Source organism: Streptomyces sp. NPDC111507, assembly GCF_055638955.1.
This window is the reverse complement of record NZ_JBVKBU010000001.1, coordinates 1513928-1568965: the sequence shown is the minus strand read 5'-3', so window position 1 is coordinate 1568965 and position 55038 is coordinate 1513928. Positions and strand designations below refer to the sequence as shown.

Here is a 55038-nt window from a genome sequence, read left to right as displayed (position 1 = left end):
ATCGACGACTTCAGCCACAGCGAGGACCGGTGGATGGTCGCCGTCCGCATGGTGTCCGAGGGCGTCGACGTGCCGCGGCTCGCGGTCGGCGTGTACGCCACCACCATCTCCACGCCCCTGTTCTTCGCGCAGGCCGTCGGCCGTTTCGTACGGTCCCGGCGGCGCGGCGAGACCGCCTCCGTGTTCCTGCCGACCGTTCCGGACCTCCTCGGCTTCGCCAACGAGATGGAGGTCGAGCGCGACCACGTCCTCGACAAGCCCAAGAAGGAGGGCGAGGAGGACCCCTACGCCGAGTCCGAGCAGGAGATGGACGAGGCGAACCGGGAGCAGGACGAGGACACCGGCGAGCAGGAGCAGTTCTCCTTCGAGGCGCTGGAGTCCGAGGCCGTCTTCGACCGAGTGCTTTACGACGGCGCCGAGTTCGGGATGCAGGCCCACCCGGGGAGCGAGGAGGAGCAGGACTACCTCGGGATTCCGGGGCTGCTCGAACCCGACCAGGTGCAGCTGTTGCTCCAGAAGCGGCAGGCGCGGCAGATCGCGCACAGCCGCAAGAAGCCCGACGAGGAGGCCGACCTCCTCGAACTGCCCGCCGAGCGGCGGCCCGTGGTCTCGCACAAGGAGATGCTGGAGCTGCGCAAGCAGCTCAACACCATGGTCGGCGCCTACGTCCACCAGAGCGGCAAACCGCACGGCGTGATCCACACCGAACTGCGCCGCGTGTGCGGGGGGCCGCCGAGCGCGGAGGCGACGGCGGGGCAACTGCGGCAGCGGATCGCCAAGGTGCAGGAGTGGGCCACCCGTATGCGGTGACGCCGGTCGCTGTTCCTGGGCCGCTCTCGGTTCCGGGGCGCTGGGGTGTGCTTCTGCCGCCGGCCGGTGGGGGCTGATCGCGCAGTTCTCCGCGCCCCTTTCGGGGGCGTGTGCGCCGTGTGTGAGGGGCGTGTGCAACACGTGGTGTGCGCTGTACGTACGAGGACAAAGGCTCCGTAAAGGGGAAGAGTCCGTACCAGGCCATGACCGGATTCTGGACGGAGACTTCCGCTGAGCGAACCGGCTCGCTACTGTCCCGCTACGCACACGCCCCGTGGCAGCGCCGCCGCGGAGCGCAGCCGTGTAGCGACTCCGCCCGGGAAGAGCCCGGGTCGTCAGCCGACGGCGGCCTCTGAAGCGCGTCGCCGACGGGACTCGGAGACGCAACCGCCGCGAGGGGCCGCCGACCTCACCACTAAGGAGTGGGCGTCGTGACCGCGGAGACCTCTCAGACGCTCGACCGGGGACTGCGTGTCCTCAAGCTGCTCGCCGACACGGACCACGGGCTGACCGTCACCGAGCTCTCGAACAAACTGGGCGTCAACCGGACCGTCGTGTACCGCCTGCTCGCCACGCTGGAACAACACGCGCTCGTACGCCGGGATCTGGGCGGCCGCGCCCGGGTCGGGCTGGGGGTGCTGAGGCTGGGGCGCCAGGTGCATCCGCTGGTACGGGAGGCCGCGCTGCCGGCGCTGCGCGCGCTGGCCGAGGACATAGGGGCCACCGCCCATCTCACGCTCGTGGACGGCACCGAGGCGCTCGCCGTCGCCGTCGTGGAGCCGACGTGGACGGACTATCACGTCGCCTACCGCGCCGGGTTCCGCCATCCCCTGGACCGGGGCGCCGCGGGCCGCGCGATCCTCGCCGCCCGGCAGCCCGGGCAGCCGGACGCCCCGGGATACACGCTCACGCACGGGGAGTTGGAGGCGGGCGCGAGCGGGGCCGCCGCTCCCCTGATAGGGGTGACCGGGGTCGAGGGCAGCGTCGGTGTCGTCATGCTCGCGGACTCCGTGCCGGAACGGGTGGGGCCGAGGGTCATGGACGCGGCGCGAGAGGTCGCGGACGCACTGCGCTGAGACCCCGGGCCCGCACTGCGCTGAGACCCCGGGCCCGCACTGCGCTGAGACTCCGGGCCCGCGCGGTGCTGAGTTGACGCCCCGTACTGCGTTGCGCTGACAACCCTTGTTTCCCGTCACCCCTTGGCTTTGGCCGATCCCCCTGGCTTTGGCCGACCCGCCAAACCGTTCCCGCCATCTCTGGCCGATGCTCCCACCGTCCGTCGCCCCGCCCTCCGCATGATCAGGGCACTGAAGGCGGAACGGTGAACGGCGCAGGGAGACAAGGCGTGGAGACGGAGACGGTACGTACTCGGCCGGACGTCGGCCGGAGAGGCGGACGGGCGGCTCGGCTGACCCGGCGTCAGGGCGTCGGATCGCTGGTCGCCGAGGCCGCCGGGAGCCCGCTCAGGCGGACGATGGGCGTCGGACAACTCACCCTGCTCAGCGTGGGCGCCACGCTCGGCACCGGCATCTTCGTGGTCCTCGGCCAGGCGGTGCCCGAGGCCGGTCCCGCCATCGTCGTGTCGTTCGTCCTGGCCGGTGTGACCGCGCTGTTCTCCGCGCTGTCGTACGCCGAACTGGCCGGCATGATCCCGGGTTCCGGCTCCTCGTACAGCTACGCGTACGCCACCCTCGGCGAGCTCGTCGCCTGGGTGTGCGGCTGGTGTCTGATCCTGGAGTACGGGGTGTCCGTGGCCGCCGTCGCGGTCGGCTGGGGGCAGTACGTCAACGAACTGCTCGACCTGACCGTCGGGGTCACCCTCCCCGACACGCTCAGCGCGCCACCCGGCGCCGGCGGTGTCCTCAACATCCCCGCCGCCGCCATCGTCGTCCTCGCCATGGTCGTGCTGCTGCGCGGAGCGAAGGAGAGCGCCGTCGCCAACACCGTCATGGTCGGCGTGAAGATCGCCGCCCTGGTGATGTTCTGCGCGGTCGCCTTCACCGCCTTCCGCGCAGGGAACTTCCACCCCCTTTTCCCGCTCGGCACCGCCGGTATGAGCGCGGGCGCCGCCTCGCTCTTCTTCTCCTACATCGGCTTCGACGCCGCCTCGACGGCGGGGGAGGAGGCGAAGAACCCGCAGCGCGACCTGCCCCGCGCGATCATCCTCTCTCTCGTCCTCGTCACCGCCCTGTACGTTCTCGTCGCGGTCGCCGCGCTGGGCGCGATGCCGTGGAAGAGGTTCGAGGGCACGGAGGCCACGCTGAGCGAGGTGCTCGTGCAGTCCGTCGGCGGCGGCAGCCTGTGGCCGATCCTGCTCTCCATCGGGGCGGTCGTCGCCACCACGAGCGTCGTGCTCACCGTCCAGTACGGGCAGATCCGCATCCTCTTCGCGATGTCGAGGGACGGGCTCGTGCCGCCGCTGTTCTCCAAGGTGCACCCCACCACCGGGGTGCCGCGCGCGGGCACGGTCATTGTCTCCGCCTTCATCGCCGTGCTCGCCGCGCTCGTCCCGCTGGGCGCGCTCGCCGACGCCACCAGCATCGGTACGCTCTTCGCCTTCATGCTGGTCAACCTGGCGGTCGTCCTGCTGCGCCGCCGCGACCCGGAGGCACCCCGCTCCTTCCGGGTGCCCTTCTCGCCGGTGACGCCGATCCTGGGGGTGGGCTTCTGCGTCTACATGCTGTTCAGCCTGGGGCCGGACACCTGGGCCGCGTTCGGCGCGTGGATGGCCGTCGGCCTGGTGATCTACTGGCTGTACGGGATCAAGCACTCCAAGCTCGGCGACGCACCCGGCTCCGGCGACAACCCCGGCTCCGGCGACAGACTCGGCGACAAGGAAGCGGCGTGAGCACCCTCGACCACACCCTCGATCTCACCGCCGACGTCGTCGCCCTCACCCGCGCCCTCGTCGACCTCCCCTCCGAGAGCGGCGCAGAGGCCGGGCTCGCGGACGCCGTCGAGGCGGCCCTCGCCGCCCTCCCGCACCTCACCGTGGAGCGGATCGGCAACTCGGTGGTCGCCCGCACCGACCTCGGTCACCCCGAACGGATCCTGATCGCGGGCCACCTGGACACCGTTCCCGCCGCCGGGAACCTGCCGTCCGTCCTGCGGGGCGACCTCCTGTACGGGCTGGGCGCCTGCGACATGAAGGGCGGAGTCGCCGTCGCACTCCGGCTGGCGGCGACGGTCCCCGAGCCCACCCGCGACCTCACCTACATCTTCTACGAGTGTGAGGAGGTCGAGGGCGACCGCAACGGGCTCGGCCGGATCGCCGCCGTACGGCCGGAGTTGCTGAACGCCGACCTCGCGATCCTCATGGAGCCGTCCGACGCCGGGGTCGAGGCGGGCTGCCAGGGGGTGCTGATGGCCGACATCACGGTCCGCGGCGAGCGCGCGCACACCGCGCGGGCCTGGCGGGGGGTGAACGCCGCGCACCGTGCCGGGGCCGTCCTCCAGCGCCTCGCCGACCACACCCCGGATCGGGTCGTGATCGACGGCCTGGAGTACCGCGAGGGGCTGAACGCCGTCGCCGTACGCGCCGGGGTCGCGGGCAACGTCGTCCCCGACGCGTGCGTGATCACCGTCAACTCCCGTTTCGCGCCGAGCCGTTCGGCAGAGGAGGCGGAGAAGTACGTACGGGATCTGTTTCCCGAGGACGAGTACGAGGTCGACGTCACGGAGGTCGTACCGGGCGCGCTGCCCGGGCTCGACCGGCACGCGGTCGCCTCGCTCGTCCGCGTGCTGGGGGCCACGCCCCGTCCGAAGCTGGGCTGGACGGACGTGGCCCGTTTCGCCGCCCTCGGCACGCCCGCCCTCAACTACGGTCCCGGCGACCCGGTTCTCGCCCACACGGCAGGGGAGTACGTCCCCGTGGCGCAGTTGCGGGCGTGCGAGGAGCGGCTGGCGGGGTGGCTCAGGCGGGCAGGCCGCTGAGCCACTCCAGCAGGAACTTGGTGAAGACGTACGGCTGTTCCATGTTGGCGTAGTGGGCGGTGCCCTCGACGGTGGCGGTGCGGCCGTCGGCGACGGTGTCGACGAGGCGGTCGGCCATCGCGATCAGACCGTCCGCGTCCAGGGCGCCGTTGATGGCCAGGACGGGGACCGTGATGGTCCTGGCGCGCGCCAGGACGTCGGTCACCGGGACGGAGTGGTCGGGTTCGTCGGGCGTGTGCTTGGAAATGGTCCCCCGCGCCATTTCCCGTACCCGCCGTACGACCTCCGGGTCGACCTCGTCGAGCGTGCGATGCGGGCCGGCCACGGCTGAGGCGAAGATGTCGACCCAGCCGTCGATGTCGCCGGCGGCCAGAGCGCCGCCCCAGCGGTTCTGGATGTCCAGGGTCCAGGCGTCGGTGTCCTCCGGGTCGGCGATCCCGGCGCCGCTGACGACGAGCGCGCGGACGAGGTCCGGGTGTTCCAGCGTGGTGTCGACCGCGGTGGCGCCGCCCATCGACATCCCGACGAGGACCGCGGGGCCCGTCCCGAGGTGGCGCAGGAGGGCGGCGAGGTCGTCGGTGGGGCGGAAGGGCTTTGTCGCGTTGGCGGACCGGCCGTGGCCGCGGGCGTCGGGCGCGATCACCCGGTGGCCGACCGCCAGGAGCGGCACCAGGGCGTCCCACATGCGGTGGTCGGTGAAGCCGCCGTGCAGCAGCACCAGCGGGGAACCGGTGCCGACGTCGCGGTAGGCGAGCGGACCGTCGGCGGACTGGAACATGAACACCTGAGCGGCATCAGTCATGACAACTAAGGTGTCATGTTGGGGCTGACTTGGCAACCAAGGTGTCATCCTGTCTCCGTGACCCGCACCAGCAAGCCCGACACCAGCAAGCCCGACGACTCCAAGCCGCTCCCGCCCGACGACCTCGCCCCCCGCCTCTACGAGGTGTTCGCCGTGCTGGGGCCCCTGTACCGGCGCGTGAGCCGCAAGGTGGAGCTGAACGAGCCGATCGAAGGCCTGTCCATCGGCGTGCGCGCCGTCCTGGATCTCCTGCGCGCGCAGGGGCCCCTGACGGTCCCCCAGATGGGGCGCGCGCAGGCGCTCAGCCGTCAGTTCGTGCAGCGGATGGTCAACGAGGCGGCGGCCCACGGTCTGGTCGAGGCCATCGCCAACCCCGCGCACCAGCGGTCCTCGCTGATCCGGCTGACCGACGACGGCCGTACGGTCATCGACGCGGTGATCACCCGTGAGAGCGCGCTGCTGAAGCGGGTGGGCGGGGACCTCACCGACGCGGACGTGGAGAGGTGCGTACGGGTGCTGACGCGCATGCTGGAGGTCTTCGAGGACGTGGACGTCAACTGACGGCCGGGCCCGAAGGGCGGCTCAGCGGCGGCTGCCGAGCCCGCCCAGCGTCCTCAACTGGAGCCACAGCACCAGCCGTTCGTCGGGATCGTCGAGGTCGATGCCGAGCTGCTGCCGGGCCTGCCGGAGGCGATAGCGGCAGGTGTTGGCGTGCACGGCGAGCAGCCGCGCCGCGCCCGCCATGTCGCAGCCCGCGTCCAGCCAGGCGACGAGAGTGCGCGCGTACTCGGTGCCGTGCTCGACGTCGTGCGCGAGGACCCGCCGCCACCCGCCCGCGCTCAACTCCCGCCGCTCGCCCAGAACTTCGGCAAGCCGCAGCAGGGTGACGCGCGGCCTCACCTCCTCCACGGTCGCCACCGGCAGGTCAGGGCCCAGCACCCGCAGGACGAGGTCGGCGTCGTCCCGGGAGGCCCGCACCTCCGCGAGTCCGCCGACCACATCCCCCAGCCCAGCCCGCACAGGCACCCGCAGCGCCTGTCCCGCCCGCCCCACGATGTCCTCCGCCAGCCCTCTGTGGCGCGCTCCGCCACGCTCCCCGAACGCCGGCAGCAGCGCGTACACGACCCCGTCGACGAGAACGCCCGCGTGCCGCCCGTAGCGCGCCTCGCACTGCAGGCGTACGAGATCCAGGAGCCGTAGCGCGGTCTGTTCGACGTCCGCCGCCGAGACGCTGGAGTCCAGGACGAAGGCGGCCACGCGCACGGGGGCCGGGTTTCCGTCCGGGCCGAGGCCCATGCCCAGGCGGTGGGCGGCGCCCGCCGGGTCGGCGGTGCCGTCGAGCAGGCGGCGCAGCAGGTCGCCGTTCTGGTGGCGGGCCAGCTCCTGCGCGGCGCGGGCCCGCAGCAGGAGCAGCGCCGCCGTGGACGCGCCCTGGGCGAGGGCCTCCTCGGCGTCCGGCGCGAGGCCACCGTCGTCGACGACCCAGAGCGAGCCGAGGGTCTCGCCGCCCGCCCGGACGGGGACGGCGAGCCGCGGCAGGTTGTCGCTGCCCTCCAGCGCGGGCAGCCGGACCACGCCGTCGGCCGCGAACAGCACCCGGTACTGCTCCGAGTTGGCGGGGCTCCCGGGCACCTGGAGGCCGAGGATGCCCGTGCGGCGGTCCTCGTCGACCGGCTGCCCCGGAACCGTCGAGTAGGCGAGGATCCGCTGCCGCGGGTCCTCGATCGCGGTGGCGCCACCGACGGCCGCGGCCACCGCGTCGGCCAGCGCGAACAGGTCCCCCAGACCGCTCCCGGCGGCCGACGGCCGGGCGCCGATCGCAGAGGCCAGCAGCAGATGTACGTGGTGCCACGCGGCGTCCTCGTCCACGGACAGCAGGGCCACACCCGCCGACTCCGCCGCCTCCGCGAGCGGGCCGTCCGTGCCGCGTACGACCAGCCCGCTCATCCCCGCCTCCGCCGCCGCCCGCGCCAGCGGCCCCGCCGCGGACGCCCGCACCCCGACCGCGAGCAGCAGCGCCCCGGGCGCACGGGTCAGCGGTGCGTGGGCGTCGTACAGCAGCGCCTCCGTGACGGGCACGGCGAGTCCGGCGGGCGCGGTCCGCAGCCGTACGGAGGGGCCACCGACGACGTCCAGCAGGTCACCGAGGGTGCAGGCGTCCACGCGGCTCCTTCCGATGCTCGGCCGGGACACGGTTGGCCGATCTCATCAGGAACGTACGCGCGTGTTGTCCTGATGTACAACGTGGGCGTCGCCGCGAGCTTCGACACTCGGTTCCATGACCGAAGAAGTGAGCATCCGTACCGTTCACGACGTCGCCGGGATCGGCGCGGTGGCCGACCTCTTCAGCGACGTCTGGCAGACGCCCCGCAACAGCCCGCCCTATCCGGCGGAGGTGCTGCACAGCCTGGTGCACGCCGGGGGCGCGGTGCATGCCGCGTACGACGGGACACGGCTGGCCGGAGCCGCCGTCGCCGTGTTCGGGCAGCCGGGGCGGCAGGACACGTACTCCCTGGTCGCCGCGGCCGATCGCGGGCTCGGGTACGCCGTGAAGCAGGCCCAGCGCGCCTGGGCCCTGGAACACGGCGCCCGCACCATGCGCTGGACCTTCGATCCGCTGGTCGGCCGCAACGCCCGCTTCAACCTGGTCAAGCTGGGGGCCACCGGCACGGAGTACCTGGTCGACTTCTACGGGCCCATGGCGGACGGGGTGAACGACGGGGACGAGAGCGACCGGCTGACGGTGACCTGGGATCTGACCGCGCCCCGTACGCCACAGGAGACGGGCGACCGTGACGCCGCGCCCGCCACCCACCTCGCCCCCGACGGCGCCTTCCTCGCCCGCCGCGACACCTCCGACCGGCACATCTGGTGCCGGGTCCCGGACGACGTCGTCAAGCTGCGCGCCGCCGACCCGACGCTCGCGCTGCGCTGGCGCCACGCCGTCCGCGCGGTCTTCACGGAGGCCTTCGCCGAGGGGTACGTCGCCACCGGGATGTCCCGCGACGGCTGGTACACCCTCACCCGCCCCGCCACGGAAGGCGCCGCATGAAACTCGAACGCGTCGAAGTCGTCCACATCGCGCTGCCCCTCGTCACCCCCTTCCGCACCTCCTTCGGGACCATGACGACGAAGGACACCTTCCTCCTGCACGTCGTCACGGACGCGGCCGAGGGCTGGTCGGAGTTCGCCGCCGACCCCGAGCCGCTGTACTGCTCGGAGTTCGTGGCCGGCGCCGAGATCGTGCTGCGCGACTTCCTGCTGCCGCGCGTGGCCGCCCTCCCGCACCTCACGGCCGCCGCGCTCGCCCCCGCGACGGCGAAGATCAAGGGGCACGAGCTGGCCAAGGCGGCCCTGGAGACGGCCGTCCTCGACGCCGAGCTGCGCGCCCACGACATGTCGCTCGCGACCTACCTCGGAGCCGTCCACGACCGCGTGCCCGCCGGGGTCTCGGTCGGCATCAAGGACTCCGTCCCGGCACTCCTCGACGATGTCGAGCGCTACCTCGCCGAGGGGTACGTCCGGATCAAGCTGAAGATCGAACCCGGCTGGGACCTGGAGCCCGTACGGGCCGTGCGCGAGCGCTTCGGGGACGCGCTGCCGCTCCAGGTGGACGCCAACACGGCGTACTCGCTCGCGGACGCCGAGCACCTGCGCCGGCTCGACGCGTTCGGACTGCTGCTCATCGAGGAGCCGCTGGAGGAGAACAACCTCCACGCGCACGCACGGCTCCAGCAGCGCATCGCCACCCCGGTCTGTCTCGACGAGTCCCTGCACAGCGCCCGCGACACCGCCTCCGCGATCGCCATGGACGCCTGCCGGGTCGTCAACGTGAAGCCCGCCCGGGTCGGCGGCTACCTGGAGGCGCGCCGCATCCACGACGTCGCCCACGCGCACGGAGTACCGGTCTGGTGCGGCGGCATGCTGGAGACGGGCATCGGCCGGGCCCCGAACCTGGCCCTGGCGGCCCTGCCGGGCTTCACCCTCCCCGGCGACACCTCCGCCTCCAGCCGCTACTTCGCCGAGGACATCACCGAGCCCTTCGTCCTTCAGGACGGTCATCTGCCGGTGCCGAGCACCCCGGGCATCGGGACCGAGCCGCTGCCGGAGGCGCTGCGCCGCTTCACCACCGCCCGGCGGGACCTGTACGGAGGCCGCGCCGAGCGGTGACGTTAGATTGATCCTGTGCTCTCTCGCCTCACACGCCTCCAGGCCATCACCGTCTGCGCCGCTCCCGTCGTGGCCCTGCTCGCCACGGCGGCGTTCGCGCCGCTGCCGTTCTCCGTGGCGCAGCCCGGGATGACGGCGAACGTCCTGGGCGAGAACAAGGGCGACCCGGTGATCACGATCAGCGGAGCGCCCACCCGGCAGACGAGCGGGCAGCTGCGGATGACGACGATCGAGGCGACCGGGCCGGACGCGAGCGTCAGCCTGGGTGACGTGATCGACGGCTGGTTCCGCACGGACCGGGCCGTGATGCCGCGCGACTCGGTCTACCCGAGCGGGAACTCCGTCAAGGAGATCGAGCAGCACAACGCGAACGAGATGAAGAAGTCCCAGGACACGGCCACCGAGGCGGCCCTGGCCTACCTGCACGAGAAGAACGACGTGAAGGTCACGCTCAAGCTGGCCGACGTCGGCGGGCCCAGCGCCGGACTGCTCTTCACGCTCGGGATCATCAACAAGCTGGACGGCGACGGCAGCGGCGGCGACCTCACGGGCGGTCGCACCATCGCGGGTACGGGGACGATCGACGCCGACGGCAAGGTCGGCGCGGTCGGCGGGGTCGCCCTGAAGACGCAGGCCGCCCGGCGCGACGGCGCGACGGTCTTCCTGGTCCCGAAGGCGGAGTGCTCGGACGCCAAGTCGGAACTGCCCAAGGGGCTGCGACTGGTTCCGGTGACCACGCTCAAGGGCGCGGTCGACGCGCTGGTCTCCCTGGAGAAGGGGAAGGGCTCGGTTCCGAGCTGTTAGGCGACCGCCGGCTTCGGTGCGGCGGCGAGCCGCAGGCCGACCTCCACGAGGGTCCAGCCCAGGCGCGTCCGCAGTTCACCGGGGCGCCGGGCGGAGACGGCCAGGCGGTGGGTCTCGGCCTGGGCCCGGAGCTCGGCGGCGCGGGTGTGATGCAGGGCGAGGTGGGTCTCGGCGTGCGTCATGGGTGCGTCTCCGTTCGGTCCTGCGTGACGGGGAAGGCGTGGGTGTGGATGCGGACCTGCGCGGCCTCGGCGTCGTCTTCGCCGGCGGCCAGATCGCGGTAGCTGTGGACGAGCGCGTGCATCTTCTGAATGAGTTCGTCGGTGAGTTCAGGGGTCAGCCGTAGCGTCTCGCTGCTCATGTCCCAGACGCGGGACCATTCCTCCGGCCACTGGGCCCGGTTGCCCAACCAGGTCGACAGGTCCCGGGTCTGCCGGGTCGCGACCTCGTGGAGGTACATGTCGGCGGCCCCGCGCACGACCGGGTCGGTGTCCGCGAGCAGAGAGTCGTCGAACCTCAGGCCCCGGTGGGTCGCCTTCCACCACCGCTCCCGCCCCTTGCCCCGCTCCGGGGCGTCCTCGACGAAGCCGTGGGCGGCGAGTTGTCGCAGGTGGTAGCTGGTGGCACCGCTCGACTCGCCCAGCTTCTCGGCGAGCTGGGACGCGGTGGCCGGACCGCCGAAGCGCAGAGCGTCCAGGAGCTGCATGCGCAAGGGATGAGCGAGCCCGCGCAGTGAGCGGGCGTCGAGATTGCGGACCTGGGGATCCTGGGGCTCTTCCATGCATCCAAAGGTAGCGTTGCAAAGAAATGGTTGCAAGGGTTTCTTTGCAAGTACTTCTTTGGAAGGCGCGGCCGCTCAGCCCCCCTTCACGAACCCCTCCTGCTCCATCCAGTCCAGCGCCACCTGATGCGGATCCTGCCCGTCGACGTCCACCTTGGAGTTCAGGGTCTGGGCCACGTCGTTGTCGAGCTTCCTGGTGATCGGGTCCAGGACCTGGGCGATCGCCGGGTACTTCTTCAGGGCCTTGGAGTTGATCACGGGCGCCGCGTTGTAGTTGGGGAAGAACTTCTTGTCGTCCTCCATCACCGCCAGGTTCATCGACTTGATGCGCCCGTCGGTGGTGAACACCTCCCCGTACGTGCAACTCCCCTTCGCCACCTGGGTGTAGATGATCCCGGTGTCCATCTGCGTGATGTTCTTCGCGGGCAGACTCATCCCGTACGCCTTCTCCATGCCCGGCAGCCCGTCGGCCCGGTTGGCGAACTCGCTCTCCACGCACAGCGTGACCGCGCTCGGGTTCGACCTGGACAGCGCGGCCACGTCGGAGAGCGTCTTGGTGCCGTACTTCTTGAAGTTGGCCTGGTTCATGGCGAGCGCGTACGTGTTGTTGAGCGCGGACGGCGGCAGCCAGCTCAGCCCGTTCCTCAGGTCGGCGTCGTGCACCGCCTGCCACTGCTGCTGCGGGTCGGGGATGGGCCTGCTGTTGCCGAGGTACGTGATCCAGGCGGTGCCCGTGTACTCGTACATCCCGTCCGCGTCCCCGCTCTTGACGGCCTCCCGCGCGCCGATCGAACCCTGGATACCCGTCCGGTCGAGGACGTCCGCGCCGGCCGCCTGGAAGGCGATGCCCATGATCGCGCCGAGGATCAGCTGCTCGGTGAACTCCTTCGACGTCACCGTCAGATGGGCGCCCTTGAGCGGCTGCCCCCACCCGATCGAGCCGGGCGTGACGTTGTCGACCATGGGGGAGCCGCTGGTGAGTCCGCAGCCGGCGGCCAGGACCAGCGCACCGGCCAGCACCGGAGACGTACGCCGCGCGACGGGTGCGGAACCCGTACGGCTCATGAGCCCGCCTCCAGTCCGTGTGGCCTGAGCAGCAGTTCGACCAGGGAGGCGAGCCAGTCCACGAGCAGGGCCAGTGAGATCGTGAGGACCGAGCCGAGGACCAGGACGGGCATGCGCTGGGTGGTGATACCGGTGGTGATCAGGACACCGAGGCCGCCGCCCCCGCCGAAGGTGGCGAGGGTCGCCGTGCCCACGTTCAGGACCAGGGCCGTCCGTACGCCCGCGAGGATCAGCGGCACGGCCAGCGGGAGTTCGATGCGGGTCAGCACCCCCAGGGGGGACATCCCGATGCCGCGGGCCGCCTCCAGCAGGGTCGGGTCGTTGGCCTTCAGGCCCGCGATCGTGTTGGAGAGGACCGGCAGGATGGCGTAGACGGTGATGCCGATCAGGGCCGCCCGCTGGCCGGTGCCCAGCCAGATGACCAGCAGCGCCAGCAGGCCGATCGCGGGCGTGGCCTGCCCCATGTTGGCGAGCGTCATCGCGACCGGGGTCGCCTTCCGGAACGCCGCCCGGGTGAGCAGGATGCCCAGGGGGATCGCGATGATCAGCACGAAGAAGGTGGAGATCGCGGTCAGCCGGATCTGCTGCCACAGGGCCTTCGACACCTGGCCGTTCGACAGCGCGTTCTCGGAGATCGGGTCCAGCCGGGCCTGCTGGAACCAGAGCCAGGTGGCCAGCAGCACGGCCGCGAGGACCAGGGGCAGGAAGGTCAGCTTCTGCCAGCTGATCCGGCGCTTGAGGACGACCTTCGGAGGTGGGGCCTCCCCCTCGGCTCCGCCTTCACCGTTCCCGGGAAGGCCTTCGGGAAGGTCCTCGGGGAAGTCCCCGGAGTCCGGGGAGAACTCGCCGTCGTCCCGGAACGCGAGCCCCTTCACCTCGTGCTCGCCCTCGGGCCGTTCCTCGCGCCGTTCCTTGGACCGCTCTTTGGGCCGCTCTTTGGGCCGTTCCTCGGGAGGGGGAGTGCTCACGCCTTCGCCTCCCCGCCGCTCACGCCCTCCTGCTCGAAGTGGGTCTGCTGGGCGCGCGCCTCCTCCAGCTCGTGCTGGTGCTCCATCGCCTCCAGCCGGTCCTCCTCCAGCAGCTCGTGCACGGAGTTCATCAGCGTCTCCATGTCGACGACACCGGTGAACTCGCCGCGCCGCCCGGTGACCGCGACCCGGCCCGTGTTGTCGATGAGCACCGCTTCCAGCGCGTCCCGCAGCGTGGCGTCCCGGGTCACCGTGTCGTGCACCAGCGTGCCCGCCCGCGCCAGCGAACCCCTGGCCCGCATCAGGTCGCCGCGCCGCAGCCACTTGTAGGGGCGGCCCCGCCGGTCGAGCAGCAGGATCTCGTTCGTGCCGCTGCTTCTGAGCTTGTTGAAGATCTCCTGGAGCGGGTCGTCCACCGTGACCGTCGGGCAGTCGGTGATCTCCACATCCCGTACCCGGGTGAGATTGAGCCGCTTCAGCGCCGCGCCCGCGCCCACGAACCCCGACACGAAGTCGTCGGCCGGGTTGGTGAGGATCGCCTCCGGGGTGTCGAACTGCGCGATGTGCGAGTGCTCGCGCAGCACCGCGATCCGGTCACCGAGCTTGATCGCCTCGTCGAAGTCGTGGGTGACGAAGACGATCGTCTTGTGCAGCTCACGCTGGAGCCGGATCAGCTCGTCCTGGAGGTGGTCGCGGGTGATCGGGTCCACGGCGCCGAAGGGCTCGTCCATCAGCAGCACGGGCGGGTCGGCCGCGAGCGCCCGGGCCACGCCCACGCGCTGCTGCTGGCCGCCGGAGAGCTGGCGCGGATAACGTCCCTGGAACTCGCCCGGGTCGAGGCCGACCAGGTCCAGCATCTCCTCGACGCGCGCCCTGATCCGCGACTTCGACCAGCCGACCATCTTCGGTACGAGGGCGATGTTCTGCGCGACCGTCATGTGCGGGAAGAGCCCGGACGCCTGGATGGCGTAGCCGATCTTGCGGCGCAGCTTCACCGGGTCCATGTCGGTGACGTCCTCGGCATTGATGCGGATGCGGCCGCTGGTCGGTTCGATCAGCCGGTTGATCATCTTGAGCGTGGTGGACTTGCCGCATCCCGACGGGCCCACGAAGACGACCAGCTCGCCCGCCTTGATCTCCATGTTGACGCTGTCCACGGCCGGTTCCCGGCTGTTGGGGTAGCGCTTGGTGAGGTTCTCCAGCTCGATGGTGGCGCCGGTCGTGGAGGTGTGCGTGCCCTCCGTGCCCTCCTGTGGCTCCGCGACCTCGGTCGTCTCAGGCACGGATCCCCCTCGGAATGGTCAGCCGGCCGATGAGGACGTAGGCGGCGTCGAACAGCAGCGCGAGGATGATGATCCCGATCGTGCCCGCGAGTACCTGGTTGAGCGCGTTCCTGCTGCCCAGGGACGCGAGGCCGCGGAAGATCTCGTTGCCGAGGCCGGGGCCGGAGGCGTACGCCGCGATCGCCGCGATGCCCATCAGCATCTGCGTGGAGACCCGGATACCGGTGAGGATCGGCGGCCAGGCCAGCGGCAGCTCGACCTTCAGCAGTCGGGCCGGAGCGGACATGCCGATGCCCTTCGCCGCGTCCACCAGCGCGGGGTCGACCCCGCGCAGGCCCACGATCGCGTTGCGCACGATCGGCAGCAGCCCGTACAGCGTCAGCGCGATCACCGTGGGCGGCACGCCCAGGCCCACGAGCGGGATCAGCAGACCGATCATGGCGAGCGACGGGATGGTCAGGATGGTGGAGGTGGTGGTCGTGGCGACGCCGCCCGCCCAGCCGCTGTGATAGGTGACGACGCCGATCACCACACCGATGAGCGTCGCGACGACCATGCACTGGAAGACCACACTGGCGTGCTGGTACGCGTCCGTGAGCAACTGCTGATGGCGGCTGCTCACGTACTGCCAGAAGTTCACGCCACCTCCCGGTCGTCGGTCAGTGCTCGGTCGCCGCCTGCTCCACCAGCGGGATGATCCGCAACGGAACCGGGTTCTCCATGACGATCGCCGTGGAGGCCCGGACGATGCCATCAAAACCGACGACCCGGTCGATCACACGTTGGAGATCGGCGTTCGAGCGGGCCACCAGGCGGCACAGCATGTCGCCGCTGCCGGTGGTCGTGTGCAGCTCCAGCACCTCGGGGACGGTCGCCAAGTGCGCCCGTACGTCGGGGCCTTGTCCCTGCCTGATCTGCAGCGTCGCGAAGGCCGTGACGGGGTAGCCGAGCGCGGCCGGGTCCACCTGCGGACCGAATCCCCGGATGACTCCATTCGACTGAAGGCGGTCGAGCCGGGCCTGCACGGTGCCGCGCGCGACCCCGAGCCGCCGGGACATCTCCAGTACGCCGATGCGCGGCTCCTCGGCCAACAGCACGATGAGCCGGCCGTCCAGGTGATCGATTCCCATGCCGCCCTCCCGGGTGGTCATCATGTACAGAACGCCCGCCTACATGGACGTTTTGCTGAGCACATTGTCCAGCTCTCCCGCAAACTATTGCGCACCTTGTGGAACAGGGAGAGTCTGCGGCCATGACGCAGACCACAGACCTCACTCCCGACACCGCCCGGCAGGCAGACCCCTTCCCGGTCAAGGGAATGGACGCGGTCGTCTTCGCCGTCGGCAACGCCAAGCAGGCCGCGCACTACTACTCCACGGCCTTCGGCATGCGGCTGGTCGCCTACTCCGGACCGGAGAACGGCAGCCGCGAGACGGCGTCGTACGTCCTCGAGAACGGCTCGGCACGCTTCGTCCTCACCTCCGTCATCAAGCCCACCACCACCTGGGGCCACTTCCTGGCCGAGCACGTGGCCGCGCACGGCGACGGGGTCGTCGACCTCGCCATCGAGGTCCCGGACGCGCGCGCCGCGTTCGCGTACGCCGTCGAGCACGGCGCCCGCCCGCTCGCCGAGCCCTACGAGCTCAAGGACGAGCACGGCACGGTCGTCCTCGCCGCGATCGCCACGTACGGCGAGACCCGGCACACGCTCGTCGAACGCACCGGCTACGACGGCCCGTACCTCCCCGGGTTCACCGCCGCCGCCCCGATCGTCGAACCGCCCGCCCACCGCACCTTCCAGGCCATCGACCACTGCGTCGGCAACGTCGAACTCGGCCGTATGAACGAATGGGTCGGCTTCTACAACAAGGTCATGGGCTTCACGAACATGAAGGAGTTCGTGGGCGACGACATCGCGACCGAGTACAGCGCGCTGATGTCGAAGGTCGTCGCCGACGGCACGCTCAAGGTCAAGTTCCCGATCAACGAGCCCGCCATCGCCAAGAAGAAGTCCCAGATCGACGAGTACCTGGAGTTCTACGGCGGCGCGGGCGTCCAGCACATCGCGCTGAACACCAACGACATCGTGCAGACCGTACGCACCATGCGCGCGGCCGGGGTCCAGTTCCTGGACACGCCCGACTCGTACTACGACACCCTCGGCGAGTGGGTCGGCGACACCCGGGTCCCCGTCGACACCCTGCGCGAGTTCAAGATCCTCGCCGACCGCGACGAGGACGGCTATCTGCTCCAGATCTTCACCAAGCCGGTCCAGGACCGGCCGACCGTCTTCTTCGAGATCATCGAGCGGCACGGCTCGATGGGCTTCGGCAAGGGCAACTTCAAGGCGCTCTTCGAGGCGATCGAGCGGGAGCAGGAGAAGCGCGGCAACCTGTAGGAATCATCTGCGGAAATCTGTCATCTGTTATCTGTCAGCCGATATCTGTCAGCCGTCAGCCAATGTCTGTCAGCGGTTATCCGTCAGCGGTTATCCGTCAGCGGTCAGCGGTCAGCGGTCAGCGGTCAGCGGTCAGCCGTCAGCCGTCAGCCGTCAGCCGTCAGCGGTCAGCGGCTATCGGCCCTCAGCCCTCGGCTATCGGCCCTCGGTCATCGTGACGCCGTGCGCCGCGGTGCCGGTGTCGGCGCCGATGCGTGCGGCCTGGGTCGACGGGTCGCCCTCGGAGCCGCCGGGTTCGCCGGATTCACGGCAGTGCCCGGCGGCCCCGCCGCGCCCCCCGGTTCCGCCGGGGTCTCGTCCTTCGGCTCGGGCGGCGGCTCCGCGGGCGGTTCGCCGAGGGCGGCCAGGTCGTGCCGGGCCTGGGGGGCGAGGACGGGGGAGAAGTACGGGTTGATCTGGAGGGACTCCGCGATGTGGCGGCGGGCGGGCGCGAGCAGGCCCAGCTCGCGTTCGATCTGCCCCCGGTGGTACACGTACAGCGCGCTGCGGACGCCGCCGCCCTTCGTCTTGTCCGTCGCCTTCGTCGCGAACTTCAGCGCCTCCTCGTCCTCCTCCGCCCGGTGCAGCGCCCACCCCAGCGCGTCCGCGACGGCGACTCCGGGCTGGCGCGCCCACTCCTCGCGCAGTCGGCGCACCGCGTTCTCCGGATCGCCGTGGTCCGCCTCGAACAGTCCGAGGACCAGTTCGTCGTCGACACCGGCCGCGGCGTCGGTGCGCACCCGCTCCCGCAGCAGGGCGTACTGCGTCTGTGCCGCGTCGCGCACCCCCAGCGTCTCGTACAGCTCGCCCAGCTCCAGCGCGTACCGCGGATCGGGCTCCTGGGCGAGCGCCGTCTGGTACGCACGCAGCGCCTCCGCGTTGCGTCCGAGCGCCGCCAGCGCACGCCCCTGTCCGGCGAGCGCGCCGTGCTGGTCGGGGTCGATGCTCAGCGCGGCCTCGTAGTAGCGCAGCGACTCCTCGCGGTCCCCGCGCTCCCAGGCGAGCCGGCCCGTTTGCGCCAGCCAGATCGCCCGCTCGGCCGGAGAGGTGGCGCCCGCCGCCGCGTCCGCGAGGGAGGCCACCGCGTCCTCGCGCCAGCCGCGGTCCCAGTACACCTGGGCGGCCTCGGCCAGCACCGGCGGCCCGTGGTGCAGCCCCTGGAGCTTCTCCAGCGCGCCGCGGCTCGCCTTGTAGTCACCGAGGCCGCTGCAGGAGTCGATCAGCAGCGGATACGCCGTCCACCGCTTCGGGGCCAGCTTCAGCGCCTCCTCGGCCCACTTCCGCCCGGTCCGGAAGTCGTTGCGGGCGTTGGCGAGCGCGGCCAGCCCCTCCAGCGCCGTCAGGTTCCCTTTCGGTTTCGTCTCCAGCGACGTGCGCAGCGCCTGTTCGGCCTTCGGGAAGTACGCGGGTGTGGCGGTCCGCCGCCCCTGCTCCACATAGGCCGCGCCGAGCACCGCCCACGACCGTTCGTCGCGCGGATGGGCGCGCAGATGGGCCTCATGGTCGCCGATGAGCGCCACCAGATCGGGCAGCGCGGCGGGCACCCCGGCCCCCACCGCCGTCGCCGCCCGCGCCGCCGGACCCGCCGACGGCGGCGCCGCGGTCCGCCGCTGCGAGGGCAGCAGCACCAGCACCCCGCCGAGGACGACAGACCCCGCCACCAGGCCGATCAGCACGTGCTTGGCGACGGAGGGACGCCGCCCGGAGGGACCCTGAGGCGCGAGCCCCGTGAGCACCGGCTGTCGCTCTTCGATCTCCATGCCGCTCACTGTGCGTCAATACGAAGACCACACCCCGGCACACCAAGCCCCGCGCGGATGGGGTTCACACCGATGGCCCCGAGTGCGACGCTGTGATCATGAGCCGTATCGAAGCCCCGCGCGACGAAGTCACCGGCAACCTCGCGGACCGCCTGCTGAGCGGCCTGCCGGCCGAGGCCGTCCTCATCGACCCGGACGTCACGGCCTCGTACGCGAACGACATGGCGAGCTTCTGCGAGGCGGGCACCCCCGCCGTCGTCGTCCTGCCCCGTACCGTCGAACAGGTCCAGCACGTCATGCGGATCGCGACCGAGCTGCGTGTCCCGGTCGTCCCGCAGGGCGCCCGCACCGGCCTGTCCGGCGCCGCCAACGCCTCCGACGGCTGCATCGTGCTGTCGCTGGTGAAGATGGACCGCATCCTGGAGATCAACCCGGTCGACCGGATCGCCGTCGTGGAACCCGGCGTCATCAACGCCACCCTCTCCCGCGCCGTGAACGAACACGGTCTGTACTACCCGCCGGACCCCTCCAGCTGGGAGATGTGCACGATCGGCGGGAACATCGGCACGGCCTCCGGCGGCCTGTGCTGTGTGAAGTACGGGGTGACGGCGGAGTACGTCCTCGGCCTCGACGTGGTACTGGCCGACGGACGGCTCATGTCCACCGGCCGCCGTACGGCGAAGGGGGTCGCCGGGTACGACCTCACCCGCCTCTTCGTCGGATCCGAGGGCTCGCTCGGCATCGTCGTACGGGCGATCCTGGCGCTCAAGCCGCAGCCGCCCCAGCAGTTGGTGCTGGCGGCGGAGTTCGGATCGGCGCGGGCCGCCTGCGACGCCGTGGTCCGGATCATGGAGGGCGGGCACGTCCCCTCCCTCCTCGAACTCATGGACCGTACGACGGTCAAGGCCGTCAACGACCTGGCCCACATGGGCCTCCCGGAGACCACCGAGGCGCTCCTCCTCGCCGCCTTCGACACCCACGACCCGGCCGCCGACCTGGCTGCCGTAGGCGCGCTGTGCGAGGCCGCGGGCGCGACGCAGGTGGTCCCCGCGGAGGACGCGGCGGAATCCGAACTGCTCCTCCAGGCACGGCGGTTGTCGCTCACCGCGCTCGAAGCGGTCAAGGGCACCACGATGATCGACGACGTGTGCGTGCCGCGCTCCCGGCTCGGCGACATGCTCGAAGGCATCGAGCGCGTCGCCGAGAAGTACTCCCTGACCATCGGTGTCTGCGCGCACGCGGGCGACGGCAACACCCACCCCACCGTCTGCTTCGACGCCGACGATCCCGACGAGTCGCGGCGCGCCCGCGAGTCCTTCGACGAGATCATGGCGCTCGGTCTGGAACTCGGCGGCACCATCACGGGCGAACACGGCGTAGGAGTCCTGAAGAAGGAGTGGCTGGCCCGCGAGCTCGGACCGGTGGGCGTGGAGATGCAGCGCGGCATCAAGGCCGCCTTCGACCCGCTGGGCATCCTGAACCCGGGCAAGGTGCTCTAAGCGCTCCGCTGGAAGTGCCGGGATGTGCCGTCGATCGTCTGCCGCGCCCTCGTGGCTGGTCGCGCAGTTCCCCGCGCCCCTTCAGGGCGCTGCCGAACCGCAGCGGACTTCACCCGACCCGCTTAGGCCCCGCCACCCCCGTCCCCGCCCCGGTGGAGACGGTCCAGGACGGCCAGTTCGTCCTCGCTCAGCCGCAGGGCGCCGGCGGCCACGTTGGCGGCCAGGTGGTCCGGGTCGCCGGTGCCGGGGATGGCCAGTACGTGCGGTCCGCGGTGCAACGTCCAGGCCAGCCGGACCTGCGCCGCGCTCACCCCGTGGGCCCGTGCGACGGCCCGCACCTCGGCGGCGTCGGCACTCCGCGCACCCGCCGTGCGTCCGGCCCCGGCGATCGCGTAGAACGGGACGAACGCGATCCCCTGCTTGCCGCAGGTCCGCACGAACTCGTCCTGGTCCGGCCGTACGCCGATGCCGTACGGGTTCTGCACGCAGACCACGGGCGCGATGGCCCGCGCCTCGGCGAGGTGTTCGGGGCGGACGTTGGACAGACCGAGGTGGCGGACGAGCCCCGCCGCGCGCAGCTCGGCCAGCGCGCCGAAGCGCTCGGCGACCGAGTCGGCTCCCACGACCCGCAGGTTCACCACGTCGAGGTGGTCGCGGCCGAGCTGGCGCAGGTTCTCCTCGACCTGGCCGCGCAGTTGTTCTGGAGTGGCGTGCGGCAGCCAGGCGCCGGACGGGTCCCGGCCCGGACCGACCTTGGTGGTGATCACGAGGTCGTCCGGGTAGGGGGTCAGCGCCTGGTTGATCAGTTCGTTGGCGGAGCGCAGCGGCGAGAAGTAGAACGCGGCGGTGTCGATGTGGTTCACCCCGAGCTCGACCGCGCGGCGCAGCACGCCGATCGCCCGGTCGCGGTCGCGCGGTACGGCGTCGGTGGCGAGCGCCCGGCCGGTCTGGGGCAGCCGCATCGCACCGAAGCCGATCCGGTGGACTTCCCGGTCTCCGAGCGTCCAACTCCCGGCAGAGGAGGCGCGGATGGTCTCGGGGGCCGAAGTGGCCGAGGTCGTCTTGACTGGCGTCGTGGTCATGACCGGGATGCTCACCCCGCCGTAGTCTGGCCGCCATTGATTCAGGTATCCGTGAATCCACACGGCGACCGAGGGGGTGGCCGTGTCGGCCGAACTGGCGTTCTCGGCGGGGGACCTGGCGCAGATGCGGTTCGCCGTCTCGCCGATGTGGGAGGTCGGTACCAGCTTCCGGCTGCTGCGCTCCGGCGGCGCGCACCCCGTGCACCGGCCCTGGGCCGAACAGGTACGCCCCCGGGTGCTGGCCGCCTGCCTCGACCGTGGCCTGCTCGCCGAGCTGGTCCCGCCCGCGGGCTATGTGCCCGACTTCCTCAACCCGGCCCCCGACGGACCCGCCCCCGCGCTCGCCACGGAACTGGCCGGGGTCACGGCCGCTCCCCCCGCCCGGGTACGCCAGGACCTCGACCGCCTGGCCCACGACCAGGGAGGGCTCGGCCCCAGGTCGCGGACGCTGTACGCCGATCCGGCCGCCCGCCTGCCCCGGCTCGCGGAGGAGGTCGAGACCTACTGGGAGCTGGCCCTCGCGCCCTACTGGGCGCGCATCCGCACGGTCCTGGACGCCGATGTGTTCCACCGGGCCCGGCAGGTCGCCGAGCAGGGCACCGGGCACCTGTTCAACGAGCTGCACCCGTTGGTGAGCTGGGACGACAGTGCGCTGCGGCTGTCGCGCAGAGGGCGCCCGCTGTCCCGCGAGGCGGCGGGTGCCGGGCTGCTGCTGATTCCCTCTGCCTTCACCCATCCGGGCCCGCTGACCCGGGTGACACCCCCGGAGCCGCCCCAACTGGCCTATCCGGCACGGGGTGTCGGCACCCTGTGGGAACCCCGGCCGCTCGCCGGGACCGATGCCCTCGCCGCCGTACTCGGCCGCTCGCGGACCCTGCTGCTGACCGAACTGGAGACCCCGGCCTCCACCACCGAGCTGGCCCACCGCACGGGGCTCTCGCCGTCCGGGGTGTCCCAGAACCTGACCGCACTGCGCGACGCGGGCCTGGTCAGCGCGCACCGGGCCGGTCGCTCGGTGCTGTACGCGCGCACATCGGTCGCGGAGAGCCTGCTGGCCGCGGCCCGCCCGTAGGACCGCTTCCCGCGGGGCCACTACCGCGGCCGGTATCGGAAACAGGGACGTGAACGGGTTCACTCGCCCTCCTTCGACTCGTCCGACGGCCACGGGTCGCGCAGCCACAGTTCGTCGTGACAGCCCGGGGTCGGGGCCAGCAACTCGGCGAGGCCCTCGTCGATGCCGAGCTGATCGGCCTCGAAGCCCGGCGGAACCGCCCGCAGGGTGCGCTCGAGCCAGGCGGACACCTGCGCGGTGGGCGCCTCGAGGAGGGCGTCCCCGTCCGGGGAGCTGAGCGCCATCAGGACGACGCTGCGGCCCGCGACCTTCGTCGGCCACACCCGTACGTCGCCGTGCCCGCACGGCCTGAACACCCCCTCGACGAGCAGTTCACGGGCGAAGGTCCAGCCGACGGGATGGTCGGAGCCGATGTGGAAGGTGATGTGGACGGCGTACGGGTCGTCGGAGCGGTAGGTGAGCCGGGCCGGTACGGGGATGCTGCGTTCGGGTGACAGGACGAGGTTGAGTTCGAGTTCGCGTTCCACCACGGTTCGCATGTCGATGCGCTTCCTTTCGGGTACGGGGCCCTCAGGGCGGGCCCGTACGAGTGGAGAGCGCGATCACGCGGAACCATTACGCGGGTTCGAAGAAGTTTTTTGGCGGGCGTTCCGAGACCGTGTTCCGGGCGGCGACCGCTTGTGGCGGAACCTTGCCCGAAAGAGGTGGGTACGGCGGGAGCGCCGCTGACAGGCGCGCCCGTCTGATAGATGTGGAGCCCCCAAAAACCCCCGAGCAGATACGGGACGACGGACATGAGCGCCCCAACCCCGGCCCCCGGTGACGACCGGCCCCGTGAAGGGTATTACCCGGACCCCTCCATTCCTGGATATGTCCGGTACTGGAACGGTGCCTCCTGGGTACCGGGTACGAGCCGTCCCGCGCCCTCCGACGGCGTACCGCTCGCGCCGCCGTCCGGTTCCCGGCCGGCGGCCTCCGTTCCCGCGCCCGCTCCGGCCCCCGCCGAGGAGACCGGCCCGCACTTCTTCGACGAGGACCCGCGACCCGCCGCCGAGCCGCGCCGGGTGAGCCCGGCCGAGGCACAGCACGGCAACAGGCCCGAGCCCGCGGCCGCGTGGGGAGCCGACCGCTCCCAGCAGTCCGGCTTCGGCGGCGAGCAGGACCGCCGGGTGTCCTGGGGCTCGCCCCCGACGGCCGATCCGCGGCTGGCGCGCGCGGTCGAACCGGGTGACGCCGTCGTCCAGCCGGACGGTGAGTCCGCCCGCGCCGACGGCACGGCGACGATCCCGCCCGCGGATTCGGGCGGCGCGGCGCAGCCTCCCGCGTCCGGCGGCACCGTGGTGTTCCGTCGCCCGACGGGACCGGCGCGGGCCACCGGTGCCGAGGGCGCGTCCGCGGCCCCGGCGAGTGGCGCGCAGTTCGCCGGCACCGGTCTCCCCGACGGCGCCGCGGAACCCGCCCCTTCCGAGGGCACCATGATCTTCCGCCCGTCCGCCCCGCGCACGGGGCCGCAGCGCGGGGCGCAGGCCGGGGGCATGGCTCCGGCCACCGGCGCACCGGGGGCGGACACGCCCGCGGCGGGCGGCCCGGCCGGGGCCGGGGGAGGCTTCGGCGCCGGGCAGGCCGCCCAGGCCGCGGCGGAGGCGGCGGCCCAGTCCGCCGCCGCGCGGCAGCCGGCCACCCCCGCACCCTCCGCACCCTCTGCTCCCTCCGCCCCCTCCGTGCCCCAGCAGGCCTCCGGCCCGGCCGCCACGCCCCTCACCAGTGGCCCCGGTGGGGGACAGCCGTCCTGGGCCCAGCAGGTGCACCGGCTCGCGGGTGACCCGGGGGCCGACGGACAGCCCGTCGTGCCGTGGAAGCCGCCGGTGGACGACGTGTTCCAGGCCGCCGCCCGCAGACAGTCCGAGGCGCGCCCGGCGAGCCTCAGCAGGCGGCTGCTGGCCCGGATCGTGGACACCGCGGTCCTGGCGACCGTCACCGCGGTGGCCGCCGTACCGCTGGGCACCAAGGCGATCGACCACATCAACGAGAAGGTCGACGCGGCCAAGCGGTCCGGCCAGACCGTCACGGTGTGGCTGCTCGACGGCACGACCGCGGGCTACCTCGGGATCGTGCTGGCCGTCCTGCTCGTCTTCGGCGTCCTCTACGACGCGCTGCCCACCGCCAAGTGGGGCCGCACCCTGGGCAAGAAGGTGTGCGGCATCGAGGTCCGGGACATCGAGGGTCACGAACCCCCGTCCTTCGGACGGGCCCTGCGCCGCTGGCTCGTGTACGCGGTCCCCGGCGTCCTCGTCATCGGTGTCGTCGGCGTCCTGTGGTGCCTGTTCGACAGGCCTTGGCGCCAGTGCTGGCACGACAAGGCGGCCCACACCTTCGTGGCCGCGTAGCCGCCCGTGCGCCGTCGTGGTGGCCTGACTCCCCGCGCGACGGCGCGGTCGCCGGGAGCCCGGTCCCCCGGACGGCCGCTCGCCGGATGCGCGGTGGCGGGGTTCGCGGTCGACTCGGGCCATGAGCAGCGAACCGCCGCCCCCGGGTTCGGGTCAGCCACCGGACGAGGATCCGTTCAAGAAGCAGCCCCCGCCCGCCGAGGGCGGCGGCTCCCCGTACGACGGCCCTTCGCCGCCCACACCGCCCCAGGGCTCCCCGTACGACTCCCCGTACGGCGGCCAGCCGCCCCCGCACGGCGGCGGCGGTGACCCGTACGGCCCCGGCGGCCCCTACGGCGGCGACCCGCTGGCCGGCATGCCCCCGCTCGCCGACAGCGGCAAACGCACGGTGGCGAGGATCATCGACATGATCCTGGTGGGCATCGTGGTGTGGCTGCTGTCCTGGGCCTTCGGGGTCATGCAGTACAACATGAACGCCGACAAGATCGAGTACAGCAGGGGCTTCGGGCAGTCCGTGATCGCCGCGGTGCTCTACACCGGCTACGACACCATCATGATCAGCAGGTCGGGGCAGACCCTCGGCAAGAAGCTGTTCAACCTGAGGGTGGCCAACCTCGACAACGGCTCCACGCCCTCCGTGCAGACCACGCTGGTCCGCTCGCTGGTGCTGTGGATCCCGTTCGCGTTCTGCTGCGCGTGCATCTGGACCGCGATCGCGGGTGGTTGGAGCTATTTCGACAAGCCCTACAAGCAGGGCCTGCACGACAAGGCGGCCAAGACGGTGGTGGTCAGCACGGGCTGACATACGCGATCAGCCGCACTCCATGAGGAGACGGCTGATCGGGAGAGCGGCGGGTTCGTGGAATCACGGGCCCGCCGGTTCGCGTACGGCGGAGACGGACGCCGACGACATGGACGACACGGACGCGGCGACGGACGCGGTCTCGCGCTGTACGGGCACCCGCTCCTGAACGGGGGCCGGTGCGGGAGCGGGTACGGCGGCCACGGAGCCGGGACGGACGCGCTTCGGCAGCGGAACCGTTACGGCGACGAGCAGTCCGAGAGCGAGTGCCGAGAGGGTGATCACCGCGATCCCCAGGCCCGAACTCGTCTGAGACAGCAGCAGCATGGCGAGGGTGGAGAAGATCACGGTGCAGGAACCGTAGGCGAGCTGTGCGGCGGTCGGACGAGGCATGGCGATTCCTCGGGGTGGGGGTACTCCCCCCGTGCCTCTCGCGATGGGGGAGGATGCGGACAACAACGGGACCGGACGGCGACCGGGACGATCGACAACGGGAGTGGAGCCGCCGGTCCGGGTGGGGCTGCGAATCGTGGGACGACAACGGTGTCGACTGGTCAATCCGTTGACATTCCAACGTTCCGCCAATCGACTCTATTCGCCTGCATGCCCGAGTGGAACGTCCGGTAAGCGTGACCTTACCCACGGTGCCGGAGCACAGGGGGCGCACGGAGTCATCGCGTCCACCAAGTGGACGGACGGACGCGCCCGTTGAGAGGGTCGATCACGGTTCGGATACCGAACTACAGCTCCGCATAGTGCAGTTGCCAGGTTCAAGTCAAGATCTGTCTTTTCTTTGGTAACTCCGGTCAAATGTCGTCACTTGACACGCGTATACGCGCGCGGACCTCCATCACCCAGGGATCCCCCCATCCGCGCGAACGGACGCAGGGGAGGACTTCAAGTGACCAGCAGACCATGGACGTTCAGAGCGGCCGCGGTGGGTGTCGCCCTCGCGGCGGCCACCGCCACGTTCTCGACGTTCGCCGTTGCGCAGGCAGACGATGCCGCATCGGCCGCGGCCTCGGCGAGCGCGAACCGCCACGAGCCCCAGCCGGCCGGCAACGAGGCCGAACACGACCTCGACGGCCCGCTCAGCAAGACCCAGGAAGCACAGCGCGAAGAGGCCCTGAACCAGGTCATATCCGGGGACGCGAAGGTCCAGGACCGGAACGGTTCGCAGGTCGTCAAGCTCAAGGGCAAGAACAAGTACGTCGAGCTCGGCCGCGAGAAGACCGACAAGATCTTCACGATCCTGGTCGAGTTCGGCGACCAGGTCGACAGCCGCTACGGCGGCACCGCGGGCCCGCTGCACAACCAGATAGCCGCGCCCGACCGCACCCAGGACAACAGCACGGCCTGGCAGGCGGACTACAACCAGGCGCACTTCCAGGACCTCTACTTCGGCACCGGCAAGAACACCGAGTCGCTGAAGAAGTACTACGAGAAGCAGTCCTCGGGCCGCTACTCGGTCGACGGCGAGGTCACCGACTGGGTCAAGGTCCCCTACAACGAGGCCCGTTACGGCTCCAACAAGGCGTCCACGGGCGCCTGGTACGCGGTCCAGGACGGTGTCACCGCCTGGGTCGCCGACCAGAAGGCGGCCGGCAGGTCCGACGCGGACATCAAGGCGGACCTGGCCAAGTACGACCAGTGGGACCGCTACGACTACGACGGCGACGGCAACTTCAACGAGCCCGACGGCTACATCGACCACTTCCAGATCGTGCACGCCGGTGAGGACGAGTCCGCGGGCGGCGGCGCGCAGGGCGAGGACGCGATCTGGGCGCACCGCTGGTACGCGTTCGGCACCGACGCGGGCGCCACGGGTCCGGCCGGCAACAAGCTCGGCGGCGCCGCGATCGGCGACACCGGCATCTGGGTCGGCGACTACACCATCCAGCCGGAGAACGGCGGACTCGGCGTCTACGCGCACGAGTACGGCCACGACCTCGGTCTGCCGGACGAGTACGACACCACCAACTCGGCCGAGAACTCCACCGGCTTCTGGACCCTGATGTCCTCCGGTTCCTGGCTCGGCACCGGCAAAAACGCCATCGGTGACCTGCCCGGCGACATGAACGCCTGGGACAAGCTGCAGCTCGGCTGGCTGAACTACGACACGGCCAAGGCCGCGACGAAGTCGAAGCACAAGCTGGGTGTCGCCGAGTACAACACCAAGAACAAGCAGGCCCTCGTGGTCTCGCTGCCGGACAAGGCGGTCACCACCGAGATCGTCGCCCCGGCGCAGGGCTCGACCCAGTGGTGGAGCGGCAGCGGCAACGACCTCAAGAACACGCTGACGCGTTCCGTCGACCTCACCGGCAAGTCGTCGGCCGCCCTCACGCTCGACGGCTGGTACGACATCGAGGCCGACTACGACTACCTGTACACCGAGGTCTCCACCGACGGCGGCGCCAACTGGACCCCGATCGACGGCACGGTGGACGGGCAGCCGATCCCGCGCGACGGCAGTGGCAAGCCCGCGCTGACCGGCACGGTGGACGCGTACAAGAAGCTGTCGTTCCCGCTCGACGCCTACGCGGGCCAGAAGATCGCCCTGCGGTTCCGCTACCAGAGCGACGGTGGCGTGGCGCTGAAGGGCTTCGCGGCCGACGAGATCGCCGTGACCGCGGACGGTTCGGCGCTCTTCACGGACAACGCCGAGACCGCGGACGCCGCGTGGACCGCCGCCGGCTTCTCCCGCGTCGGCGCGTCCTTCACCGACGACTACCCGCAGTACTACATCGCGGAGAACCGTCAGTACGTCTCGTACGACAAGACCCTCAAGACCGGTCCGTACAACTTCGGCTTCTCGACGACGCGTCCGTCCTGGGTGGAGCACTACCCGTACCAGAACGGTCTGTTGATCTGGAAGTGGGACACCTCGCAGAAGGACAACAACGTCAGCGCGCACGCGGGCTCCGGGCTGATCCTGCCGGTCGACTCGCACTCCACCGCGCTGAAGTGGTCCGACGGAACGCTGATGCGCAGCCGGATCCAGTCGTACGACTCGCCGTTCAGCCTGTACCGCACGGACGGTCTGACGCTGCACAACGCGGACGTGGCGACGAAGATCCCGTCGAAGCCGGGGGTGCCGGTCTTCAACGACCACACCAGCACCTACTACGACACGACGGCCCCGACCGCGGGTGTCAAGATCACTGACACCAACACCAAGATCAAGATCGCCAAGGAGGCCCGTGACGGGTCGACGATCTCGCTCGAAGTGGGCCCCGCGGTGAAGTAACCGGTATTTCCGCAGGTCAGAAGCATATCGGCGGCGACCCCCTGGCGGGTTGCCGCCGATCGTGTTTAGGTGCGTCCTGTGGATTTCTTATTGACACCGGTGCGCACGGGGGTGTGACTGCATGGCCGCAGGAGGTTTTTGCAAGCTGCCGAACGGCAGCGTGGTAGTGGCCCTGAACCTGCCCAGCCCGGCGGGCCAGGGCCCCGGCTGCGTGCGCTTTCTGGTCCTGGCCCAGAACCGTGCCCGCGCCCTGACGCGCCTGCGCAACCTCGGCCTGCGCGCGGTCTACCTCCGGGGGAACGCGGCCCCGCCCACCCCCGACGAGATCACCGCCGTCCTGCACCACCCCGACGGCCTCATATGGCGCACGACCCCGGACAGCGGCGTCCAGGGTCCCGACCTCACCCAGGAACTGTGGCGCCCGTTCAAATCCCTCCTGAGACGCCCGGCACCTCAGGTGTGACCGGCGGCGGGTCGGCGGCGCGGACGTAGCCACCCGGCGCTCACCGGGTGGCGGGGTCGGTCACCATGGCCGGAAAGCTAGACGACCGGCTTTCCTGTCAGGTCCACGCCTGCTGCTCGGAGTTCTTCGAGGGCGCGGTCCGTGGTTTCCTCGGAGACTCCGGCCGTGAGGTCCAGGAGGACCTGGGTGCGGAAGCCGTTACGGACGGAGTCCAGGGCGGTCGCGCGGACGCAGTGGTCGGTGGCGATGCCGACCACGTCCACCTCGTCGATCTCACGGGCGCGCAGCCAGTCACCCAGCGCGACCCCGTTCTCGTCGGCGCCCTCGAAACCGCTGTACGCCGCCGCGTACGCGCCCTTGTCGAAGACGGCGTCGACCGCGCCCGAGGCGACCGCCGGAGCGAAGTTCGGGTGGAACCCGACCCCCTCCGTGCCGGCGACACAGTGCGCGGGCCAGGAGTGGACGAAGTCGGGGTTGTCGGCGAAGTGGCCACCGGGGGCGATGTGGAGGTCACGCGTGGCGACGACATGCCGGTAGCCGGCGGGCGCTTGCCCGATCAGCTCCGTGATGGCGGCGGCGACATCGGCGCCTCCGGCCACCGCGAGGCTGCCCCCCTCGCAGAAGTCGTTCTGCACGTCTACGACGATCAAGGCGCGGCGCATGGTCGGTGTCCTTCGACGGTGTCGACTATGGGGTCGGTGAATGTGGCAGGAGGTGTGCGGGACCGGCCTGTGGAGCCGAGCCTAGAGATTTCGGGTGCGGCACGGGAGGGGGCATTCGGTTACGGCCCGTTGCGGCGGCCGGTGCGGTGTGCGTGTTGCCGTTGCATTCCCGCTGACCGCCCGTTCATTCGTGTTTGCCCAAGGGTGGCCGGAGCCGGCCGGAGCGCCGCCCGCGCGCGCTCCGGCGCACCCCGCGCACACCGAGGGGGCCGTGTCAGATGTATTCCGTCGGAATGACCGGTTCCCCGCGCGAGAGCTGTGTCGCCGACAACGGCAGGTTGGCGCGGGAGGCCGCGTGCCGGTCGCGTACGACATCGAGGGGCTCGCGGGAGAGGACCTGCCCGCCCTTGACGAGCTCCACCAGCAGTTGTCGGTCGGCGAGCGCCACGGGGACCGCCCCGGTACCGATTACCTCGGCCTCGGCGACCCCCCGCTCGTCGAGCCGGCGCGCGGCCCACTTGCGCCCGCCGATCGAGGTCTTGCCGCCGGTGGACCTCTTGGCCACGGGCTCCAGCGGAGCCTTCGGGTCCGCCGACTCGGCGCGGGCGACCAGCTTGTAGACCATCGAGCAGGTGGGATGGCCGGAACCCGTCACCAGCTGCGTACCGACGCCGTACGCGTCGACGGGCGCCGCCGCCAGCGAGGCGATCGCGTACTCGTCCAGGTCCGAGGTCACGATGATGCGCGTGTCCCTCGCGCCCAGCTCGTCCAGCTGCTGCCGCACCCGGTGCGCGACCAGCAGCAGGTCCCCGGAGTCGATCCGTACGGCCCCGAGCTCGGGCCCGGCGACCTCCACCGCCATCCGTACCGCCTCCGCGACGTCGTACGTGTCCACGAGCAGCGTCGTCCCCCGGCCCAGCGAGTTCACCTGGGCCTGGAAGGCGTCCCGCTCCCGGTCGTGCAGGAGGGTGAAGGCGTGTGCGGAGGTGCCGACGGTCGGGATGCCGTAGCGGAAGCCCGCCGCCAGGTCGGAGGTGGTCGCGAAGCCCCCGACGTACGCGGCCCGCGCCGCCGCCACCGCGGCCAGCTCGTGCGTCCGCCGGGCGCCCATCTCGATCAGCGGCCGGCCCCCGGCGGCGGAGGCCATCCGGGAGGCGGCGGCCGCGATGGCCGAGTCGTGGTTGAGGATGGAGAGGATCACCGTCTCCAGGAGCACGCACTCCGCGAAGGACCCCTCGACCCGCAGGATCGGCGAGCCCGGGAAGTACACCTCGCCCTCGGGATAGCCCCAGATGTCCCCGCGGAAGCGGTACGAGGCGAGCCACTCCAGGGTCGGCTCGTCCACGATGGCGTTCTCGCGCAGGAAGCCGAGGACGTCGGCGTCGAAGCGGAAGTTCTCGACGGCGTCGAGAACCCGCCCGGTGCCCGCGACGACGCCGTAGCGCCGCCCCTCCGGCAGCCGCCGCGTGAAGACCTCGAAGACCGAGCGTCGCTCGGCGGTCCCCGCGGCCAGTGCGGCCTGCAACATCGTCAGCTCGTACTGGTCCGTGAAGAGCGCCGTCGAGGGAACGTCCACCGGCAGCCCAAGGTCCGCTGTGTTCATAAGCCTGGATGGTACCCCCATCTCGTCACTCTGACGATTTATGGCGGCCCTTGTATTCCGGTTGTATCCCGTTGTATTCCGGGGGTCCATTTGTGCGGGCCCCCCTCTCTGGTGGCAGCATGGGCCGTGTGACCGCTCCCGCACCCCTAGAGATCGAAAAGACCGAGTCGGCGGAGGAGGTCTTCGCCGTACCCGAGCCCGACGTCCCCTGGCTCACCATCGTGCACAACGACCCGGTCAACCTCATGAGCTATGTGACGTATGTCTTCCAGACGTACTTCGGCTACACGAAGGACAAGGCCACCAAGCTCATGCTCGACGTCCATCACAAGGGCCGGGCGGTCGTCTCCAGCGGCACGCGCGAGGAGATGGAGCGCGACGTACAGGCCATGCACGGCTACGGTCTGTGGGCCACCCTTCAGCAGGACCGGAAGTAGCGGGCCGGAAGCCGCTGGACCGGCGGCCGTCGGACCGGCAGCAGCTCGAGCCCTCCCTGTAAACCGCGAGCAGGACCGGAAGTAGCGAACTCACTCCATGCCAGGACACTTCGAACCGCTCCCCGGCGGCGGCGCGGCCGTCGCGCTCGACGAGGTCGAGATCTCCATCATCCGCTCCCTCGCCGTACAGCTCCTGGAGCTCATCGGTCCCGGCCCCGCGGAGAACGCCCCCGACGACCCGCTCGCCGAACTGTTCGCGGAGGGCCCCAGTGAGCCGCCCTCCGACCCGGTGCTCCAGCGCCTCTTCCCGGACGCCTACAGCGGCCCCGACGTCGAGGCGTCCTCGCCGGAACAGGCTGAGGAGCAGCGGGCGTACTCCTCCGAGTTCCGCCGCTTCACCGAGAACGACCTGCGCGCCGGCAAGCGCGAGAACGCCCTCGCGGTGATCCGCTCGCTGGACGCCCTCACCACGGCGGGTGACGGCGGCGCGGTCCTCAAGCTCTCCCCCGGGGAGTCCGAGCAGTGGCTGCGCGCCCTCAACGACCTGCGCCTGGCGATCGGGGCCCGGCTGGACGTCGTCGACGAGGAGGACACCGACCTCCTCTACCGCCTCCCGGACGAGGACCCGCGCAAGCCGATGGTGATGGCGTACCTGTGGCTGGGCGGTCTCCAGGAGACGCTCGTCGAGACGCTGATGTCCTGATCGTCCGCCGGGATGCCCCGATCGTCCGCCGGGATGCCCCGATCGGGCGCCGCGATGCCCCGATCGGGCGCTGAGCGGGGAACGGTCGTATGCCCCGATCGGACGCTGGACAGGTAAGCAGCGAAAAGCCCTGATCAGGGGTTGGTTCAGGGTTCAATCGGTGTTCGCTCAGAGGACGCTCAGATCCGGATAACGATCCCGTCACCGTCGTGGACTGCTATGCCCGGGTGAGTGCTGTTTGTCCGCTTCTCCCTGTGGCATGCCTTACATCACCCGCAGGCTGCCCATCCTGCGGCCGTGATAAATCTTCACGACCGCCCGACAGGACACCACCCATGTCCGGTCGGGTGCGCCACCGAGCCGGCGACCGCCGGCCAGGCACAGCTCCATCACATCCGGGGGGATCGGAACCCGATCCGAAGCCAAGGGACTGGCTCGGACCGGCATGGAGAAAGGCGCACCACACATGACCTCATCGCAGGTCGACAAGACCGACGAGCCGCGTACCGGCAGTGAGGCCGTGGGCGGCGACGCCCCCGAAGAGGGGTACGAGCGCGGGCTCGGCAGTCGCCAGGTCCAGATGATCGCGATCGGCGGCGCCATCGGCGTCGGCCTCTTCCTGGGCGCCGGGGCGAACATCGCCAAGGCGGGGCCCAGCCTCATCTTCATGTACGCCCTCGCGGGCGTGATCATCTTCTTCATCATGCGGGCGCTCGGCGAGCTGCTCCTGTACCGCCCGGTCTCGGGCTCCTTCGCGGAGTACTCCCGCGAGTTCCTCGGCCCGTTCTTCGGCTACTTCACCGGCTGGACGTACTGGCTGATGTGGGTGGTCACCGGCATGGCGGAACTCACCGCCGCCGCGATCTACGTCCACTACTGGTTCCCGTCCATCCCCCAATGGGTGACGGCACTGGTCTTCCTGATCGTCCTCTTCGTGGCGAACCTGATCTCGGTGAAGCTCTTCGGAGAGATCGAGTTCTGGTTCTCGATGGTCAAGGTCACCGCCCTGATCGGCATGATCGTGATCGGCCTCGGCGTCCTCACCTTCGGCTTCAGCTCGGCCGGTGACACGGCCTCCGTCGCCAACCTCTGGCAGTTCGACGGCTTCTTCCCCAAGGGCATCGGCTCGTCCCTGATGACCCTCCAGGGCGTCATGTTCGCCTACCTCGCCGTCGAGCTCGTCGGCGTCACGGCGGGCGAGTCCGAGGACCCGGAGAAGACCCTCCCCAAGGCGATCAACACCCTCCCGTGGCGCATCGCGCTCTTCTACGTCGGCGCGCTCACGGTCATCCTCTGCGTCGTGAAGTGGACGGAGTTCGCCCCGGGCGTCAGCCCCTTCGTCGAGGCCTTCGCGAAGATCGGCATCCCGGCCGGCGCCGGCATCGTCAACTTCGTGGTCCTGACCGCCGCCCTGTCCTCCTGCAACTCCGGCATGTACTCCACGGGCCGCATGCTGCGCACCCTGGCGGACAACGGCGAGGCCCCCAAGGTCTTCAGCAGGCTCTCCTCGACCAAGACCCCGGCGATCGGCATCACCGTCTCCATGCTCTTCATGGGCATCGGCGTGATCCTGAACTACATCGTCCCGGAGAAGGCCTTCGGCTACGTCACCTCCGTGGCCACCGCCGCCGGCATCTGGACCTGGCTGATGATCCTGGTCAGCCACATCCTCTACCGCCGCGCGGTCGACGCCGGACGCCTGCCCGCCTCCTCCTTCCCGGCCCCGGGCGGAGCGAAGTGCAGCTGGATCGCGGTCGTCTTCCTGCTCTTCGTCACGGGCCTCATCGCCTACGACGCCGACTCCCGCGTCTGTCTGTACGTGATGGCCGGCTGGGCCGCGGCCCTGGCCATCGGCTGGTGGGTGCTCAAGGCACGCAACCCCCAGGTCACCGAGCGCCGCGAGCCGGCGTTCGAGAAGGTCGGCTGACCTTCCCGGCTCAGCATGTGGGCCGCCGCGTACCACCCCTCGGTACGCGGCGGCCCTTCTGCTTATCCTGACCGACATGCTGACCATCACCCAGGCCCTCGTCGACCAGATCGTCGCCCACGCGCGCCAGGACCACCCCGACGAGGCGTGCGGCGTCGTCGCGGGCCCGGCGGGCTCGGGCCGCCCCGAGCGCTTCATCCCGATGCTCAACGCCGCCCGCTCGCCCACGTTCTACGAGTTCGACTCCGGCGACCTGCTGAAGCTGTACCGCGAGATGGACGACCGCGACGAGGAGCCGGTGATCATCTACCACTCCCACACGGCGACCGAGGCATACCCCTCCCGCACCGACATCTCGTACGCCAACGAGCCCGGCGCGCACTACGTCCTCGTCTCGACGGCGGACGCGGACGACGCGGGTCCCTTCCAGTTCCGCTCGTACCGGATCGTCGAGGGAGAGGTGACGGAGGAAGAGGTCACCGTCGTGGACGCGTACTGACGCCGCCCCGACTGCGCCCCGATCCTTTGCTCCGACTCCGCTCGATCCCGGACTTCGGGCAGAATTCATCCACCATCTGAGATCACACTCCGGGACCCGGACCGGGAATCGATACGATGAGCCCATGGTTTCCCAGGACGTGAGCGACAAGACGCCGGGCATGCTGCTCGTGGCGCGGCTGCACGTCGACCTGTGCAGGCTGCAGAGCGCCATCTGTACGCGCTGAACCCTGCCGCCGTACGGCCGTGAGCCACGGCTCCGCGGGGCCACCACCGGCGTCCCCCCTGCCCTTCCCGCGCCGCCGCGCGCCCACCGACCTGACTTTTCCTTCCGACAGGAGCCCGCAACCATGGCCATCGAGGTCCGCATCCCCACCATCCTCCGCACCTACACCGGCGGCGAGAAGGCCGTCGAGGGCGGCGGCGCGACCCTCGCCGAGCTCTTCGCCGACCTCGAGACCCGGCACGCGGGCATCCAGGCCCGGATCGTCGACGACGGCCAGCTGCGCCGCTTCGTCAACGTGTACCTGAACGACGAGGACGTCCGCTTCCTCGACGGCATCAACACCAAGCTCACCGACGGCGACAACGTGACGATCCTGCCGGCCGTGGCCGGCGGCATGGTCTGATCGGCTGCTGATCGCTGATGCGCTACGACTCCCCGCTCGCCGCGGTGGGCAACACCCCTCTGGTGCGCCTGCCCCGCCTTTCGCCGTCCGCCGACGTCCGGATCTGGGCGAAGCTGGAGGACCGCAACCCGACGGGCTCGGTCAAGGACCGCCCGGCCCTCCACATGGTCGAACAGGCGGAGAAGGACGGCCGGTTGACGCCGGGCTGCACGATCCTGGAGCCGACGAGCGGGAACACCGGCATCTCGCTGGCCATGGCGGCGAAGCTCAAGGGCTACCGCATGGTGTGCGTGATGCCGGAGAACACCTCTCAGGAGCGGCGGGACCTGCTGGCCATGTGGGGCGCGGAGATCATCTCCAGCCCCGCGGCCGGCGGTTCCAACACCGCCGTGCGCGTCGCGAAGGAACTGTCGGCCGAACACCCCGACTGGGTGATGCTCTACCAGTACGGGAACCCCGACAACGCGGGCGCCCACTACGCGACGACGGGCCCCGAGATCCTGGCGGACCTCCCCTCCATCACGCACTTCGTCGCAGGGCTCGGCACGACGGGCACCCTGATGGGCGTCGGCCGCTACCTCCGGGAGAACAAGCCGGACGTGAAGATCGTCGCCGCGGAGCCGCGCTACGACGACCTCGTGTACGGCCTGCGCAACCTGGACGAGGGCTTCGTCCCCGAGCTGTACGACGCGTCGGTCCTCACCTCCCGCTTCTCGGTCGGCTCCGCCGACGCGGTCACCCGCACCCGTGAGCTCCTCCAGCAGGAGGGCATCTTCGCGGGCGTCTCCACCGGAGCCGCGCTGCACGCCGCGATCGGCGTCGGCAAGAAGGCGATCGCCGCCGGGGAGTCCGCCGACATCGTCTTCGTCGTCGCCGACGGCGGCTGGAAGTACCTGTCGACGGGCGTCTACACCGCCGCGACCACAGAGGAAGCCATTGAAACCCTCCAGGGCCAGCTCTGGGCGTAGGGGCGAGCGGTCGTTCGGCTGCGGGTGGGCGGGGGCTGGTCGCGCCGTTCCCCGCGCCCCTCAAGGACGCCGGCGCGCATCTTTCAGCCCGTCCGGCGTCTGAGGACGAGGCCGTCCAGGCCGATCGGGGGTCTGGGGGCGAGGGACGGGCTCAGCCTGCCAAGTAGCGGACCTGGTCCCAAAGGACCGGATCCACCACCCCCACCCGCCGCCGAAACTCCCACAAGGGCACCTCGCGCAGCTCATCCGTCTCCAGGAAGCTCGCCCGCCCATGGGCATCGCCGACGGCACCCGGCGGCAACGGAATCACCCCGGCCCGCTCGTCGTGGTACTTGCTCGTGATCTTCGCGACGGTCACCCGTTCGCCCCGCACGGCCAGCACCAGACACGGCCGGTCCTTCTCCCCGGGCCCGTCCTCGTACGGAACCTTCGCCCACCAGATCTCCGCCGGCCGGGGCCGGGGTATCCGCGGCCGCTCCCGCCGCCCGGGCGGCCGAGTCCGACCGGCGGCCCGATCTCCGCGGCGCTCTCGGCGCCCGCGGCGCCCACGGCGGCCCCAGCCGTCCACCAGCGTCGCGACCAGCGCGAGCAGCACCACGGCCGCCAACGCGAGCCACCAGGACGTGTCCATACCAAAGAAGGTACCGGCGCGCACTCCGCCCCGCCCCCCGCCCGCGGAACCCAGGCATCCGACCTCCGGTCGACCGTCCATCCGAACCGGTGACACCACAGGTGAGTTCGCCCACAACAGCCCCTGGTGGAGGAGCGACCCGCCCTTTTGCGCCTTACGCTCGACGGACCGCACGACCCCCGTACCCGTATCCGCAGCCGAGTACCTGCACCCCGCATCTACTCTCTGCACTTCCTGTCAGCGCGGAGGTTCCAGCTCTTATGAAGCTCACCGTCGTCGGCTGCTCGGGGTCGTTCCCGTCCGCGGAATCGGCCTGCTCGAGCTACCTCGTCGAGGCCGACGGCTTCAGGCTGCTTCTCGACATGGGCAATGGTGCCCTTGGCGAGCTGCAGCGCCACTGCGGTCTCTACGACCTCGACGCGATCTTCCTCAGCCATCTGCACGCCGACCACTGCATCGACATGTGCGCGTACTTCGTCGCGCGCTACTACCGCCACGACGGCGGCCGCTGCGACCCGCTCCCCGTCTACGGACCCGAGGGCACGGAACAGCGACTGACCACCGCGTACGCGGACACTCCCACCGCCTCCTCGATGAGCGAGGTCTTCGACTTCCACACCGTCAAACCGGCCACGTTCGAGATCGGCCCGTTCACCGTGCACACGGAGAGGGTGCGCCACCCCGTGGAGGCGTACGCCATCCGCATCGAGCACGGCGGGAAGTCGCTGACGTACTCCGGGGACACCGGTGTCACCGACGCGCTGGACGAACTCGCCCGGGACACCGACCTGTTCCTGTGCGAGGCCGCGTTCACGCACGGCAAGGAGAAGATCCCCGACCTGCACCTCAACGGCCGCGAGGCGGGCGAGAGCGCCGACCGCGCCGGCGCCCGTCGCCTGCTGCTCACCCACATCCCGCCGTGGACGGACCCCGCCATCAACCTCGCCGACGCGCGCGAGGTCTTCGACGGTCCGGTGGAACTGGCGGTGCCGAGGGTGACGTACGAGATCTAGATCCTGGGGGACCCGGTCCGTACAGGCGATCCGTGCGGGCGTCCCCAGGACCTGTCCGGTCAGCGGGCAACGGTCATCGGGCAACGGTCAGACGTGGACCGTCATTCCGAAGCCGCCGTCGAGGCGCATCGACTCCATCAGCATGAAGGCGTTGCTCTCGGTGAAGACGTCGGCGGCGGCCCAGGTGCTGTTGCCGTACTCGACGAGGTAAGGCGTCGCGTCGACCGTGGTGAGTGCGCGGCGGATCTCCGTGACATCCGTGGCTCCTGGGCTCACCCGCACCCCGGCAACCGTGGGTTTCCTGGCCTCCGAGGCCGCGGAGGCTCTGACCGGCCACGTCCTGACCGTGGACGGCGGCAGCCTGCCGCGATGAGGGCGCAGGCGTGACGAAGGCCCCCGCGGCCCGGCGATCGCCGGGCCGCGGGGGCCTTCGGTCGTGCGCGGGGGCTACTTGGCCTCCGCCTTCAGCAGCTCCGCCAGCTCCTCGTCGGACTCGCGGCCCGGCGTGGGGAGGTTCCACTTGATGATCGCGAAGCGGAAGACCGCGTAGTAGACCACCCCGAAGCACAGACCCACCAGGACCAGGCCCCACGGGTTGGTCGCGATGCCGAGGTTCAGACCGAAGTCGACCGCGCCCGCCGAGAAGCCGAAGCCGTCCTTCATGCCGAGCGCCCAGGTCAGCGCCAGCGAGACACCGGTGAGGACCGCGTGGATGGCGTACAGGACCGGCGCGATGAACATGAACGTGAACTCGATCGGCTCGGTCACACCCGTCACGAACGAGGTCAGCGCGATCGAGAGCATCATGCCGCCGACGACCTTGCGGCGCTCGGGGCGGGCGCAGTGCACGATCGCCAGGCACGCGGCCGGGAGGCCGAACATCATGATCGGGAAGAAGCCGGTCATGAACTGACCCGCGGTCGGGTCGCCGGCCAGGAAGCGCGCGATGTCACCGCTCTTGCCGTGGTAGTCGCCCGCCTGGAACCAGGGGTAGGAGTTCAGCAGGTGGTGCATGCCGATCGGGATCAGCGCACGGTTGGCGACACCGAAGATGCCGGCGCCGACGGCACCCGAACCGACCAGCTTCTCACCGAAGCTGTGCAGACCCGTGCCGAGGACCGGCCAGATGTAACCGAAGACGATGCCGATCAGCAGGCCCGCGAACGCGGACAGGATCGGGACGAGCCGGCGGCCGCCGAAGAAGCCCGCCCAGTCGGGCAGCTTGGTCCGGTAGAACTTCTGGTAGAGCAGGGCGACGACTATGCCCATCACCACACCGCCCAGGACCTTGGCGTCCACGGGGGCGTTCACCATGACGACCTTGCCGTCGACGGCCGTGGCCACCTTCGGCAGGTTCTTGTCGGTGAACGTCGCCAGCACGTTCTTGAACACCAGGTAGCCGACCACCGCGGCGAGCGCCGTCGAGCCGTCCGACTTCTTCGCGAAGCCGATCGCGATGCCGACGGCGAACAGCAGCGCCATATTGTCGAGGATCGCGTTGCCGCCGGCCGTCATAAAGCCGGCGATCTTGGTGAAGAACGTGGGGAAGGACGGGCGTCCCAGCATGTCCGTGTTGCCGAGACGCACGAGGAGCGCGGCGGCGGGCAGTACGGCGACCGGCAGCATCAGGCTGCGGCCGATGCGCTGCAGGACAGCCATCGCGCCGGAGCCCTTCTTCTTGTCGGCCGCGGGAGCGGCGCTGGCCGTGGTCACAACTTCCTCCAGTGGACAAGGCGCCGCCCAGGGGACAAGGAAGGTGGGTGGGGACGGCATGGTCTACACCACTCAGTGGTGTAGACCTGTTGTAGCACGGTGAAGGTGGGATAAGGAACCCGCGAATTCTGTGGCCCGGACCATAAGGGGACGAACCGGTTCCGGACGCGCCGAAGCCGCGCGACCGGCCCCCACCGGCCCGCGGATCATGAACGAACCGCCTACGCCTTGGTCGTGTCCTCGTGCTCCTCCTCCGACTCCCGCCCCGGAGTCCTCAGATCGAACTTCGTGATCGCGAACCGGAAGATCACGTAATACACGACCGCGAAGCACAACCCGATCGGCACGACCGCCCACGGCCTGGTCGCCAGATGCCAGTTGATGACGTAGTCGATGACCCCGGCGGAGAAGCTGAAACCGTCGTGCACACCCAGCCCCCAAGTCACCGCCATCGACACCCCTGTCAGCAGCGCGTGGATCGCGTACAGCACCGGCGCGACGAACAGGAACGAGTACTCGAGCGGTTCCGTGATACCCGTGACGAACGAGGTCAGCGCGACCGACAGCATGAGCCCGCCGATCTCCTTGCGGCGCTCGGGCCGGGCGCAGTGCGTGATGGCCAGGGCCGCCGCCGGCAGCGCGAACATCATGATGGGGAAGAACCCCGACGTGAACTGCCCGGCGTCGGGGTCGCCCCACAGGAACATGTTGATGTCGCCGTGTACGGTCGTTCCGTCCGGCGCGGTGTAACTGCCGAACTGGAACCAGATGGGCACGTTCAGGAACTGGTGCAGGCCGATCACCAGCAGCGCCCGGTTGGCCACCCCGAAGACACCGGCACCCCAGGAGCCCAACCCCACCAGCCAGTCGCTGAAGTGTTCGAGACCCCGCCCCACTGGCGGCCAGACCCACAGACACAGCACCGCGAACGCGATGGCCGCGAACGCCATGATGATCGGCACGAGCCGCCGCCCATTGAAGAAGCCCAGCCAGTCGACCAGCCTGGTGCGGTGGTAGCGCTGCCAGAAGTACGCGGTCATCAGCCCCATGGCGATGCCGCCGAAGACTCCCGGATTCTGGTACGTGAACGGGGCCACGGAGAAGTCGGCCGCCTGGCAGCCGATGTTCGTGAGGGCCTTCATCCCGCCCGTGCAGCTCACCGGGAACTGACGCAGCACGTTGTAGTAGACGAGGAAACCGGCGACCGCCGCGAGCGCCGTCGACCCGTCCGACTTCTTCGCCATGCCGATGGCCACGCCCACGCAGAACAGCATGGGCAGCCCGAGCGAGCCGTCGAGCAGCGCACCGCCCGCACCCCGCATGATCTTGGAGACATTGCCCCAGCCGAGCCCCTTGTCGCCGAACACATCGGGCTGGCCGAGCCGGTTGAGGATGCCCGCGGCCGGCAGCACGGCGATCGGCAACTGGAGGCTGCGGCCCATCTTCTGCAGCCCCTGGAACAGCTTGTTCCAGCGGGCCCGTGCGGGCGCGGGGGCGCTGTCGGCACTCATGGGCGTCCTCCGGACGGGGCCGGGTTGGCGACTGCCCGCCCACTGGTGTAGACCAGTCGACGAACGGTTGCGCTGTCGTGAACGCCATCATTCGGTACGCGCGACAGGGCCGCTCGCAAAGATGGGCCAACTGTGGGTTACTGCGACAAAGCGGTTCTGATCAGGGAGTAGGACATGGCCACGAAGGCTGAGAAGATCGTCGCCGGGCTCGGCGGCATCGACAACATCGAAGAGGTCGAGGGCTGCATCACCCGCCTGCGTACCGAGGTCGTGGACCCGAGCAAGGTCGACGAGGCCGCCCTGAAGGCCGCCGGCGCCCACGGCGTCGTCAAGATGGGCACCGCCATCCAGGTCGTCATCGGCACCGACGCCGACCCCATCGCCGCGGACATCGAAGACATGATGTGAACCGATGTGAACGGAAGGGGCACCCTTGAGCCCCCTACCTCACCTTTGAGGGGCCGCTTCCGCAACCGGAGGCGGCCCCTCAGCCGTATGCGGCTAGGCTCAACGTCATGTCTCGAATCGACGGCCGCACCCCCGAACAACTGCGCCCCATCACCATCCAGCGCGGCTGGAGCAAGCACGCCGAGGGCTCCGTCCTCGTCTCCTTCGGCGACACCAAGGTGTTCTGCACCGCCTCCGTCACGGAGGGCGTCCCGCGCTGGCGCAAGGGCAGCGGAGAGGGCTGGGTCACCGCCGAGTACTCCATGCTTCCCCGCGCCACGAACACCCGCGGAGACCGCGAGTCTGTCCGCGGCAAGATCGGCGGCCGTACGCACGAGATCTCCCGCCTCATCGGCCGCTCCCTGCGCGCCGTCATCGACTACAAGGCGCTCGGCGAGAACACCATCGTCCTCGACTGCGACGTCCTCCAGGCCGACGGCGGCACGCGTACGGCGGCCATCACCGGCGCGTACGTGGCGCTGGCCGACGCGATCACCTGGGCGCAGGCCAAGAAGCTGGTCAAGCCCGGCCGCAAGCCCCTGACCGACACCGTCTCCGCCGTCTCGGTCGGCATCGTCGGCGGGATCCCCCTCCTGGACCTCTGCTACGAGGAGGACGTGAAGGCCGACACCGACATGAACGTCGTCTGCACCGGCGACGGACGCTTCGTCGAGGTCCAGGGCACCGCGGAGGCCGAGCCCTTCGACCGCAAGGAGCTCAACGCCCTGCTCGACCTCGCCGTCGCCGGCTGCGACGAGCTCGCGGCGATCCAGCGGGCGACCCTCGAGGCAACCGCGGAATAACCCTTCGCGTTCTAAGGGGTACGGGCGTACGGTCCAGCCGTGCGCCCCCGTCGGCCCCCGCACGGGCCGAGCCGACCGCGCCACGGGGTCGACCACATGTAGTCCACGGGGAGGGACCGTTCCATGGCCGCGCGCCACCGACGCCGCACAGCCGCATTCGCCGTCGCCGCCGTACTCGTCGCCCTGCCGGCGGCCGTGGGCTGCGACGCCGTCAACAAGGCCCTGGACTGCGTCCAGACCGCCGACTCCATCGCCGACAGCGTCACCAACCTCCAGCAGGCCGTGGAGAACGCGGCGAACGACCCGACGCAGACCGACGAGTCCCTCAACGCGATCGAGAACAACCTCGACAAGATCGGCGACAAGACGGACAACGCCGACGTCAACAAGGCGGTCGACGACCTGAACAAGGCCGTCGGCAACGTCCGTACGGCCATCAAGAACGGCGACAACACCCCCGACGTCAGCCCGGTCACCGACGCGGCCGGTGAACTGACCAAGGTCTGCACGCCGTAACGAGCAACTCTCCGGCTCTTGGATACTGGTCCCCATGACCCGCCTGATCCTCGCCACCCGCAACGCCGGAAAGATCACCGAGCTGAAGGCGATCCTCGCCGACGCAGGTATCACCCACGACCTCGTCGGCGCGGAGGCCTACCCGGACATCCCCGACGTCAAGGAAACCGGCGTCACCTTCGCCGAGAACGCCCTCCTCAAGGCCCACGCCCTGGCTCAGGCCACCGGCCTGCCCGCCGTCGCCGACGACTCCGGCCTCTGCGTGGACGTCCTGAACGGCGCCCCCGGCATCTTCTCCGCCCGCTGGGCGGGACGCCACGGCGACGACAAGGCCAACCTGGACCTCCTCCTCGCCCAGCTCTCCGACATCGACGAACTCCACCGGGGCGCCCACTTCGCCTGCGCGGCGGCGCTCGCCCTGCCGGACGGCACGGAGCGCGTCGTCGAGGGCCAACTGAGGGGCACGTTGCGCCACACCCCGACCGGCACCAACGGCTTCGGCTACGACCCCATCCTCCAGCCGGAGGGGGAGAAGCGGACGTGCGCGGAGCTCTCCGCCGAGGAGAAGAACGCGATCAGCCACCGGGGGAAGGCGTTCCGGGGGCTGGTGCCGGTGGTTCGGGAGTTGTTGGGCTGAGGGCACGCACAGAAACGGCCTGCGTATCTTTCGATTCGCAGGCCGTTCGCAGTGCGGCGGAAGGGATTCGAACCCTCAAGCCGTTTCACGGGCCACAGATCCTAAGTCTGCTGCGTCGCCGTTGCGCCACCGCCGCTAGCCGCTGCCATCGTACCGGGAGCCGGCCGCCGCCTTTTGCCTCCCCTGCACCAGGTGCTTGTGATCGCATGGCAGTTGGGGCACAGCAACCGCAGATTCTCACGCCGGTTGTCACGCCAGTCGCCGTTGATGTGATCGACTTCCAGCGTCATGGGCCTGCCGAACCACACGGGGTCGACACCGCATCTGGCGCACTGATCGAGGACGCCGACTGCACAGAGCGCACGCCGCAAGCGGAAGGTCTTGATCCGGTGCGTGCCGTTGTGGCACACCAAAACATCCTCAGGGCCCTGGGCGGTCACGCTCCGCTTCCCTCGCTGGTGTGCCTGGCCCAGAAAATGTGTGGTCGTAAGGTGATCCTCGGCGATCCAGCTGCGCAGCTTCGCGCGCTGGGCACCGTTATTCGTGCGCCCCAGACGGCGCAGTACTTCTGCGATCGAGAGCGACTCGGCGACCGCCGCTCGCAAGTCGTCGGGCGCGGGCCGGGCGTACCTGCCGCACGGGCGGAAGTGGGAGATGGTGATGTCGAAGTCGGCGAATCGCTTGGTGAGGTACCGGCGGAGGTTGGCATACGGCTCGGTTCCGAGGAAAGCGATGACCTCATCGATGTCGGCACACCGTTCGGCAGCTTCCGGCAGTTGCTCGCGGGTGTACTGCGCGCCGCTGCCCATCAGGCGCCGCCCCTGATGCGCCGCATACCCCGTCCTCGGTAACTGTCCGTTGTGGAGTGGCAGTTGGGACAGAGGAACCGAAGGTTCTCGATCCGGTTGTTGCGCCAGTTGGCGTCGATGTGGTCGATCTCGAGCGGGAGTGGTTCCTCCAGCCAGACCGGTTCGATACCGCACAGGGCGCAGCGTTCCTCTACGCCCAACTCGCGCATGGCCCTCTTGAGTCGTCGGCTCGGGATGCGCCTGGCATCCGCCGACGCGTCCTCGACGAGGATCTCCTCGGCGGTGCGGCGACGCTGGTTGTACCTCATTCGCTCGGTTCGGACCGCGGGCGTGAAGTGAGAGGTGTCGATCCCGCATGCCTTGATGCGTCGAGCGATGTTGGTGTGGTGGCCGCCTACGGTATCGAGTCCGAGTCGTCGTAAGACCTCGTTGACACTCGTCGACACGGCGACCGCCGATTCAAGGATCTCCCTGGTCCACTTGGCGCCTTCGCGCTCGAAGTGGGATGTGTCCACCCCCAGCTTCTTCATGCGCTCACGGATGTAGTTCCGCTTCGAACTCTTCGGATCCACCCCCAGTTTCGTCAACGCCTCCGACAACGTCCGAGACGACCTCGCCGCCTCCTCCAAGCACTCCTTGGTGTACGGGCTGACCGGCATGGTTCCCCTCCGCTCCGGGCACACGTTCGTGGCCTCGTGCGGAGTAGCGAACCGTTTATCGGATGGTCGCGTCCGGCTTTCGGTGCTGTGCTGCGGGAGGGGGTGTCTCAGTGTCCCGAGGTCATCTTCAGGCCCACGACCGCCACCAGGAGGAGGCAGACGAAGAAGATGCGGGCGGCGGTCGCCGGTTCGCCGAGGACGAGCATGCCCAGTACCGCCGCGCCGGCCGCGCCGATGCCGACCCAGACGCCGTAGGCGGTGCCGATGGGGAGGGACCTGGCGGCGTAGGAGAGCAGGAGCATGCTCGCGATGATGCCCGCGCCGGTGAGGACGCTGGGGACGAGGCGGGTGAAGCCGTCGGTGTACTTCATGCCGATCGACCAGCCGACTTCGAGCAGGCCGGCGACGAGCAGCAGGATCCAGGCCATGGGAGGCACCTCCGTGAGTGATCAACAGGGGTGCGTCGTCTTTGCCTGGGAGCTTTCGCTCTCCGCCCGGTACGGCGCGTCTCGTCGGGGTCCTTCCAACGCCTTTCACGGTAGCAAAGCACAGGCAAAAGGGGCTGGTGACCATGGTCACCAGCCCCGTCGGGTCCGCTACGCCCTACAGATACAAGCCGGTCGAGTCCTCGGAGCCCTCGAAGCGGTCCGCCGCCACGGCGTGCAGATCGCGCTCGCGCATGAGCACGTAGGCGATTCCCCGTACCTCGACCTCGGCCCGGTCCTCGGGGTCGTAGAGGACGCGGTCGCCCGGTTCCACCGTCCGTACGTTCTGTCCGACCGCGACGACCTCGGCCCAGGCGAGGCGTCGCCCGACGGCCGCCGTCGCGGGGATCAGGATGCCGCCGCCGGAACGCCGCTCGCCCTCGGCGGCGTCCTGCCGCACCAGCACGCGGTCGTGCAGCATGCGGATGGGCAACTTGTCGTGGTGGGGGGTCTGCTTGTCCCGATTGGCGCTCACGCCCCGAACCTACCTGCCTTTGAGCCGTCCGTACGCAGCCGGGTCGGGCCGGGTCGTGTCGAGTCGGGCCGGTCGAGCGGGGGGTCGAGTCGTTGTCAGCGCTTGCGTCGTCGTGAGCCGGCCACCGCCAGGCCCACGACTCCGACCGCGACGAGCGCGAGGGGCACGATGCGCTCCAGGCGCGGCGCGCCGTCCTCGGTGACGAATTGCCCCTTCACGTCGCCGACCACCCGGTTGACGCCGACGTAGGCGCGGCCGAGGGTGTGGTCGATCTGGGAGGCGACCTTGGCCTTGGCGTCTCCGACGATCGTCTTCGGGTGGACCCGTACGCCGATCTCGTCGAGCGTCTCGGCGAGTGTTTCGCGGCGGCGCTTGATGTCCGCCTCGATCTGCGCCGGAGTCCTGGTATCCGACGTCCTCGACGTATCCGACACCGCGCTGCCTCCGTGGTCGTGTTCCGATCTTTGTCTCTGTGCCGCCGACAGTCTGTCAGCTCGGGCCGCCGCTCACCCCTCGGCACCCCCATTACGCTCGTTCCCGTAGTTCCGTAAGCATTCACCCCGGCCACGTGAGGTTCCGATGAGCGAGCGACTCCAGCCCGGCGACACCGCCCCCGCCTTCACCCTGCCCGACGCCGACGGCAACGAGGTCTCCCTCGCCGACCACAAGGGCCGCAAGGTCATCGTCTACTTCTACCCGGCCGCCCTGACCCCCGGCTGCACGAAGCAGGCCTGTGACTTCACGGACAACCTCGAGGTGCTGGCCGGTGCCGGGTACGACGTCATCGGCGTCTCCCCGGACAAGCCCGAGAAGCTCGCCAAGTTCCGCGAGAAGGAGTCCCTGAAGGTCACCCTGGTCGGCGACCCCGACAAGACCGTCCTGGAGGCGTACGGCGCCTTCGGCGAGAAGAAGCTGTACGGCAAGACGGTCGTCGGGGTCATCCGCTCCACGGTGGTCGTGGACGAGGAGGGCAAGGTCGAGCGGGCGCTGTACAACGTCAAGGCGACCGGCCACGTGGCGAAGATCATCAAGGATCTGGGGATCTGAGCTTCCCGAAGCTGCCGGCCCCGTCCAGGCGCGGGTCACTGTTTTCGTGACGTCAGTGCGCCCAGTGGCCCCGCTCCCGCGGTCGTCCCCGCCGTGCCGCCGCCGTCCGTGGTCCCGCCCGACGGGGCCGCGGTGTCGCCGCCGTCGGTGGTGGTGCCCGCGTCCGTCGTGCCGCCGGTGGTCGTCCCGTCGGTCGTGCCGCCCCCGGTGGTGGTGGTGCCGCCGTCGGTCTGGCCCTGCGTCTGCCCTTGGGTCTGACCTTCCGTCTGGCCCTGGGTCTGGCCGTCGGTCTGGCCCTGGGTCTGGCCCTGCGTCTGATCCGAGGGCGGGCTCTGGGAGGCCGTCCCGCCGGTGGTCTGGCCCCCGTCGTCCTGGCCGCCGGTGCCGGGGGTCTGGTCGGTGGGGCCGGTGCTCGGGAGCTGCTGCTCCTCCGCGCCCGGCTGGAGCCGCAGGTCGAAGTCCTTCGCGCTGCTGCCCTTGAGCGCGGCCTTCGTGTACTGCGCCCAGATCTGCGCGGGGTAGCCGCCGCCGTTGATGCGGGGCTGGCCGAGGGCGCCGTAGAGGGACTCGTGGGTGCCGGTGTCGGGGTCCTGGCCCATGACGGAGACGACGGTGGCGAGGTCGGGGGTGTAGCCCGCGAACCAGGCCGCCTGGTCCTCCTCCGCGGTGCCGGTCTTGCCCGCGGCGGGCCGGCCGGCGGCCAGCGCTGCGGTACCGGTACCGCCCTCGACGACGCTCTGCAGGATGGACGTCGTGGTGTCGGCGGCCTCCCGGGGCACCGCCTGCTCGGTGTCCTGCGTGGGCAGGCTCACGGCCGACGTGCCGTCCTTGGTGACCTTCTCGACGAGCGTGTACGTGCCGTGCTTGCCGTGGTTGGCGAGCGTCGCGTACGCCTCCGCCATGTCGAGGACGCTGGCCGTGGACGGGCCGAGCGCGATGGACGGGGTGCCGGTCAGGTCAGGGGTGGTGGAGGGGACGCCGAGGGCTTCGGCGGTCTGCTTGACCCTGCCGGGGCCGACGTCGACGGCCATCTGCGCGTACACGGCGTTGACGGACTTGTCGGTGGCGGTGCGTACCGTGATGGGCCCGTACGAGATGTTGTCCTCGTTCTCGGGCGCGTACGAGCCGCCGTTCCAGCCCTGCACGGGGCGCTTGTTGGTGCCGTCGTAGACCGTGTTCGGGGTGATCGTGCGGCCGTCCTGCGTCTGCGAGCCGTTCTGCACGGCCGAGGTGAAGACGAACGGCTTGAAGGTGGAGCCGACCTGGTAGTCACGGCGTGTCGCGTTGTTGACGTACTGCTTGGTGTAGTCGATGCCGCCGTACATCGCGACGACCTTGCCGGTGGCCGGGTCGATGGAGACGCCGCCGGCGCGGACGTACCGGTCGACCTTGCGGTTCTTCTTGTCGAGGTTCGACATCACCTGGTCGTCGACGGCCTTCACGAAGGCGTTCTGCCGGGACTTCTGGAGCGTGGTCGTGATGCGGTAGCCGCCGGTGGTCAGGGTGTCCTCGTCGATGATCTTGTTAGAGACGAGGTAGTCCTTGACCGCCTGCACCAGGTAGCCGCGCTGGCCCGACATGGCGGCGGCGACCACTTCCTGCTTGGGCTGCGGGAACGTGACCTTGGCCCGGTCCGCCTGGGTCAGCCAGTTCTTCTTGACCATGCCGTCGAGGACGTAGTTCCAGCGGGCGACGGCCGCGGACTTGTTCTCGGGGTGCGCGACCACGTCGTACTCGCTCGGCGCGTTCAGGAGCGCGGCGAGGTAGGCACCCTGACCGATCGTCAGGTTCTTGGCGTCGACGCCGTAGTACGCCTGGGCGGCGGCCTGGATGCCGTACGCGTTGCGGCCGTAGTAGCTGGTGTTGAGGTAGCCCTCGAGGATGTCGTCCTTGCTCTTCTGGCGGTCGAGCTTGATGGAGATGAAGAACTCCTTCACCTTCCGCGTGGCGGTCTGCTCCTGGCCCAGGTAGTAGTTCTTCACGTACTGCTGGGTGATCGTCGAACCGGACTGCCTGCCCTTGCCGGTGGCGGTGTTCCAGCCGGCGCGGATCATCGCCTTGGGGTCGACGGCCGACTCGGTGTAGAAGTCGCGGTCCTCGGCGGCGAGCGCCGCGTGCTGGGCGTCCTTCGAGATCTCCGCGAGCGCCACGTTCTCGCGGTTGACCTCGCCGTCGCGGGCGAGCTGGCTGCCGTCCGCGTACAGGTAGACGTTGCTCTGCTTGGTCGCGGCGGCGTTCGCGGGCGGGATCTTGACCAGGTAGTAGCCGAGTGTGAACAGGCCGATCAGGAGCAGTATCGCGCCGATGAGCGTGCCGAGCACCATCCGCCAGGTCGGGATGAGCCGCCCCCAGCCCGTCCGCTTTTGCCTGGGCTTCTTCCCCGGTTTGCCCGGCGTGTCCGTCCCACCCGGACCGTCCGGTGTGCCGTCGACGCCCGGCCCGCCCGGTGCCGCTTGAGGCGCCGGTTCCGGTTCCTTCGGGGCCCAGCCCTGGCTGCTCTGCTGCGGCTGCGGCTTGTCACTCATCTGTTCGCCGGACTCCTGTTTCGCATCGTACGTTCCCGTACGCCCTCATACGCCTGGTGCGCCCCCTGTTGAAGACTGTCGCACCAAGCGTTCCGTTCCCGGATCCCGGCACGTGTCGCGCCTGAAAATGCCTGGCAGGCGAAGCCGGGCGGGGCTAGGCTCCTGCGCTTCGGCCACAACGGCCCTTTTGACGCAAGGAGGACATCCTCGTGGGGACAGGGCGGTTGTACACGGCCGTCGCGGTGGGCGGGTTCCGGCGCTACGCCACTTATCGGACGGCGACGGCGGCGGGGGTGTTCACCAACACCGTCTTCGGGCTGATCCTGGCGTACGTCTTCATGGCCCTGTGGGACGAGAAACCGCACCTCGGCGGCTATGACCAGGCCCAGGCGCTCACCTATGTGTGGCTCTCCCAGGCGCTGCTCATGGCGATGGCGACGATGGGCGGCGGCTTCGAGGACGAGTTGATCGAGCGCATCCGTACGGGTGACATCGCGATCGACCTGTACCGGCCCGCCGACCTCCAGCTGTGGTGGCTGTCCCAGGACGCGGGGCGGGCCATGTTCCATCTGCTGGGGCGCGGAGCGGTGCCCCTGGCGTTCGGCGCGTTCTTCTTCGAACTGGCGCTCCCCGCCGACCCGCTGACGTGGATCGCGTTCCTGATCGCGGTCGCGCTCGGAACGGTCGTCAGCTTCTCGCTCCGCTATCTGGTGGCCCTGTCCGCGTTCTGGCTGCTCGACGGGGCGGGCGTGGCGCAGATGTCCATGATCGCGGGCGTCTTCTGCTCGGGGATGCTGCTGCCGCTGAACGTCTTCCCGGGCGCGCTGGGTGAGGTCGTACGCGCCCTGCCCTGGTCGTCCCTGGTCCAGGGCCCCGCGGACGTCCTGCTCGGCACCGCGGACCCCCTCGGCACGTACGTCTTCCAGGCGTCCTGGGCGCTGGGGCTCCTGGCCCTGGGACGACTGATCCAGTCAGTGGCGACACGGAGGGTGGTGGTGCAGGGTGGCTGACTCGGTGGAGGCAGCGGAAACCGCACGGGGCTCCGGGGACTCGGTCTCCTCCCGGGAGCCGGCGGCTTCGGCGGTGCTGGGTGCGCCGCAGGGGACGTATGCCCGGGTGCGGGACGGATTCCGCGCCTACCGGATGATCGCCGGGATGTGGATCCGTTCCACGATGGCCTACCGCGCCTCCTTCGCGATGACCACCTTCGGGAACTTCGCGGCGACCGCCCTCGACTTCGTGGCCGTCCTGCTGATGTTCTCGCGGGTCGACCGGATCGGCGGCTACAGCCTGCCCGAGGTCGCCTTCCTGTACGGCGTCTCGGCCACCTCTTTCGGGATCACGGACCTGGTGGTCGGCTCGATGGACCGGCTCGGGCGCCGGGTGCGCGACGGCACCCTCGACACGCTCCTCGTGCGCCCCGTCCCCGTACTCGCCCAGGTCGCCGCCGACCGCTTCGCGCTGCGCCGTCTCGGCCGGGTCACCCAGGGGCTGCTGGTCCTTGCGTACGCGATCGCCGTGCTCGACATCGACTGGACGCCGCTCAGGCTGCTCATGGTCCCGCTGATGCTGCTCTGCGGCGCCGCCATCTTCGCGGCCGTGTTCGTGGCGGGCGGAGCCTTCCAGTTCGTCGCGCAGGACGCCTCCGAGGTGCAGAACTCCTTCACGTACGGCGGCACCACGCTCCTGCAGTACCCGCCGACCGTCTTCGCCAAGGACCTGGTGCGCGGGGTCACCTTCGTGCTCCCGCTGGCCTTCGTGAACTGGCTGCCCGGGCTGTATGTGCTGGGCCGGCCCTATCCGCTCGACCTGCCGACCTGGATCGCCTTCACGCCGCCCCTGATCGCGGCGGGCTGCTGCGCGCTGGCGGGGGTCGCCTGGCGGGCGGGACTTCGTTCGTATCGCAGCACGGGGAGTTGAACCGACATGGAAACAGGCCTGATGACGGACCCGGTCAGGGATCCGGTGGGCGACTTCATCGAACTCGACGGCGTCGAGAAGGTCTTCGACGTCCGCAAGAAGACCGGCTTCCTGCGCAGCGAGCGGCGCCAGGTACGGGCCGTGGACTCCCTCTCCTTCACCGTGGCGCGCGGTGAGATGGTCGGCTACATCGGTCCGAACGGCGCGGGCAAGTCGACCACCATCAAGATGCTCACCGGCATCCTCACCCCGAGCGCCGGCCGGCTGCGGGTGGCGGGCATCGACCCGTCCCGCGAGCGCACCCGGCTCGCGCGGCGCATCGGGGTCGTCTTCGGGCAGCGTACGACCCTGTGGTGGGACCTTCCGCTGATCGACTCCTATCGGCTGATGCACCGCATGTACCGGATCGCGGACGCCCGTTACCGCGAGAACCTCGACCGCTGTGTCGAACTCCTGGACCTGGAAGCCCTGTTGGATGTGCCGGTGCGTCAGCTCTCGCTGGGGCAGCGGATGCGCGGCGACATCGGGGCGGCGCTGCTGCACGACCCCGAGGTCCTCTACCTCGACGAACCCACCATCGGCCTCGATGTGATCAGCAAGGCCAGGGTCCGTTCCTTCCTGCGGGACCTGAACGCCGAGCGCGGTACGACGGTGCTGCTGACCACGCACGACCTCACCGACATCGAGCAGCTGTGCCGGCGGGTGATGGTCATCGACCACGGGCGGCTGATGTACGACGGTCCGCTGACCGGGCTGCACGAGGTGGGGGAGAGCGAGCGGACCCTCGTGGTCGACCTGGAGCGGGAGCTTCCGCCGATCGAGGTGGACTCGGCGCGGGTGGTGAAGGTGGAGGGGCCCCGGCAGTGGCTCGCCTTCCCCGCGGCGGCGTCGGCGGCGGAGCTGGTGGCGCGGATCGCGGCCGAGTTCCCCCTGGTGGACCTCTCTGTGCGGGAGCCGGACATCGAGGCGGTCATCAGCCGCATGTACGCGGAGAAGGCTCTCTCGTAGGCTGAGTCCCATGACCGAGGATGCGCCTTCCAGGGGAAGCGACGACCAGCGACCGACGCCGCCGGACCCCGGATCCCCGAGCCCGGAGCTCCGGGCCTCCGACGCCGATCGTGAACGAGTCGCCGAACAGCTGCGGGACGCCCTCGCGGAGGGCCGTCTCGACATGGAGGAGTTCGAGGAGCGGCTGGAAGCGACGTTCAGGGCACGGACGTACAGCGAACTGGCGCCGCTCACCCGTGATCTGCCGGGCGCGCACGCCGCGGCCCCGGTCTCCATGGTCAAGCAGCCCGAGGAGAGCGGGAGTTGGGCGGGGCGGATCGTCGGCGGCGAGGGCTCGTCCTCGTGGGGTGTCGCGATCCTGTCGGGCTTCGAGCGCAAGGGCCGCTGGACGGTTCCGAGGCGCTTCAACTCCTTCGCCTTCATGGGCGGCGGTGAGATCGACCTGCGTGAGGCGAACTTCGCGGACCGCGAGGTCGTCGTCAACGTCGTCGCCGTCATGGGCGGCGTGAACGTCATCGTGCCGCCCGGCGTCGAGGTCGTCGTCCGCGGCATCGGCATCATGGGCGGCTTCGACCACCGCGAGGAGGGGCGGCCCGGGGACCCCGGCGCCCCGCGCGTGATCGTCACGGGGTTCGCCTTCTGGGGCGGCGTCGGCGTGGAGCGCAAGCTGACCCGTGCCGAGCGGCTGCGCCTGAAGGAGGAGCGCCGCCAGGAGAAGCTGGAGCGCAAGAGCGCCCGCAGGGAACTGGAGGGTTCACGGCGGGACGGCCTCGGCGACATGTTCGACGCCCTGGACGAGGCCCACGACCTCATCCGCGAACGCCACGAGGAACGCAGGGAGCGCCAGGAGGAGCGCCGGGAACGGCACCGGGAGCGCAGGGACGAGCGGCATCGGCGGAGGCACGGCGGCTTCTAGTTTCCGCGGGACCTCTACAGCTCCGCCGGCGCCGCCCCCTTCAGATCCCCGAGCTCGAACACCTCCGCCATCCGCTTGTACCCCTTGTCACTGGGGTGCAGATGGTCCCCGGAGTCGTAGTCGGACCGCAGCCGCCGCGGGTCGTACGGATCCCGCAACGCCTTGTCGAAGTCGACGACGGCGTCGTACACCTTCCCGGCCCGGATCTCCGCGTTGACGGCCCGGCGTACGGCGTCACGCGAGCGCGAGTACCCGCGGTGCCCCCCGAAGGGCGTCAGCGTCGCGCCGACGACCCGCAGCCCGCGCGCGTGCGCCCGCCGCACCAGCTCCCGCAGACCGTCGGTGACGGTCACCGGATCGGCCTGGCCCTGGTTGCGCAGGATGTCGTTGACGCCGAGGTCGATGACGACGGCCTTGACGTTCGTGCGGCCCAGCACGTCGCGTTCCAGACGGTTCAGGCCGCTCGGGTTGGAGGCGGGCCGGCCGAGCCCTTCGGCCAGGACCTGGTTGCCGCTGATGCCCTGGTTGACGACGCTGTAGCGAGGCGCGTCGCCGTCGCCGGCCGCGGCGCGCAGCCGGTCGGCGAGGACGTCCGGCCAGCGGTGGTTGGCGCCCTCCGTGGAGTTGCTGCCGTCGGTGATCGAGTCGCCCAGGGCGACGACGGTGCCGACCGATTCGTCGCTCAGCACGTCGAGCGCGGTCAGATAGCGCCAGTACGGGGTCTGCTCGGTGTACGCGGTGGCGCTCGCGTCCTCGGTGCGGTCGCCCTGGGCGGCGTACGAGATCTGCCGTGCGAGCGAGTGGTAGGTGACCGGGCCGGACGGGGTCGGGGAGTACGTGGTCACCAGGACGTCGGAGTCGCGCGGGATGCGCACGCGCACGGCGTCGCTCATGATCTGCTGTCCGGCCGGGACGACCACGCCGGTGCTGCCGGAGAAGGTGAGGCGGCGCATGGTGCCGGCCAGCGCCGCCGCGTCGTTCTCGGCCGCGGCGACCGCGATCGAGGCGTGCGTGATGTTCAGCGGCTGATGTCCGTAGAGGTTGGACAGGGTGATGCGGGCTTCGGTGCCACCGACGTCCGTGTGCACGACGTTGCGCAGGGAGCGGCCCGCCATGCCGTTCGTCTCGGTG

General features: G+C 70.2%; 58 protein-coding genes and 1 tRNA gene (2 of these 59 only partly in view). 32 read left to right on the top strand and 27 right to left on the bottom strand.

Features of this window, described 5'->3' with window-relative positions:
• The 4 genes from ACZ7M2_RS06995 to dapE form a co-directional block, all read left to right on the top strand.
• Positions 1-810, top strand: partial view of a DEAD/DEAH box helicase gene (locus tag ACZ7M2_RS06995; RefSeq protein ID WP_352049015.1) — the 3' portion only. Its footprint begins 990 nt before the window's first position; 810 of the gene's 1800 nt are visible here — the last part of the coding sequence; its start codon lies off the left edge, out of view; its stop codon occupies positions 808-810.
• A 431-nt stretch (positions 811-1241) separates the two neighbouring features.
• Positions 1242-1886, top strand: coding sequence for an IclR family transcriptional regulator (locus ACZ7M2_RS06990; protein WP_352049016.1), 645 nt, complete (start codon positions 1242-1244; stop codon positions 1884-1886).
• A 269-nt stretch (positions 1887-2155) separates the two neighbouring features.
• Entirely contained in the window at positions 2156-3658 is a 1503-nt protein-coding gene (locus tag ACZ7M2_RS06985) for an amino acid permease (protein WP_471594433.1), read from the top strand.
• Positions 3655-4743, top strand: coding sequence for a succinyl-diaminopimelate desuccinylase (dapE, locus tag ACZ7M2_RS06980; protein WP_471594432.1), 1089 nt, complete (start codon positions 3655-3657; stop codon positions 4741-4743). Before ACZ7M2_RS06985 ends, dapE begins: the two co-directional genes overlap by 4 nt.
• Here the strand turns inward: dapE and ACZ7M2_RS06975 are convergent.
• Positions 4724-5545, bottom strand: a complete 822-nt coding sequence (locus ACZ7M2_RS06975) for an alpha/beta fold hydrolase (RefSeq protein ID WP_471594431.1) — start codon at positions 5543-5545, stop codon at positions 4724-4726. The two genes, dapE and ACZ7M2_RS06975, sit on opposite strands and share 20 nt — an antisense overlap.
• Before the next feature lie 57 nt (positions 5546-5602).
• On the opposite strand from ACZ7M2_RS06975, the gene ACZ7M2_RS06970 reads away from it, so the two are divergent.
• Positions 5603-6106 carry a MarR family winged helix-turn-helix transcriptional regulator gene (locus ACZ7M2_RS06970; protein WP_471594430.1) on the top strand — a complete coding sequence of 168 codons (504 nt, stop codon included), beginning with the start codon at positions 5603-5605 and terminating at the stop codon, positions 6104-6106.
• A gap of 21 nt (positions 6107-6127) precedes the next feature.
• On the opposite strand, the gene ACZ7M2_RS06965 is transcribed toward ACZ7M2_RS06970, so the two are convergent.
• Complete coding sequence (locus ACZ7M2_RS06965; protein ID WP_471594429.1) at positions 6128-7708, bottom strand: PucR family transcriptional regulator; 1581 nt, start codon at positions 7706-7708, stop codon at positions 6128-6130.
• 115 nt (positions 7709-7823) lie between these two features.
• Here ACZ7M2_RS06965 and ACZ7M2_RS06960 point away from each other — a divergent pair, with 115 nt between their 5' ends.
• Genes ACZ7M2_RS06960 through ACZ7M2_RS06950 form a run of 3 tightly spaced genes read left to right on the top strand, consistent with a single transcriptional unit; the run spans position 7824 to position 10519 of the window.
• Positions 7824-8597, top strand: coding sequence for a chorismate synthase (locus ACZ7M2_RS06960; protein ID WP_471594428.1), 774 nt, complete (start codon positions 7824-7826; stop codon positions 8595-8597).
• The gene (gene menC / locus ACZ7M2_RS06955; RefSeq protein ID WP_352049022.1) at positions 8594-9715 is read left to right on the top strand and encodes an o-succinylbenzoate synthase; all 1122 of its coding nucleotides are present in this window, start codon (positions 8594-8596) and stop codon (positions 9713-9715) included. Before ACZ7M2_RS06960 ends, menC begins: the two co-directional genes overlap by 4 nt.
• 15 nt (positions 9716-9730) lie before the next feature.
• A complete protein-coding gene (locus ACZ7M2_RS06950; protein WP_471594427.1) occupies positions 9731-10519 on the top strand; it encodes a S16 family serine protease in 789 nt (262 codons plus the stop codon).
• Here ACZ7M2_RS06950 and ACZ7M2_RS06945 read toward each other — a convergent pair.
• From ACZ7M2_RS06945 to ACZ7M2_RS06915, 7 genes are all read right to left on the bottom strand, one after another.
• Positions 10516-10701, bottom strand: coding sequence for a hypothetical protein (locus ACZ7M2_RS06945; RefSeq protein WP_470058292.1), 186 nt, complete (start codon positions 10699-10701; stop codon positions 10516-10518). The two genes, ACZ7M2_RS06950 and ACZ7M2_RS06945, sit on opposite strands and share 4 nt — an antisense overlap.
• Positions 10698-11300, bottom strand: a complete 603-nt coding sequence (locus ACZ7M2_RS06940) for an ArsR/SmtB family transcription factor (RefSeq protein WP_471594426.1) — start codon at positions 11298-11300, stop codon at positions 10698-10700. The genes ACZ7M2_RS06945 and ACZ7M2_RS06940 overlap by 4 nt, the downstream gene beginning before the upstream one ends.
• A 75-nt stretch (positions 11301-11375) precedes the next feature.
• The gene (locus tag ACZ7M2_RS06935) at positions 11376-12365 is read right to left on the bottom strand and encodes a glycine betaine ABC transporter substrate-binding protein (RefSeq protein WP_471594425.1); all 990 of its coding nucleotides are present in this window, start codon (positions 12363-12365) and stop codon (positions 11376-11378) included.
• Positions 12362-13240, bottom strand: a complete 879-nt coding sequence (locus ACZ7M2_RS06930; RefSeq protein ID WP_471594538.1) for an ABC transporter permease — start codon at positions 13238-13240, stop codon at positions 12362-12364. The genes ACZ7M2_RS06935 and ACZ7M2_RS06930 overlap by 4 nt, the downstream gene beginning before the upstream one ends.
• Before the next feature lie 89 nt (positions 13241-13329).
• Positions 13330-14616 (bottom strand): betaine/proline/choline family ABC transporter ATP-binding protein, encoded by a 1287-nt coding sequence (locus tag ACZ7M2_RS06925; protein ID WP_471594424.1) that lies wholly within the window; start codon positions 14614-14616, stop codon positions 13330-13332.
• The gene (locus ACZ7M2_RS06920; RefSeq protein WP_471594423.1) at positions 14609-15256 is read right to left on the bottom strand and encodes an ABC transporter permease; all 648 of its coding nucleotides are present in this window, start codon (positions 15254-15256) and stop codon (positions 14609-14611) included. Before ACZ7M2_RS06920 ends, ACZ7M2_RS06925 begins: the two co-directional genes overlap by 8 nt.
• 19 nt (positions 15257-15275) lie before the next feature.
• Positions 15276-15746 carry an Lrp/AsnC family transcriptional regulator gene (locus tag ACZ7M2_RS06915; protein WP_352049052.1) on the bottom strand — a complete coding sequence of 157 codons (471 nt, stop codon included), beginning with the start codon at positions 15744-15746 and terminating at the stop codon, positions 15276-15278.
• A 122-nt stretch (positions 15747-15868) separates the two neighbouring features.
• Here ACZ7M2_RS06915 and hppD point away from each other — a divergent pair, with 122 nt between their 5' ends.
• Positions 15869-17014: a 4-hydroxyphenylpyruvate dioxygenase gene (gene hppD, locus ACZ7M2_RS06910; RefSeq protein WP_470058285.1), complete on the top strand. Its 1146-nt coding sequence runs from the start codon at positions 15869-15871 to the stop codon at positions 17012-17014.
• Between the two features lie 209 nt (positions 17015-17223).
• On the opposite strand, the gene ACZ7M2_RS06905 is transcribed toward hppD, so the two are convergent.
• The gene (locus tag ACZ7M2_RS06905) at positions 17224-18813 is read right to left on the bottom strand and encodes a tetratricopeptide repeat protein (protein WP_471594422.1); all 1590 of its coding nucleotides are present in this window, start codon (positions 18811-18813) and stop codon (positions 17224-17226) included.
• A 92-nt stretch (positions 18814-18905) separates the two neighbouring features.
• Here ACZ7M2_RS06905 and ACZ7M2_RS06900 point away from each other — a divergent pair, with 92 nt between their 5' ends.
• Positions 18906-20312, top strand: coding sequence for an FAD-binding oxidoreductase (locus ACZ7M2_RS06900; protein WP_352049030.1), 1407 nt, complete (start codon positions 18906-18908; stop codon positions 20310-20312).
• Between the two features lie 122 nt (positions 20313-20434).
• Here the strand turns inward: ACZ7M2_RS06900 and ACZ7M2_RS06895 are convergent, their stop codons facing one another.
• A complete protein-coding gene (locus ACZ7M2_RS06895) occupies positions 20435-21394 on the bottom strand; it encodes an oxidoreductase (protein WP_471594421.1) in 960 nt (319 codons plus the stop codon).
• An 82-nt stretch (positions 21395-21476) separates the two neighbouring features.
• Between ACZ7M2_RS06895 and ACZ7M2_RS06890 the strand changes: the two genes are divergently transcribed.
• Positions 21477-22466 (top strand): ArsR family transcriptional regulator, encoded by a 990-nt coding sequence (locus tag ACZ7M2_RS06890; RefSeq protein WP_471594420.1) that lies wholly within the window; start codon positions 21477-21479, stop codon positions 22464-22466.
• 59 nt (positions 22467-22525) lie between these two features.
• Here ACZ7M2_RS06890 and ACZ7M2_RS06885 read toward each other — a convergent pair whose 3' ends face one another.
• On the bottom strand, positions 22526-23005 hold the full coding sequence (locus ACZ7M2_RS06885; RefSeq protein ID WP_471594419.1) for an SsgA family sporulation/cell division regulator: 480 nt from the start codon (positions 23003-23005) through the stop codon (positions 22526-22528).
• A gap of 255 nt (positions 23006-23260) precedes the next feature.
• Between ACZ7M2_RS06885 and ACZ7M2_RS06880 the strand changes: the two genes are divergently transcribed.
• Together ACZ7M2_RS06880 and ACZ7M2_RS06875 are read left to right on the top strand one after the other, a co-directional pair.
• Positions 23261-24853 (top strand): RDD family protein, encoded by a 1593-nt coding sequence (locus ACZ7M2_RS06880; RefSeq protein ID WP_471594418.1) that lies wholly within the window; start codon positions 23261-23263, stop codon positions 24851-24853.
• Between the two features lie 121 nt (positions 24854-24974).
• Entirely contained in the window at positions 24975-25655 is a 681-nt protein-coding gene (locus tag ACZ7M2_RS06875) for an RDD family protein (RefSeq protein ID WP_352049035.1), read from the top strand.
• A 63-nt stretch (positions 25656-25718) separates the two neighbouring features.
• Here ACZ7M2_RS06875 and ACZ7M2_RS06870 read toward each other — a convergent pair whose 3' ends face one another.
• On the bottom strand, positions 25719-26048 hold the full coding sequence (locus ACZ7M2_RS06870; RefSeq protein ID WP_471594417.1) for a hypothetical protein: 330 nt from the start codon (positions 26046-26048) through the stop codon (positions 25719-25721).
• A gap of 508 nt (positions 26049-26556) precedes the next feature.
• Between ACZ7M2_RS06870 and ACZ7M2_RS06865 the strand changes: the two genes are divergently transcribed.
• On the top strand, positions 26557-28902 hold the full coding sequence (locus tag ACZ7M2_RS06865) for an immune inhibitor A domain-containing protein (RefSeq protein WP_471594416.1): 2346 nt from the start codon (positions 26557-26559) through the stop codon (positions 28900-28902).
• A 121-nt stretch (positions 28903-29023) separates the two neighbouring features.
• The gene (locus ACZ7M2_RS06860) at positions 29024-29365 is read left to right on the top strand and encodes a hypothetical protein (RefSeq protein ID WP_471594415.1); all 342 of its coding nucleotides are present in this window, start codon (positions 29024-29026) and stop codon (positions 29363-29365) included.
• A 77-nt stretch (positions 29366-29442) separates the two neighbouring features.
• Here the strand turns inward: ACZ7M2_RS06860 and ACZ7M2_RS06855 are convergent, their stop codons facing one another.
• The gene (locus ACZ7M2_RS06855; RefSeq protein ID WP_095854393.1) at positions 29443-30027 is read right to left on the bottom strand and encodes an isochorismatase family protein; all 585 of its coding nucleotides are present in this window, start codon (positions 30025-30027) and stop codon (positions 29443-29445) included.
• Between the two features lie 274 nt (positions 30028-30301).
• Positions 30302-31630 carry a nicotinate phosphoribosyltransferase gene (locus ACZ7M2_RS06850; RefSeq protein WP_471594414.1) on the bottom strand — a complete coding sequence of 443 codons (1329 nt, stop codon included), beginning with the start codon at positions 31628-31630 and terminating at the stop codon, positions 30302-30304.
• Between the two features lie 119 nt (positions 31631-31749).
• Between ACZ7M2_RS06850 and clpS the strand changes: the two genes are divergently transcribed.
• The 7 genes from clpS to ACZ7M2_RS06815 all read left to right on the top strand — a co-directional run bounded on the left by clpS (position 31750) and on the right by ACZ7M2_RS06815 (position 36792).
• Positions 31750-32067, top strand: a complete 318-nt coding sequence (gene clpS, locus ACZ7M2_RS06845) for an ATP-dependent Clp protease adapter ClpS (protein ID WP_352049040.1) — start codon at positions 31750-31752, stop codon at positions 32065-32067.
• A 97-nt stretch (positions 32068-32164) separates the two neighbouring features.
• Positions 32165-32770, top strand: a complete 606-nt coding sequence (locus ACZ7M2_RS06840; protein ID WP_067379761.1) for a DUF2017 domain-containing protein — start codon at positions 32165-32167, stop codon at positions 32768-32770.
• Positions 32771-33236: 466 nt separating this feature from the next.
• Positions 33237-34697: an amino acid permease gene (locus ACZ7M2_RS06835; protein WP_351434328.1), complete on the top strand. Its 1461-nt coding sequence runs from the start codon at positions 33237-33239 to the stop codon at positions 34695-34697.
• A 76-nt stretch (positions 34698-34773) separates the two neighbouring features.
• The gene (locus ACZ7M2_RS06830) at positions 34774-35196 is read left to right on the top strand and encodes a M67 family metallopeptidase (RefSeq protein ID WP_095854396.1); all 423 of its coding nucleotides are present in this window, start codon (positions 34774-34776) and stop codon (positions 35194-35196) included.
• A gap of 124 nt (positions 35197-35320) precedes the next feature.
• A complete protein-coding gene (locus ACZ7M2_RS06825; protein WP_312638615.1) occupies positions 35321-35422 on the top strand; it encodes a putative leader peptide in 102 nt (33 codons plus the stop codon).
• A gap of 123 nt (positions 35423-35545) precedes the next feature.
• The gene (locus tag ACZ7M2_RS06820) at positions 35546-35824 is read left to right on the top strand and encodes a MoaD/ThiS family protein (protein WP_054229696.1); all 279 of its coding nucleotides are present in this window, start codon (positions 35546-35548) and stop codon (positions 35822-35824) included.
• A gap of 17 nt (positions 35825-35841) precedes the next feature.
• A complete protein-coding gene (locus ACZ7M2_RS06815; RefSeq protein ID WP_352049042.1) occupies positions 35842-36792 on the top strand; it encodes a PLP-dependent cysteine synthase family protein in 951 nt (316 codons plus the stop codon).
• Between the two features lie 151 nt (positions 36793-36943).
• On the opposite strand, the gene ACZ7M2_RS06810 is transcribed toward ACZ7M2_RS06815, so the two are convergent.
• Positions 36944-37423 (bottom strand): type II toxin-antitoxin system PemK/MazF family toxin, encoded by a 480-nt coding sequence (locus ACZ7M2_RS06810; RefSeq protein ID WP_471594413.1) that lies wholly within the window; start codon positions 37421-37423, stop codon positions 36944-36946.
• Between the two features lie 260 nt (positions 37424-37683).
• On the opposite strand from ACZ7M2_RS06810, the gene ACZ7M2_RS06805 reads away from it, so the two are divergent.
• Positions 37684-38436: an MBL fold metallo-hydrolase gene (locus tag ACZ7M2_RS06805; RefSeq protein ID WP_471594412.1), complete on the top strand. Its 753-nt coding sequence runs from the start codon at positions 37684-37686 to the stop codon at positions 38434-38436.
• 87 nt (positions 38437-38523) lie between these two features.
• On the opposite strand, the gene ACZ7M2_RS06800 is transcribed toward ACZ7M2_RS06805, so the two are convergent.
• The 3 genes from ACZ7M2_RS06800 to ACZ7M2_RS06790 all read right to left on the bottom strand — a co-directional run bounded on the left by ACZ7M2_RS06800 (position 38524) and on the right by ACZ7M2_RS06790 (position 41660).
• On the bottom strand, positions 38524-38712 hold the full coding sequence (locus tag ACZ7M2_RS06800; RefSeq protein WP_471594411.1) for a hypothetical protein: 189 nt from the start codon (positions 38710-38712) through the stop codon (positions 38524-38526).
• A gap of 171 nt (positions 38713-38883) precedes the next feature.
• Complete coding sequence (locus ACZ7M2_RS06795) at positions 38884-40149, bottom strand: PTS transporter subunit EIIC (protein WP_352047050.1); 1266 nt, start codon at positions 40147-40149, stop codon at positions 38884-38886.
• 221 nt (positions 40150-40370) lie between these two features.
• On the bottom strand, positions 40371-41660 hold the full coding sequence (locus ACZ7M2_RS06790; RefSeq protein WP_352047049.1) for a PTS transporter subunit EIIC: 1290 nt from the start codon (positions 41658-41660) through the stop codon (positions 40371-40373).
• A gap of 174 nt (positions 41661-41834) precedes the next feature.
• On the opposite strand from ACZ7M2_RS06790, the gene ACZ7M2_RS06785 reads away from it, so the two are divergent.
• The 4 genes from ACZ7M2_RS06785 to rdgB all read left to right on the top strand — a co-directional run bounded on the left by ACZ7M2_RS06785 (position 41835) and on the right by rdgB (position 44063).
• Entirely contained in the window at positions 41835-42068 is a 234-nt protein-coding gene (locus ACZ7M2_RS06785; RefSeq protein WP_030569190.1) for a PTS sugar transporter subunit IIB, read from the top strand.
• Positions 42069-42175: 107 nt separating this feature from the next.
• On the top strand, positions 42176-42910 hold the full coding sequence (gene rph, locus ACZ7M2_RS06780) for a ribonuclease PH (RefSeq protein WP_471594410.1): 735 nt from the start codon (positions 42176-42178) through the stop codon (positions 42908-42910).
• 123 nt (positions 42911-43033) lie between these two features.
• Positions 43034-43426, top strand: coding sequence for a hypothetical protein (locus ACZ7M2_RS06775; protein ID WP_099922434.1), 393 nt, complete (start codon positions 43034-43036; stop codon positions 43424-43426).
• Positions 43427-43460: 34 nt separating this feature from the next.
• Positions 43461-44063 (top strand): RdgB/HAM1 family non-canonical purine NTP pyrophosphatase, encoded by a 603-nt coding sequence (rdgB, locus tag ACZ7M2_RS06770; protein WP_352047047.1) that lies wholly within the window; start codon positions 43461-43463, stop codon positions 44061-44063.
• A 52-nt stretch (positions 44064-44115) separates the two neighbouring features.
• Here the strand turns inward: rdgB and ACZ7M2_RS06765 are convergent.
• The 6 genes from ACZ7M2_RS06765 to ACZ7M2_RS06740 form a co-directional block, all read right to left on the bottom strand.
• Positions 44116-44199, bottom strand: a tRNA-Leu gene (locus tag ACZ7M2_RS06765).
• Positions 44165-44872 carry an HNH endonuclease signature motif containing protein gene (locus tag ACZ7M2_RS06760; protein WP_471594409.1) on the bottom strand — a complete coding sequence of 236 codons (708 nt, stop codon included), beginning with the start codon at positions 44870-44872 and terminating at the stop codon, positions 44165-44167. The genes ACZ7M2_RS06765 and ACZ7M2_RS06760 overlap by 35 nt, the downstream gene beginning before the upstream one ends.
• Positions 44872-45531: an HNH endonuclease signature motif containing protein gene (locus tag ACZ7M2_RS06755; protein ID WP_471594408.1), complete on the bottom strand. Its 660-nt coding sequence runs from the start codon at positions 45529-45531 to the stop codon at positions 44872-44874. The genes ACZ7M2_RS06760 and ACZ7M2_RS06755 overlap by 1 nt, the downstream gene beginning before the upstream one ends.
• A gap of 107 nt (positions 45532-45638) precedes the next feature.
• Complete coding sequence (gene sugE / locus ACZ7M2_RS06750; protein ID WP_471594407.1) at positions 45639-45959, bottom strand: quaternary ammonium compound efflux SMR transporter SugE; 321 nt, start codon at positions 45957-45959, stop codon at positions 45639-45641.
• A gap of 175 nt (positions 45960-46134) precedes the next feature.
• A complete protein-coding gene (locus ACZ7M2_RS06745; RefSeq protein WP_187285621.1) occupies positions 46135-46437 on the bottom strand; it encodes a GroES family chaperonin in 303 nt (100 codons plus the stop codon).
• A gap of 149 nt (positions 46438-46586) precedes the next feature.
• On the bottom strand, positions 46587-46925 hold the full coding sequence (locus ACZ7M2_RS06740; protein ID WP_352047042.1) for a DUF3618 domain-containing protein: 339 nt from the start codon (positions 46923-46925) through the stop codon (positions 46587-46589).
• A gap of 145 nt (positions 46926-47070) precedes the next feature.
• Here ACZ7M2_RS06740 and bcp point away from each other — a divergent pair, with 145 nt between their 5' ends.
• Complete coding sequence (gene bcp, locus ACZ7M2_RS06735; RefSeq protein ID WP_471594406.1) at positions 47071-47538, top strand: thioredoxin-dependent thiol peroxidase; 468 nt, start codon at positions 47071-47073, stop codon at positions 47536-47538.
• Positions 47539-47573: 35 nt separating this feature from the next.
• Here bcp and ACZ7M2_RS06730 read toward each other — a convergent pair whose 3' ends face one another.
• Complete coding sequence (locus ACZ7M2_RS06730; protein ID WP_471594405.1) at positions 47574-50063, bottom strand: transglycosylase domain-containing protein; 2490 nt, start codon at positions 50061-50063, stop codon at positions 47574-47576.
• A gap of 209 nt (positions 50064-50272) precedes the next feature.
• Between ACZ7M2_RS06730 and ACZ7M2_RS06725 the strand changes: the two genes are divergently transcribed.
• The 4 genes from ACZ7M2_RS06725 to ACZ7M2_RS06710 all read left to right on the top strand — a co-directional run bounded on the left by ACZ7M2_RS06725 (position 50273) and on the right by ACZ7M2_RS06710 (position 53907).
• Positions 50273-51073, top strand: coding sequence for an ABC transporter permease (locus ACZ7M2_RS06725; protein WP_471594404.1), 801 nt, complete (start codon positions 50273-50275; stop codon positions 51071-51073).
• 133 nt (positions 51074-51206) lie between these two features.
• On the top strand, positions 51207-51983 hold the full coding sequence (locus ACZ7M2_RS06720; RefSeq protein WP_471594537.1) for an ABC transporter permease: 777 nt from the start codon (positions 51207-51209) through the stop codon (positions 51981-51983).
• Positions 51984-51989: 6 nt separating this feature from the next.
• The gene (locus tag ACZ7M2_RS06715; RefSeq protein ID WP_471594403.1) at positions 51990-52991 is read left to right on the top strand and encodes an ABC transporter ATP-binding protein; all 1002 of its coding nucleotides are present in this window, start codon (positions 51990-51992) and stop codon (positions 52989-52991) included.
• A gap of 10 nt (positions 52992-53001) precedes the next feature.
• A complete protein-coding gene (locus ACZ7M2_RS06710) occupies positions 53002-53907 on the top strand; it encodes a DUF1707 SHOCT-like domain-containing protein (protein ID WP_352047038.1) in 906 nt (301 codons plus the stop codon).
• Between the two features lie 14 nt (positions 53908-53921).
• Here ACZ7M2_RS06710 and ACZ7M2_RS06705 read toward each other — a convergent pair whose 3' ends face one another.
• On the bottom strand, positions 53922-55038 hold the 3' portion of the coding sequence (locus ACZ7M2_RS06705) for an SGNH/GDSL hydrolase family protein (protein WP_471594402.1). Its footprint extends 218 nt past the window's final position; 1117 of the gene's 1335 nt are visible here — the last part of the coding sequence; its start codon lies off the right edge, out of view; its stop codon occupies positions 53922-53924.

Coding starts and splice junctions, on each gene's coding strand:
- ACZ7M2_RS06805 (WP_471594412.1), top strand. CDS start 37,684: ATGAAGCTCACCGTCGTCGGCTGCTCGGGGTCGTTCCCGTCCGCGGAA.
- ACZ7M2_RS06775 (WP_099922434.1), top strand. CDS start 43,034: ATGGCCGCGCGCCACCGACGCCGCACAGCCGCATTCGCCGTCGCCGCC.
- ACZ7M2_RS06850 (WP_471594414.1), bottom strand. CDS start 31,630: ATGAACACAGCGGACCTTGGGCTGCCGGTGGACGTTCCCTCGACGGCG.
- ACZ7M2_RS06710 (WP_352047038.1), top strand. CDS start 53,002: ATGACCGAGGATGCGCCTTCCAGGGGAAGCGACGACCAGCGACCGACG.
- ACZ7M2_RS06880 (WP_471594418.1), top strand. CDS start 23,261: ATGAGCGCCCCAACCCCGGCCCCCGGTGACGACCGGCCCCGTGAAGGG.
- menC (WP_352049022.1), top strand. CDS start 8,594: ATGAAACTCGAACGCGTCGAAGTCGTCCACATCGCGCTGCCCCTCGTC.
- ACZ7M2_RS06720 (WP_471594537.1), top strand. CDS start 51,207: ATGATCGCCGGGATGTGGATCCGTTCCACGATGGCCTACCGCGCCTCC.
- ACZ7M2_RS06820 (WP_054229696.1), top strand. CDS start 35,546: ATGGCCATCGAGGTCCGCATCCCCACCATCCTCCGCACCTACACCGGC.
- ACZ7M2_RS06755 (WP_471594408.1), bottom strand. CDS start 45,531: ATGCCGGTCAGCCCGTACACCAAGGAGTGCTTGGAGGAGGCGGCGAGG.
- ACZ7M2_RS06885 (WP_471594419.1), bottom strand. CDS start 23,005: ATGCGAACCGTGGTGGAACGCGAACTCGAACTCAACCTCGTCCTGTCA.
- ACZ7M2_RS06815 (WP_352049042.1), top strand. CDS start 35,842: ATGCGCTACGACTCCCCGCTCGCCGCGGTGGGCAACACCCCTCTGGTG.
- ACZ7M2_RS06760 (WP_471594409.1), bottom strand. CDS start 44,872: ATGGGCAGCGGCGCGCAGTACACCCGCGAGCAACTGCCGGAAGCTGCC.
- sugE (WP_471594407.1), bottom strand. CDS start 45,959: ATGGCCTGGATCCTGCTGCTCGTCGCCGGCCTGCTCGAAGTCGGCTGG.
- ACZ7M2_RS06825 (WP_312638615.1), top strand. CDS start 35,321: ATGGTTTCCCAGGACGTGAGCGACAAGACGCCGGGCATGCTGCTCGTG.
- ACZ7M2_RS06785 (WP_030569190.1), top strand. CDS start 41,835: ATGGCCACGAAGGCTGAGAAGATCGTCGCCGGGCTCGGCGGCATCGAC.
- ACZ7M2_RS06875 (WP_352049035.1), top strand. CDS start 24,975: ATGAGCAGCGAACCGCCGCCCCCGGGTTCGGGTCAGCCACCGGACGAG.
- ACZ7M2_RS06730 (WP_471594405.1), bottom strand. CDS start 50,063: ATGAGTGACAAGCCGCAGCCGCAGCAGAGCAGCCAGGGCTGGGCCCCG.
- bcp (WP_471594406.1), top strand. CDS start 47,071: ATGAGCGAGCGACTCCAGCCCGGCGACACCGCCCCCGCCTTCACCCTG.
- ACZ7M2_RS06915 (WP_352049052.1), bottom strand. CDS start 15,746: ATGGGAATCGATCACCTGGACGGCCGGCTCATCGTGCTGTTGGCCGAG.
- ACZ7M2_RS06975 (WP_471594431.1), bottom strand. CDS start 5,545: ATGACTGATGCCGCTCAGGTGTTCATGTTCCAGTCCGCCGACGGTCCG.
- ACZ7M2_RS06830 (WP_095854396.1), top strand. CDS start 34,774: ATGCTGACCATCACCCAGGCCCTCGTCGACCAGATCGTCGCCCACGCG.
- ACZ7M2_RS06835 (WP_351434328.1), top strand. CDS start 33,237: ATGACCTCATCGCAGGTCGACAAGACCGACGAGCCGCGTACCGGCAGT.
- ACZ7M2_RS06905 (WP_471594422.1), bottom strand. CDS start 18,813: ATGGAGATCGAAGAGCGACAGCCGGTGCTCACGGGGCTCGCGCCTCAG.
- ACZ7M2_RS06790 (WP_352047049.1), bottom strand. CDS start 41,660: ATGAGTGCCGACAGCGCCCCCGCGCCCGCACGGGCCCGCTGGAACAAG.
- ACZ7M2_RS06895 (WP_471594421.1), bottom strand. CDS start 21,394: ATGACCACGACGCCAGTCAAGACGACCTCGGCCACTTCGGCCCCCGAG.
- ACZ7M2_RS06960 (WP_471594428.1), top strand. CDS start 7,824: ATGACCGAAGAAGTGAGCATCCGTACCGTTCACGACGTCGCCGGGATC.
- rph (WP_471594410.1), top strand. CDS start 42,176: ATGTCTCGAATCGACGGCCGCACCCCCGAACAACTGCGCCCCATCACC.
- ACZ7M2_RS06935 (WP_471594425.1), bottom strand. CDS start 12,365: ATGAGCCGTACGGGTTCCGCACCCGTCGCGCGGCGTACGTCTCCGGTG.
- ACZ7M2_RS06940 (WP_471594426.1), bottom strand. CDS start 11,300: ATGGAAGAGCCCCAGGATCCCCAGGTCCGCAATCTCGACGCCCGCTCA.
- ACZ7M2_RS06745 (WP_187285621.1), bottom strand. CDS start 46,437: ATGCTGCACGACCGCGTGCTGGTGCGGCAGGACGCCGCCGAGGGCGAG.
- ACZ7M2_RS06810 (WP_471594413.1), bottom strand. CDS start 37,423: ATGGACACGTCCTGGTGGCTCGCGTTGGCGGCCGTGGTGCTGCTCGCG.
- ACZ7M2_RS06715 (WP_471594403.1), top strand. CDS start 51,990: ATGGAAACAGGCCTGATGACGGACCCGGTCAGGGATCCGGTGGGCGAC.
- ACZ7M2_RS06840 (WP_067379761.1), top strand. CDS start 32,165: ATGCCAGGACACTTCGAACCGCTCCCCGGCGGCGGCGCGGCCGTCGCG.
- rdgB (WP_352047047.1), top strand. CDS start 43,461: ATGACCCGCCTGATCCTCGCCACCCGCAACGCCGGAAAGATCACCGAG.
- ACZ7M2_RS06855 (WP_095854393.1), bottom strand. CDS start 30,027: ATGCGCCGCGCCTTGATCGTCGTAGACGTGCAGAACGACTTCTGCGAG.
- hppD (WP_470058285.1), top strand. CDS start 15,869: ATGACGCAGACCACAGACCTCACTCCCGACACCGCCCGGCAGGCAGAC.
- ACZ7M2_RS06870 (WP_471594417.1), bottom strand. CDS start 26,048: ATGCCTCGTCCGACCGCCGCACAGCTCGCCTACGGTTCCTGCACCGTG.
- ACZ7M2_RS06860 (WP_471594415.1), top strand. CDS start 29,024: ATGGCCGCAGGAGGTTTTTGCAAGCTGCCGAACGGCAGCGTGGTAGTG.
- clpS (WP_352049040.1), top strand. CDS start 31,750: ATGGGCCGTGTGACCGCTCCCGCACCCCTAGAGATCGAAAAGACCGAG.
- ACZ7M2_RS06945 (WP_470058292.1), bottom strand. CDS start 10,701: ATGACGCACGCCGAGACCCACCTCGCCCTGCATCACACCCGCGCCGCC.